Annotated in this window: 37 protein-coding genes, 2 tRNA genes and 1 pseudogene (1 of these 40 running past the window's edge); 33 read left to right on the forward strand and 7 right to left on the reverse strand. The window is 58.9% G+C overall.

The genetic code is table 11. From position 1 onward, the window contains the following. The 10 genes from ACP7E4_RS21725 to ACP7E4_RS21770 all read left to right on the forward strand — a co-directional run. Positions 1 to 1128, forward strand: partial view of an N-acetylmuramoyl-L-alanine amidase gene (locus tag ACP7E4_RS21725; RefSeq protein ID WP_426117630.1) — the 3' portion only. The gene continues 291 nt to the left of window position 1, outside the view; 1128 of the gene's 1419 nt are visible here — the last part of the coding sequence; its start codon lies beyond the left edge, outside the window; its stop codon occupies positions 1126 to 1128. Beyond that, a complete protein-coding gene (gene mutL, locus ACP7E4_RS21730; RefSeq protein WP_426117629.1) occupies positions 1125 to 3083 on the forward strand; it encodes a DNA mismatch repair endonuclease MutL in 1959 nt (652 codons plus the stop codon). Before ACP7E4_RS21725 ends, mutL begins: the two co-directional genes overlap by 4 nt. Beyond that, positions 3084 to 4055 (forward strand): tRNA (adenosine(37)-N6)-dimethylallyltransferase MiaA, encoded by a 972-nt coding sequence (gene miaA, locus ACP7E4_RS21735; protein ID WP_426117628.1) that lies wholly within the window; start codon positions 3084 to 3086, stop codon positions 4053 to 4055. An 87-nt stretch (positions 4056 to 4142) separates the two neighbouring features. Further along, a complete protein-coding gene (gene hfq / locus ACP7E4_RS21740) occupies positions 4143 to 4403 on the forward strand; it encodes an RNA chaperone Hfq (RefSeq protein WP_020293654.1) in 261 nt (86 codons plus the stop codon). A gap of 12 nt (positions 4404 to 4415) precedes the next feature. Then, positions 4416 to 5717, forward strand: a complete 1302-nt coding sequence (gene hflX / locus ACP7E4_RS21745) for a ribosome rescue GTPase HflX (RefSeq protein ID WP_020293655.1) — start codon at positions 4416 to 4418, stop codon at positions 5715 to 5717. Positions 5718 to 5813: 96 nt separating this feature from the next. Further along, entirely contained in the window at positions 5814 to 6980 is a 1167-nt protein-coding gene (gene hflK / locus ACP7E4_RS21750) for an FtsH protease activity modulator HflK (protein WP_426117627.1), read from the forward strand. Next, a complete protein-coding gene (hflC, locus tag ACP7E4_RS21755; RefSeq protein WP_020293657.1) occupies positions 6980 to 7849 on the forward strand; it encodes a protease modulator HflC in 870 nt (289 codons plus the stop codon). Before hflK ends, hflC begins: the two co-directional genes overlap by 1 nt. A gap of 307 nt (positions 7850 to 8156) precedes the next feature. Next, entirely contained in the window at positions 8157 to 9344 is a 1188-nt protein-coding gene (locus ACP7E4_RS21760; protein WP_426117626.1) for an ATP phosphoribosyltransferase regulatory subunit, read from the forward strand. 54 nt (positions 9345 to 9398) lie between these two features. Then, positions 9399 to 10691 carry an adenylosuccinate synthase gene (locus ACP7E4_RS21765; protein WP_426117625.1) on the forward strand — a complete coding sequence of 431 codons (1293 nt, stop codon included), beginning with the start codon at positions 9399 to 9401 and terminating at the stop codon, positions 10689 to 10691. A 151-nt stretch (positions 10692 to 10842) separates the two neighbouring features. Further along, entirely contained in the window at positions 10843 to 12777 is a 1935-nt protein-coding gene (locus ACP7E4_RS21770; protein ID WP_426117624.1) for a methyl-accepting chemotaxis protein, read from the forward strand. A gap of 185 nt (positions 12778 to 12962) precedes the next feature. Here ACP7E4_RS21770 and ACP7E4_RS21775 read toward each other — a convergent pair. Together ACP7E4_RS21775 and ACP7E4_RS21780 are read right to left on the reverse strand one after the other, a co-directional pair. Then, a tRNA-Leu gene (locus ACP7E4_RS21775) sits at positions 12963 to 13049 on the reverse strand. A gap of 200 nt (positions 13050 to 13249) precedes the next feature. Then, positions 13250 to 13336: transfer RNA gene (locus ACP7E4_RS21780), tRNA-Leu, on the reverse strand. Between the two features lie 212 nt (positions 13337 to 13548). Here ACP7E4_RS21780 and rnr point away from each other — a divergent pair. From rnr to ACP7E4_RS21845, 13 genes are all read left to right on the forward strand, one after another. Beyond that, a complete protein-coding gene (rnr, locus tag ACP7E4_RS21785) occupies positions 13549 to 16185 on the forward strand; it encodes a ribonuclease R (RefSeq protein ID WP_426117623.1) in 2637 nt (878 codons plus the stop codon). Continuing rightward, positions 16182 to 16946, forward strand: a complete 765-nt coding sequence (gene rlmB / locus ACP7E4_RS21790; protein ID WP_426117622.1) for a 23S rRNA (guanosine(2251)-2'-O)-methyltransferase RlmB — start codon at positions 16182 to 16184, stop codon at positions 16944 to 16946. The genes rnr and rlmB overlap by 4 nt, the downstream gene beginning before the upstream one ends. Positions 16947 to 17142: 196 nt before the next feature. Beyond that, the gene (gene rpsF, locus ACP7E4_RS21795; RefSeq protein ID WP_020293663.1) at positions 17143 to 17568 is read left to right on the forward strand and encodes a 30S ribosomal protein S6; all 426 of its coding nucleotides are present in this window, start codon (positions 17143 to 17145) and stop codon (positions 17566 to 17568) included. A gap of 28 nt (positions 17569 to 17596) precedes the next feature. Beyond that, positions 17597 to 17827, forward strand: a complete 231-nt coding sequence (rpsR, locus tag ACP7E4_RS21800; protein ID WP_002551829.1) for a 30S ribosomal protein S18 — start codon at positions 17597 to 17599, stop codon at positions 17825 to 17827. Positions 17828 to 17862: 35 nt separating this feature from the next. Further along, positions 17863 to 18759, forward strand: coding sequence for a hypothetical protein (locus tag ACP7E4_RS21805; RefSeq protein ID WP_426117621.1), 897 nt, complete (start codon positions 17863 to 17865; stop codon positions 18757 to 18759). A gap of 19 nt (positions 18760 to 18778) precedes the next feature. Next, positions 18779 to 19225, forward strand: coding sequence for a 50S ribosomal protein L9 (gene rplI, locus ACP7E4_RS21810; protein ID WP_020293665.1), 447 nt, complete (start codon positions 18779 to 18781; stop codon positions 19223 to 19225). Between the two features lie 123 nt (positions 19226 to 19348). Next, the gene (gene dnaB, locus ACP7E4_RS21815) at positions 19349 to 20743 is read left to right on the forward strand and encodes a replicative DNA helicase (protein ID WP_020293666.1); all 1395 of its coding nucleotides are present in this window, start codon (positions 19349 to 19351) and stop codon (positions 20741 to 20743) included. 249 nt (positions 20744 to 20992) lie between these two features. Next, complete coding sequence (locus ACP7E4_RS21820) at positions 20993 to 23308, forward strand: YgiQ family radical SAM protein (RefSeq protein WP_426117620.1); 2316 nt, start codon at positions 20993 to 20995, stop codon at positions 23306 to 23308. A gap of 232 nt (positions 23309 to 23540) precedes the next feature. Continuing rightward, positions 23541 to 25031, forward strand: coding sequence for a hypothetical protein (locus ACP7E4_RS21825; RefSeq protein WP_426117619.1), 1491 nt, complete (start codon positions 23541 to 23543; stop codon positions 25029 to 25031). 123 nt (positions 25032 to 25154) lie between these two features. Next, positions 25155 to 25598, forward strand: coding sequence for a hypothetical protein (locus ACP7E4_RS21830; RefSeq protein WP_426117618.1), 444 nt, complete (start codon positions 25155 to 25157; stop codon positions 25596 to 25598). 326 nt (positions 25599 to 25924) lie between these two features. Then, positions 25925 to 29215 carry a DUF2126 domain-containing protein gene (locus ACP7E4_RS21835; RefSeq protein ID WP_426117617.1) on the forward strand — a complete coding sequence of 1097 codons (3291 nt, stop codon included), beginning with the start codon at positions 25925 to 25927 and terminating at the stop codon, positions 29213 to 29215. Between the two features lie 99 nt (positions 29216 to 29314). Further along, complete coding sequence (locus ACP7E4_RS21840; RefSeq protein WP_426117616.1) at positions 29315 to 31810, forward strand: circularly permuted type 2 ATP-grasp protein; 2496 nt, start codon at positions 29315 to 29317, stop codon at positions 31808 to 31810. Further along, positions 31810 to 32703: a transglutaminase family protein gene (locus tag ACP7E4_RS21845; protein WP_426117615.1), complete on the forward strand. Its 894-nt coding sequence runs from the start codon at positions 31810 to 31812 to the stop codon at positions 32701 to 32703. The genes ACP7E4_RS21840 and ACP7E4_RS21845 overlap by 1 nt, the downstream gene beginning before the upstream one ends. Before the next feature lie 87 nt (positions 32704 to 32790). Here the strand turns inward: ACP7E4_RS21845 and ACP7E4_RS21850 are convergent, their stop codons facing one another. After that, the gene (locus ACP7E4_RS21850; RefSeq protein ID WP_426117614.1) at positions 32791 to 33000 is read right to left on the reverse strand and encodes a hypothetical protein; all 210 of its coding nucleotides are present in this window, start codon (positions 32998 to 33000) and stop codon (positions 32791 to 32793) included. A gap of 418 nt (positions 33001 to 33418) precedes the next feature. Between ACP7E4_RS21850 and azu the strand changes: the two genes are divergently transcribed. Continuing rightward, the gene (gene azu / locus ACP7E4_RS21855) at positions 33419 to 33865 is read left to right on the forward strand and encodes an azurin (RefSeq protein WP_426117613.1); all 447 of its coding nucleotides are present in this window, start codon (positions 33419 to 33421) and stop codon (positions 33863 to 33865) included. A 154-nt stretch (positions 33866 to 34019) separates the two neighbouring features. Here the strand turns inward: azu and ACP7E4_RS21860 are convergent, their stop codons facing one another. From ACP7E4_RS21860 to ACP7E4_RS21875, 4 genes are all read right to left on the reverse strand, one after another. Continuing rightward, positions 34020 to 35045, reverse strand: a complete 1026-nt coding sequence (locus tag ACP7E4_RS21860) for a DUF1338 domain-containing protein (RefSeq protein ID WP_426117612.1) — start codon at positions 35043 to 35045, stop codon at positions 34020 to 34022. A gap of 331 nt (positions 35046 to 35376) precedes the next feature. Then, the gene (gene nadE, locus ACP7E4_RS21865) at positions 35377 to 36204 is read right to left on the reverse strand and encodes an ammonia-dependent NAD(+) synthetase (protein ID WP_426117611.1); all 828 of its coding nucleotides are present in this window, start codon (positions 36202 to 36204) and stop codon (positions 35377 to 35379) included. A gap of 47 nt (positions 36205 to 36251) precedes the next feature. Beyond that, the gene (gene pncB / locus ACP7E4_RS21870; protein ID WP_426117610.1) at positions 36252 to 37451 is read right to left on the reverse strand and encodes a nicotinate phosphoribosyltransferase; all 1200 of its coding nucleotides are present in this window, start codon (positions 37449 to 37451) and stop codon (positions 36252 to 36254) included. A gap of 245 nt (positions 37452 to 37696) precedes the next feature. Beyond that, positions 37697 to 38587: a LysR family transcriptional regulator gene (locus ACP7E4_RS21875; protein ID WP_426117609.1), complete on the reverse strand. Its 891-nt coding sequence runs from the start codon at positions 38585 to 38587 to the stop codon at positions 37697 to 37699. 151 nt (positions 38588 to 38738) lie between these two features. On the opposite strand from ACP7E4_RS21875, the gene ACP7E4_RS21880 reads away from it, so the two are divergent. The 9 genes and pseudogenes from ACP7E4_RS21880 to ACP7E4_RS21920 form a co-directional block, all read left to right on the forward strand. Then, complete coding sequence (locus ACP7E4_RS21880; RefSeq protein WP_426117608.1) at positions 38739 to 40229, forward strand: aldehyde dehydrogenase family protein; 1491 nt, start codon at positions 38739 to 38741, stop codon at positions 40227 to 40229. Positions 40230 to 40376: 147 nt separating this feature from the next. Continuing rightward, entirely contained in the window at positions 40377 to 41660 is a 1284-nt protein-coding gene (locus tag ACP7E4_RS21885) for an NAD(P)/FAD-dependent oxidoreductase (protein WP_426117607.1), read from the forward strand. A gap of 357 nt (positions 41661 to 42017) precedes the next feature. Then, complete coding sequence (locus tag ACP7E4_RS21890; protein ID WP_426117606.1) at positions 42018 to 43151, forward strand: ABC transporter substrate-binding protein; 1134 nt, start codon at positions 42018 to 42020, stop codon at positions 43149 to 43151. A 172-nt stretch (positions 43152 to 43323) separates the two neighbouring features. Further along, positions 43324 to 44238 carry an ABC transporter permease subunit gene (locus tag ACP7E4_RS21895; protein ID WP_426117605.1) on the forward strand — a complete coding sequence of 305 codons (915 nt, stop codon included), beginning with the start codon at positions 43324 to 43326 and terminating at the stop codon, positions 44236 to 44238. Positions 44239 to 44240: 2 nt separating this feature from the next. Beyond that, on the forward strand, positions 44241 to 45557 hold the full coding sequence (gene livM / locus ACP7E4_RS21900; RefSeq protein ID WP_426117604.1) for a high-affinity branched-chain amino acid ABC transporter permease LivM: 1317 nt from the start codon (positions 44241 to 44243) through the stop codon (positions 45555 to 45557). Further along, a complete protein-coding gene (locus tag ACP7E4_RS21905) occupies positions 45554 to 46429 on the forward strand; it encodes an ABC transporter ATP-binding protein (protein WP_426117603.1) in 876 nt (291 codons plus the stop codon). The genes livM and ACP7E4_RS21905 overlap by 4 nt, the downstream gene beginning before the upstream one ends. Continuing rightward, positions 46426 to 47142, forward strand: coding sequence for an ABC transporter ATP-binding protein (locus ACP7E4_RS21910; protein ID WP_426117602.1), 717 nt, complete (start codon positions 46426 to 46428; stop codon positions 47140 to 47142). The genes ACP7E4_RS21905 and ACP7E4_RS21910 overlap by 4 nt, the downstream gene beginning before the upstream one ends. A gap of 889 nt (positions 47143 to 48031) precedes the next feature. Continuing rightward, positions 48032 to 48796, forward strand: coding sequence for an SDR family oxidoreductase (locus tag ACP7E4_RS21915; protein WP_426117601.1), 765 nt, complete (start codon positions 48032 to 48034; stop codon positions 48794 to 48796). Between the two features lie 110 nt (positions 48797 to 48906). Next, positions 48907 to 49282: pseudogene (locus tag ACP7E4_RS21920) on the forward strand (IS110 family transposase); the annotation flags it as partial.

The following is a 49282-nucleotide window of genomic DNA, read 5'->3' on the forward strand; positions in this document are numbered from 1 at the left end:
CGGGTGGTCATCGACCTCAAGAAGGCGGTAACGCCGAAAAGCTTCACCCTTGCGCCCAACCAACAGTATGGCAACCGTCTGGTGGTCGACCTGTTCGACGAAGCGTCGGATGCCAATTCTGCGCCGATCGTGGCCGAAACAGCAGCCAATACCGCGCCTGCGGTACCGATCAGCCCGGCCAAGCCCCCGATCAAACTGACGCCGGTGCCGAACGGCAAGCGCGACATCGTCGTGGTGATCGATGCCGGGCACGGTGGCGAAGATCCTGGCGCTTCCGGCGGGGCTGGGCAGAAAGAGAAAAACGTGGTGCTGTCCATCGCCAAGGAGCTGCAACGGCAGATCAGCGCTGAGAAAGGCTATCGGGCTGAGTTGACCCGCACCGGCGACTACTTCATTCCGCTGCGCAAACGCACCGAGATTGCGCGTGCCAAGGGCGCCGACCTGTTTGTGTCGATTCACGCTGACGCCGCGCCGTCTTCGGCGGCATTTGGCGCGTCGGTGTTTGCCTTGTCCGAACGAGGTGCAACCTCTGAAACCGCGCGCTGGCTGGCCGACAGTGAAAACCGTTCCGACTTGATCGGCGGCGCTGGCGCAGTGAGCCTGGACGACAAGGACCGCATGCTGGCGGGCGTATTGCTCGACCTGTCCATGACCGCTTCGTTGTCATCGAGCCTTAACGTCGGGCAGAAAGTCCTGACCAACATTGGTCGCGTCACCTCGCTGCACAAGGCGCGGGTCGAGCAGGCGGGCTTCATGGTGCTCAAGTCGCCGGATATCCCGTCGATTCTGGTGGAAACCGGCTTTATCTCGAACACCGCCGAAGCCGCCAAGCTTTCCGGTTCGCCGCATCAACAGGCGCTGGCGCGTTCGATCAGCTCCGGGGTTCGGCAGTTCTTCCAGCAGAATCCGCCGCAGGGCACTTACATTGCCTGGTTGCGCGATAACGGCAAGCTGGCCCAGGGCCCGCGCAATCACGTGGTTCAGGCAGGTGAGACCATGGCCATGCTGGCTGCGCGCTACGACATGAGCACCGGCGTGCTGCGCAATGCCAACGGGTTGAGTTCTGATGAGTTGCGAATCGGCCAGAATCTGAAAATCCCCAACTCAGAGGTAGCCACGCAGCCATGACCGACCTTCTCGTCGACAGCATCGAAACGGACGTCAGCGCCGATACCGCCAGCGTCTCGCTCAGTGCTGCACGCATCGAACTGCTCAGCCCGCGCCTGGCTAACCAGATCGCCGCGGGCGAAGTGGTCGAGCGGCCGGCTTCGGTCATCAAGGAGTTGCTGGAAAACAGCCTCGACTCCGGCGCCAGACGCATTGATGTCGACGTCGAACAGGCCGGGATCAAGCTGCTGCGGGTTCGTGATGACGGCAGCGGCATTTCTTCCGACGATCTGCCGTTGGCCCTGGCCCGACACGCCACCAGCAAGATTCGTGATCTGGAAGACCTTGAGCGGGTCATGAGCCTGGGTTTTCGCGGCGAAGCGCTGGCGTCAATCAGCTCGGTCGCGCGCCTGACCCTGACCTCGCGCACCCGCGATGCCGATCAGGCCTGGCAGGTGGAAACCGAAGGCCGCGACATGGCTTCGCGGGTCCAGCCTGCGGCGCATCCGGTGGGCACCTCGGTGGAAGTGCGAGATCTGTTTTTCAACACCCCGGCGCGGCGCAAGTTTCTCAAGGCCGAGAAAACCGAATTCGATCACCTGCAAGAAGTCATCAAGCGCATGGCGCTGGCCCGTTTCGACGTGGCTTTCCATCTGCGCCACAATGGCAAGACGATTCTCAGCCTGCACGAAGCCCATGATGACAACGCCCGGGCCAGACGCGTCGCGGCCATCTGCGGGCCAGGTTTTCTGGAGCAGGCACTGCCTATCGAGATCGAACGCAATGGTTTGCACTTGTGGGGCTGGGTCGGCTTGCCGACGTTCTCGCGCAGCCAGGCGGATCTGCAATATTTCTACGTGAATGGCCGTGCCGTGCGCGACAAACTGGTCGCCCACGCCGTGCGCCAAGCCTATCGCGATGTACTGTTCAATGGCCGTCATCCGACCTTCGTGCTGTTTTTTGAAGTGGACCCGGCGGTCGTGGACGTCAACGTGCACCCGACCAAACATGAAGTGCGTTTCCGTGACGGGCGGATGGTTCACGATTTCCTGTATGGCACCTTGCACCGCGCCTTGGGTGATGTGCGGCCAGAAGACCAGGTGTCCGGCTCCGCTCCCGTCACCGCCATCGAGCGCCCGACCGGGCCGGAAGCCGGTGAATTCGGCCCTCAGGGCGAAATGCGCCTGGCCAATAATCTGCTGGAACAGCCGCAAGGCGAACCTTATGCTCGGCCGGCCGGTTCCGGGGCGGGCGCGGGTTATCAATATCAGTACACGCCACCACGATCCGGCGCGGCGCTGCCTGCTGCTGAAGCGCAAAGCGCCTATCGCGAGTTTTTTGCGCCGCTGCCGGGCGCTGCGTCCGTCTCGCTGCCGGAAACCCAGGGCGACATCCCGCCGTTGGGCTATGCACTGGCGCAGCTCAAGGGGATTTATATCCTTGCCGAAAATGCGCTTGGCTTGGTGCTGGTGGACATGCATGCCGCCCACGAGCGGATCATGTACGAACGCCTGAAAATCGCCATGGCCAGTGAAGGCTTGAGCGGGCAGCCATTGCTGGTGCCGGAATCCATCGCGGTCAGCCAGCGCGAAGCGGATTGTGCCGAAGAACACATCGAGACCTTCCAGCGTCTGGGCTTCGAATTACAGCGCCTGGGCCCGGAAACCCTGGCGATCCGGCAAATTCCGGCCCTGCTCAAGCAGGCCGAAGCCAATCGGCTGGTCAGCGACGTGTTGGCGGATTTGATGGAATACGGCACCAGCGACCGTGTTCAGGCGCACATGAACGAGCTGCTGGGCACCATGGCTTGTCATGGCGCGATTCGCGCCAATCGACGTCTGGCGATCCCGGAAATGAACGGCTTGCTGCGGGACATGGAAAACACCGAGCGCAGCGGTCAATGTAACCACGGTCGGCCGACCTGGACCCAAATGGGTCTGGACGATCTGGACAAACTTTTCTTGCGCGGGCGTTGAATGAGCGCTTTACCTCCCGCCATCTTTCTCATGGGCCCCACGGCCGCGGGCAAGACCGATCTGGCGATCGAACTCACTAAAGTCCTGCCTTGTGAGCTGATCAGTGTCGATTCGGCCCTGGTTTATCGCGGCATGGACATCGGCACCGCCAAGCCATCAAAAGCACAATTGGCCGAGTTTCCCCATCGTCTGGTGGATATTCTGGATCCGGCGCAAAGCTATTCGGCAGCGGATTTTCGTACCGATGCCCTGGCGGCCATGGCGGAAATCACCGCGCGGGGCAATATTCCGCTGCTGGTGGGTGGCACGATGTTGTATTTCAAGGCTCTGATGGACGGGCTGGCCGACATGCCCGCCGCTGATGCCGAAGTCCGTGCGCAACTTGAAGCCCAGGCGACGGTCCATGGTTGGCAGGCGTTGCATGATGAATTGGCGGCTGTCGACCCCGTGTCAGCGGCGCGAATCCATCCCAATGATCCGCAAAGATTGATACGTGCGCTGGAAGTTTATCGGGTCAGCGGTATGAGCATGACGGCACACCGCGAGCAACAAACTGCGCAAAGTACTGATGCAGCGGCTTCGGGACGTCGGCAATTGCCCTATACTGTCGCGAACCTGGCTATTGCTCCGGCAGATCGCAAGGTGTTGCATGACCGTATTGCGTTACGTTTTTCACAAATGCTGGACCAGGGATTTCTGGATGAGGTGCTGGCATTGCGTTCACGAGGCGACCTGCATTCGGGGTTGCCATCGATCAGAGCCGTTGGTTATCGCCAGGTCTGGGATCATCTGGATGGGAAACTGACATGGTCTGAAATGCAGGAGCGGGGCATCATTGCCACGCGGCAACTGGCCAAACGGCAGTTCACCTGGTTACGCAGTTGGGAAGATTTACACTGGTTGGACAGCCTGGCTTGCGACAATCTGCCACGTGCCTTGAAATACCTGGGCTCGGTCTCCATATTGAGCTGAGTCCTTGCAATAGCCGTCTATCCTTGGGGGGTGGCGGTAAAGCCCATTGAATTCGAATTATTATTGATCCTTAAAGGAGTGCGGCACATGTCAAAAGGGCATTCGCTACAAGACCCTTACCTGAACACTTTACGTAAAGAAAAGGTTGGGGTTTCGATCTATCTGGTAAACGGTATCAAGCTGCAAGGCACGATCGAGTCTTTCGACCAGTTCGTAATTTTGCTGAAAAACACTGTCAGCCAAATGGTTTACAAGCACGCCATCTCTACCGTTGTACCGGTTCGTCCAATTCGTCTGCCTAGCGCCGCCGAATCCGAGTCGGGTGACGTTGAGCCAGGTAACGCCTGATAGGAGTCTGCATTGTTCTTTGAGCGCCACAGCGGTGGTGAGCGGGCAATCCTCGTTCACTTGGATGGTCAGGACCCTGAGGCGCGCGAAGATCCGCAGGAGTTTCAGGAGTTGGCCATATCGGCTGGCGCCGATACCGTCGCGTTCGTTAACGTGCCGCGTCATCGGCCATCGGCCAAATATCTGATTGGCAGCGGCAAGGTCGAGGAGCTTCGCGACCAGGTCAAAGCTGAAAAAATTGATATCGTCATCTTCAATCACATCCTCACGCCCAGTCAGGAACGCAACCTCGAAAAAGTCTTCGAGTGTCGCGTGCTTGATCGCACGGGATTGATCCTGGATATCTTCGCGCAGCGCGCGCGCACTCATGAAGGCAAGTTGCAGGTCGAGCTGGCACAGCTCGAGCACATGAGTACGCGACTGGTTCGCGGCTGGACTCACCTTGAGCGCCAGGGCGGCGGCATTGGCATGCGCGGTCCGGGTGAAACCCAGCTGGAAACCGACCGCCGTCTGCTGCGGGTGCGTCTGCGGCAAATCAAGAGTCGTCTGGAAAAGGTCCGCAGCCAGCGTGAGCAGGCGCGTCGCGGGCGCAAGCGCGCCGACATACCTTCGGTTTCACTGGTGGGCTATACCAACGCCGGCAAATCGACGCTGTTCAATGCGGTCACCGATTCCGACGTATTCGCCGCCGACCAACTGTTCGCCACGCTCGATCCGACCCTGCGCCGTCTGCAACTCGACGACCTGGGGCCAATCGTACTGGCCGATACCGTGGGCTTCATTCGCCACTTGCCACACAAGCTGGTCGAAGCGTTTCGCGCAACCCTCGAAGAATCAAGCAACTCCGATCTGCTGCTGCACGTCATCGATTCTCATGAGCCTGAGCGCATGGCGCAGATTGAACAGGTGATGGCGGTGCTGGGGGAGATCGGGGCCGAGGGCTTGCCGATCCTTGAGGTGTATAACAAACTCGATCTGCTCGAAGGGGTTGAACCCCAGATACAGCGCGATGCTGATGGCAAACCGCAACGTGTCTGGTTGTCTGCCCGTGACGGTCGTGGGCTGGACCTGCTCAAACAGGCCGTAGCCGAACTGCTGGGTGACGATTTGTTTGTCGGCACCTTGCGCTTGCCTCAGCGTTTTGCTCGACTGCGCGCTCAATTCTTCGAATTGGGTGCAGTACAAAGCGAAGAGCATGACGATGAAGGCGGCAGCTTGTTAGCCGTACGTTTGCCGCGAGTTGAATTCAATCGCCTGGTGAGTCGCGAAGGACTGCAGCCGCTGGAATTCATCGAGCAACACACTTTGCAATAAAAGCGTGGGAAAGCCGTTGTACGGGTTTCCCGGGCATTCTGTAGCATTGGTCGGCGCGCCGTGGGCGCGTCTTTGCTTTATCAGATGGAGAGCGCTATGGCTTGGAATGAGCCGGGTGGCAACTCGAATAATCAGGATCCTTGGGGTGGTAAGCGCAAGAATGGCGACCGCAAGGGGCCACCGGATCTCGACGAGGCCTTCCGTAAGCTGCAGGAAAGCCTGAATGGGTTGTTCGGTGGTAAGAAACGTACTGGCGGTGACGGCGGTGGTGGCAGTCCACGCAAGGGCGGTGGCCTTGGCCTGCTCGGCATCGGCCTGGTCGTGCTTGTCGCGATCTGGCTTTACAGCGCTATCTACGTCGTGGACGAGCAGGAGCAGGCTGTCGTGCTGCGTTTCGGCCAGTACCATGAAACCGTAGGGTCGGGTCTGAACATCTACTTCCCGCCGTTCGATCGCAAGTACATGGAAAACGTGACTCGCGAACGTGCCTACAGCAAGCAAGGCCAGATGCTGACCGAAGACGAGAACATCGTCGAAGTGCCGCTGACGGTGCAGTACAAGATCTCCAATCTGCGTGATTTCGTATTGAACGTCGACCAGCCTGAAGTCAGCCTGCAACACGCCACAGAAAGCGCCTTGCGCCATGTCGTGGGTTCCACGGCGATGGATCAGGTGCTCACTGAAGGTCGTGAGCTGATGGCCAGCGAAATCAAGGAACGCCTGCAACGCTTCCTCGACACGTATCGCACCGGTATCACGGTCACTCAGGTGAACGTGCAGAGTGCTGCTGCGCCGCGTGAAGTTCAGGAAGCCTTTGATGACGTGATCCGCGCCCGTGAAGACGAGCAACGTGCACGTAACCAGGCTGAAACCTACGCCAACGGTGTAATCCCGGAAGCCCGTGGTCAGGCCCAGCGTATTCTTGAAGACGCCAACGGTTACCGCGACGAAGTGGTTTCGCGCGCCAAGGGTGAGGCTGATCGCTTTACCAAACTGGTCGCCGAGTACCGCAAGGCACCGGAAGTTACCCGCGAGCGTCTGTATCTGGACACCATGCAGGAACTGTTCAGCAACACCAGCAAGGTTCTCGTAACTGGCGACAAGGGGCAGAACAATCTGCTTTACCTGCCGCTGGACAAGATGATCGAGAGTGGTCGTAACGGCACTGCCCCGACTACCGGTGCAGCCGCAGCAGCAACTGACGTCGGCACCCGTGCCGCCGAGTTGCAGCAGCGCGATGTGCGTACAAGGGAGAGTCGCTGATGAGCAATAAATCGCTGATCGCCCTGATTGTTTGTGTAGTGCTGGCGGTGGTTGCCTGGAACAGTCTTTACATCGTGTCCCAGACCGAACGGGCAGTCATGCTCCAGTTCGGGCGGGTGGTTGAGGCTGATGTCCAGCCTGGGCTGCATGTGAAGATTCCTTACGTGAATCAGGTGCGCAAGTTTGATGGCCGCCTGCTGACGCTGGATGCTCCAACGCAACGCTTCCTGACCCTGGAAAAGAAAGCGGTCATGGTTGATGCCTACGCCAAATGGCGGGTCAAGGACGCGGAGCGCTTCTACACGGCGACTTCCGGCTTGAAGCAGATCGCTGATGAGCGTCTGTCCCGTCGTCTGGAATCCGGCCTGCGTGACCAGTTCGGCAAGCGCACCCTGCACGAAGCCGTGTCGGGTGAGCGTGATGCGCTGATGGCTGACATCACTGCATCGCTGAATGCGATGGCAACCAAGGAGCTGGGCATCGAAGTCATCGACGTCCGGGTCAAGGCCATCGACCTGCCGAAGGAAGTGAACCGCAGCGTGTTCGAGCGTATGAGCACCGAGCGTGAACGTGAAGCCCGCGAGCATCGCGCCAAGGGTAACGAGCTGGCTGAAGGCATTCGTGCCGACGCCGATCGTCAGCGTCGTGTGTTGCTGGCTGAAGCCTATCGTGAGTCTGAAGAGGCTCGTGGTGATGGTGATGCCCAGGCTTCCTCGATCTACTCCAAGGCTTACGGCCAGGATCAGGAGTTCTACGCGTTCTACCGTAGCCTGCGTGCCTACCGTGAAAGCTTCGCCAGCAAAAGCGACGTGATGGTTCTGGATCCAAATAGCGATTTCTTCCGCTATCTGCAAAAATCCAAGCCGTGATTCACGCGTGACTCGAAAGCTCCGCCGGGCGGCAAAACCGTCTGGCGGGGTGATCACTCGGTAAAACGTGTGTATGATGCGGCAGCCGGGAAATTCCCGGCTTTTTTGCGTCTGCACGATTGATTGGTCAAAGTCCGCAGGTTCCAGAGGAACCGGGATGCGACAAGATTTTTCGAGGACAGTGGTCTGCAAGGCCATTCTCGGGCGCTCGTCGTGCCCGCAAGAATGACTGCAGGGCTTGACCACTGTCTGCTTTACTCAAGGCTCGCCCCATGGCTTGCCGCCCGGATGATAGGGGAATGGCGTAATGGCAACCGTTGACCGCTGGCTGCTACCAGATGGCATCGAAGAAGTACTGCCACCAGAAGCGGCGCGCATAGAAGTAGCGCGCCGTCAGGTGTTGGATCTGTTCCAGAGCTGGGGCTATGAATTCGTAGTCACCCCTCATATCGAATACCTCGAATCCCTGCTCACTGGCGCAGGCTCGGACCTGGATCTGCGCACCTTCAAGGTGATCGATCCGCAGTCGGGTCGGCAGATGGGTTTTCGTGCGGACATCACGCCGCAAGTGGCGCGCATCGATGCGCACACCCTGCGTCGCGAAGGTCCAAGCCGTCTGTGCTACGCCGGCAGCGTGCTGCATGCGCAACCGCGCGCCTTGTCATCTTCGCGCAGCCCGATCCAGTTGGGTGCGGAGCTGTATGGCGATGCGAGCCCGAGCAGCGACGTCGAAGTGATCAGCCTGATGCTGGCCATGTTGCAGCTGGCCGATGTGCCGGATGTGCATATGGACCTGGGCCATGTCGGCATCTATCGTGGTCTGGCGCGTGCCGCTGGTTTGTCTGGCGAAGTCGAGCAACAGCTGTTCGACGCACTGCAGCGCAAGGCCATCGACGAAGTTATTGTCCTGACCGAAAACCTGCCGAACGATCTGGCGACCATGCTGCGTGCACTGGTCGACCTGTGTGGCGGTCGTGAAGTGTTGGCAGCGGCTCGTGATCGGCTGGCCAATGCGCCTGCGCCGGTGCTCGCCGCCCTCGACGATCTGTTGACGATTGCCGAGCGCCTCGCTGCCCGCTTCCCTGAGCTACCGTTGTATTTCGATCTCGGCGAATTGCGTGGCTATCACTACCACACCGGTGTGGTGTTCGCGGTGTTCGTTCCGGGTGTCGGGCAATCGATCGCCCAGGGCGGTCGCTACGATGATATCGGTGCGGATTTTGGCCGGGCTCGTCCCGCGACGGGCTTCTCCACGGATCTGAAAACCCTGGTGACACTGGGTCGCGCAGAAATCCAGTTGCCGACCGGCGGTATCTGGATGCCGGACAGCACTGATGCAGCGCTCTGGCAGCAAGTCTGCCAGCTGCGCAGCGAAGGTCAGCGTGTGGTTCAGGGTTTGCCTGGACAACAGGTGAGTGCAGCGCGTGAGGCCGATTGTGATCGGCAATTGATTCAGCATGGCGAGCATTGGCAGGTAGTGCCGCTGGCCTCTTGAGTTCCCCTGCCGGCCGCCGCCGGCACCAAGTTTGCGTGAATGAGGACAAGTGTTATGGGTAAGAATGTCGTAGTCCTGGGCACCCAATGGGGTGATGAGGGCAAAGGCAAGATCGTTGATCTGCTGACCGAACATGCTACCGCCGTGGTGCGTTACCAGGGTGGCCACAACGCCGGTCACACCCTTGTGATCGATGGCGAGAAAACCGTATTGCACCTGATTCCATCCGGTGTCTTGCGCGAGGGCGTGCAGTGCCTGATCGGTAACGGTGTGGTGGTTGCGCCTGACGCACTCATGCGTGAAATCATCAAGCTGGAAGAGAAAGGCATCCCGGTGCGTGAGCGCCTGCGCATCAGCCCGTCCTGCCCGCTGATTCTGTCGTATCACGTAGCGCTGGATCAGGCCCGTGAAAAAGCCCGTGGCGAGCACAAGATCGGTACGACCGGTCGTGGCATCGGCCCGGCTTACGAGGACAAAGTCGCCCGTCGCGGTCTGCGCATCGGTGACCTGTTCCATCGTGAGCGCTTCGCGGCCAAGCTCGGCGAGCTGCTCGACTATCACAACTTCGTGCTGGTCAATTACTACAAAGAGCCGGCCATCGACTTCCAGAAAACACTCGACGAGTGCATGGAATACGCCGAGCTGCTCAAACCGTTGATGCTGGACGTGACTGCTGCACTGCACGACATGCGTCGCGCCGGCAAAGACATCATGTTCGAAGGCGCCCAAGGCTCGTTGCTGGATATCGACCACGGTACTTATCCGTACGTCACCAGCTCGAACACCACGGCTGGCGGCATCGCCACCGGTTCGGGTTTTGGCCCGATGTACCTGGACTACATCCTTGGTATCACCAAGGCGTACACCACGCGCGTCGGTTCGGGTCCTTTCCCGACTGAGCTGTTCGACGACATCGGTGCGTTCCTGGCCAAGCGTGGTCATGAATTTGGCGCAACTACCGGCCGTGCTCGCCGTTGTGGCTGGTTCGATGCGGTCATCCTGCGTCGCGCTATCGAAATCAACAGCATCTCCGGCATCTGCCTGACCAAGCTCGACGTGCTCGACGGTCTCGAAACCATCAATATCTGCATTGGTTACGAGAACGAGAACGGTGCGGTGATCGACGCTCCGACCGATTCCGACAGCTACATCGGCCTCAAGCCAGTGTACGAGCAAGTGCCGGGCTGGTCGGAATCGACTCTGGGTGCCAAGACCCTGGAAGAGCTGCCAGCCAACGCTCGCGCTTACATCAAGCGGCTGGAAGAGCTGGTTGGCGCACCAATCGACATTATTTCGACGGGTCCTGATCGCAACGAAACCATCGTTCTGCGTCATCCGTTCGGCTGATAAGTCGTTGAAACATAACAAAGGGCCGCTTATGCGGCCCTTTGTCATTTTGGCTGTGACATGGGTCACAAACACGGCACGGTGATTGCTGTAGAAAACCTCAGAAGCGGTGCCATCATTTTAATGGCGCCGGTGGTGGAGGGATTCCCCCGTGTCAGCTGTCCTATCGTTATTGCGCAGTCGCTTGCTTCGGCCTGTATTCATTGCCCTTGGTATCGCCCTTTTGGTGCAGGTGCTGGTTGCCGTTGCTCTTACCCGGAGCACTGTCACCGCGCTTGAGGCTGATCTGGACAAACGCCTGGGTGTAGATTCGCAACACTTGTCCGCCGAACTGGAGCAGGCAAGTCGCGAAGTAACCTCCAGCCTGGATTCATTGGCCTCCAATACCCGTCAGCGCTTGAGTGTTGGCCTCGCCGCGCGTCTGAAAGATGAGCAGGCGCAATTGCGCCGCACACTGGAAAAGGATCTTCAGGATTCCGCAACTGACATGGCTGAGCTGCTGGCAGCGGTTGCTCCCCGTGCGATGTGGGATGGCGACACGCCCACGCTGTCGGAATTTGCCCGGCGTGCCCAGCGCAATCCCAATGTGCTGTTCGTCGTTTATGACGATGCGACAGGCGAGCACCTCACGCGCTATCTGAATCGCGAAAACCCGCTGATCAAAGCTTTGCTGGCCAAGGGCGAAGGCGAGCGGGCCATGGATAAAGTGCTGAACGCGGCGAAGAACGATGCGTCGGTGTACTACGTCGAAGCGTCCATCAGCCCCAATGGCGTGGAAATCGGCAAGGTACGCATGGGCGTGTCCACGGCCACCGTCGAGGAGAATCTCGCCGCGCTGGACAAGCGTTTCGCAACCTTGATTACCAGCGGCGAGCAATTGGTGTCCGACAGCCTGGGTAGCGCGGCCAAGGATAGCTCGGCGGCGCTGCGCAGTCGTCTGGGGTCGGCGCAAACTGCGGCCTCGGCCATGAGCGCCAATACCACTTCGGCGGTTCAAGAAGCGGCAGAAACCCTGCGCTGGCGGATCGGCATGGGTCTGGCTCTGGTCGGCCTTGGTGTATTGCTGCTGCTGGCCGTAGTGCTGGGGCGTCGGGTCGTCAGCAAACTGCTGCTGTTGATTGCTGCGCTGGATGATCTGGCGGCGGGCGAGGGCGATCTGACCAAGCGCGTCAAGCTCGACAGCAACGATGAAATTGGCGACATGGCGGCGGCGGTCAACCGTTTTGTTGCCAAATTGCAGCCGATTGTTCGCGAGGCGGGCGATGTGGCGCAGCGCACTGGCGTTGAAATCAACGCCATGAGCCTGCGCAATGCTGGCGCTGATGCGGCGGCTGAGTTGCAGCGCGACGAAGTGGCGGCAAGCCTGAAGGCATTGGCGCAAATGGCCGACGAGGCGCAATCGGAAAGTCATGCAATGCAGGCTGCGTTGAAGCAGGTGGTGGATATTCGTCAGGCGACCGACGAAAACACCCGCACCTCCAATCAGGTGGGTGGCTTGATCGAAGCGCTGGCGGGTCAGGTGGACACTGGCGCGAAAGTCATCGAGCGACTGGCTCAGCAGAGCCAGCAGATCGAAGTGGTGCTGACGGTTATCCACGGCATTGCCGAGCAAACCAATCTGCTGGCGTTGAACGCAGCTATCGAGGCGGCCCGCGCTGGCGAGACGGGTCGGGGTTTTGCGGTGGTGGCCGACGAAGTGCGGGCATTGGCCAGCAAGACGCAAAGCTCCACGGGCGACATCCAGGAACATATCGTCGCCTTGCAGCGCGGCGCCAAAGAGGCGGTTGCGGCCATCGGTGTAGCGGGGCGTCAGGCCAAGGAAGGGCTCGCCGTGCTGCGTGATAGCGCGAAATCGCAGCAGATCGTGCAGGAGTCGGTCGAGCAGGTGCATGCGGCGATTGGCCTGGCAACTCAGGCAGCTGCGCATCAGGCCGAGGGCGCGCAAGCGGTTCGTGGGCGTGTAGAGGTGATTCATGCCCAGGCCCAGCGCGCGGCTCAGGTCGTGGTGGAGACCACGGCGAGCGGCAAGGTGCTCGACAAGCTGGCGGCGCAGTTGAAGGCGAGTCTGGGGCAGTTCAGGGCGTAACGCCTGAGGCGATTTTTGCTGGGTGGGAGCAAGCTTGCTTGCGAAGGCGGTATTTCAGGATGCGGCACTGCGTCGTATGAACCTGCCACTTCGCGAGCAAGCTCGCTCCCACAGAAACCAGGCCCCACTAGTAAGCCAAACCGAGAAAACACAAAACCGAGCACAGGGCTCGGTTTTGTTTGAATTGGTGCCCAGAAGAAGACTCGAACTTCCACGACCTTGCGGTCACCAGCACCTGAAGCTGGCGTGTCTACCAATTTCACCATCTGGGCAGTATCAGCAGCAATGTTCGCCGTTGATGGGGCGCACTATACGGAGGGTGTTTTAATCTGTAAACCCCTGTTTTGGTTTTAATAAATGCTTTTCCCGCTTCTGGAAATAAAAAGCAGTAACCAGAACCCTGAAATGCAAAAACCCGCTTTCGCGGGTTTTTGTGAGGCTCAGAAGATTGCTGTAATCTCTGACTCTGAATTGGTGCCCAGAAGAAGACTCGAACTTCCACGACCTTGCGGTCACCAGCACCTGAAGCTGGCGTGTCTACCAATTTCACCATCTGGGCAGTACCGAATACGTCACCGTATCGATGGCGCGCACTATACGGAGCGGGTTTTTAACTGTAAAGCCCCTGTTGTCGAAAACCTCGTAAAAATTTTGCAGGTGGCACTTTTTACCCTCTGACAGTGGCTTTCTAGCGCTGTCTGAGTCTGAAATTTCCCGTTTCAATACGCGTATGCCAAACTAACCGCATATAGACAAGGTGAAAACTCTCTAATGGCCGATTGGCAGTCCCTCGATCCCGAGGCCGCTCGTGAAGCGGAAAAATATGAAAACCCTATTCCCAGCCGTGAGCTGATTCTCAAGCATCTCGCCGACCGTGGTTCGCCAGCGAGTCGCGAGCAGCTGGTAGAAGAGTTCGGTCTCACCACTGAAGATCAGTTCGAAGCCCTGCGCCGCCGCTTGCGCGCCATGGAGCGCGATGCGCAACTGATCTACACCCGCCGTGGCACGTATGCGCCAGTGGACAAGCTGGATCTGATCCTGGGTCGCATCAGTGGTCACCGTGATGGCTTTGGCTTCCTGATCCCTGATGATGGCACCGATGACCTGTTCATGAGCCCGGCGCAAATGCGTCTGGTGTTCGATGGCGACCGTGCGCTTGCGCGGGTATCGGGTCTGGATCGTCGCGGTCGCCGCGAAGGTGTGATCGTCGAAGTCATTTCCCGTGCTCATGAAACCGTGGTGGGTCGCTACTTCGAAGAAAGCGGCATCGGCTTCGTGATTCCGGACAACCCGAAGATCCAGCAGGAAGTGCTGGTGACGCCGGGCCGCAACAACAACGCGCAGATCGGTCAGTTCGTCGAAGTGAAGATCACTCACTGGCCGACGCCGCGCTTCCAGCCGCAAGGTGACATTGTTGAAGTGGTGGGCAATTACATGGCGCCCGGCATGGAAATCGATGTCGCGCTGCGCACCTACGATATTCCGCACGTCTGGCCTGAAGCTGTCCTCAAGGAAGCGGCCAGGCTCAAGCCGGAAGTCGAAGAAAAAGACAAGGAAAACCGCGTCGACCTGCGCCATCTGCCGTTCGTCACCATCGACGGCGAAGATGCTCGCGATTTCGACGATGCGGTCTTCTGCGAAGCCAAGCCGGGCAAGCTGCGCTTGTTCTCCGGTGGCTGGAAGCTCTACGTGGCCATCGCCGATGTGTCGAGCTACGTGAAGATTGGTTCGGCGCTGGATGCAGAATCGCAAGTGCGCGGCAACTCGGTGTATTTCCCCGAGCGCGTCGTGCCGATGCTGCCTGAGCAGCTGTCCAACGGCCTGTGCTCGCTGAACCCGCATGTTGATCGTCTGGCCATGGTCTGCGAAATGACCATCTCCAAGACCGGCGAGATGACCGATTACGTGTTCTACGAAGCGGTCATTCACTCCCACGCGCGCCTGACCTACAACAAGGTCAGCTCGATGCTGGAGCAGCCGAAAACCACCGAAGCGCGTCAGCTTCGTGGCGAATATCCTGATGTGTTGCCGCACCTCAAGCAGCTGTATGCGCTGTACAAGGTGTTGCTGGCGGCGCGTCATGTCCGGGGTGCGATTGACTTCGAAACCCAGGAAACCCGGATCATTTTCGGCACCGAACGCAAAATCGCCGAGATTCGTCCGACGACCCGCAACGATGCGCACAAGCTGATCGAAGAATGCATGCTGGCTGCCAACGTGGCCACTGCCGAGTTCCTCAAGAAGCACGAGATTCCTGCGCTGTATCGCGTCCACGACGGTCCCCCACCGGAGCGTCTGGAAAAACTTCGCGCCTTCCTGGGTGAGTTGGGTCTGTCGTTGCACAAGGGCAAGGATGGTCCTTCGCCGAAGGATTATCAGGCGTTGCTGGAAACCGTTCGCGGGCGTCCGGACTATCACCTGATCCAGACCGTCATGCTGCGTTCCCTGAGCCAGGCGGTTTACAGCTCGGACAACCACGGTCACTTCGGTCTGAATTACGAGGCGTACACGCACTTCACCTCGCCGATCCGTCGTTATCCCGATTTGCTTACGCACCGCGCAATCCGCAGCGTGATCCGCTCCAAGCAAGACACGCCACACGTGCGTCGTGCCGGTGCGATGACCATTCCGAAGGCGCGTATCTATCCGTACGACGAAGCCGCGCTGGAGCAGTTGGGCGAACAATGCTCGATGAGCGAGCGTCGCGCCGACGAAGCTACTCGCGATGTCGTGAACTGGCTCAAGTGCGAGTTCATGAAGGATCGCGTCGGCGAGTCGTTCCCGGGTGTGATCACTGCGGTGACAGGCTTTGGTCTGTTCGTCGAACTGACGGATATCTACGTCGAAGGCCTGGTACACGTTACGGCGCTGCCGGGCGACTACTACCACTTCGACCCTGTGCATCACCGCCTGGCGGGCGAGCGCACCGGTCGTAGCTTCCGTCTTGGCGATACCGTTGAAGTGCGGGTCATGCGCGTCGATCTCGACGAACGCAAGATCGACTTCGAAATGGCCGAGAAGACGATTACTGCGCCGATTGGTCGCAAGCGTCGCGGCAGTACCGAAACCACACCAGCGCCTGCTGAAAAGCAGTCCGCCGCGCCGTCCAAGGCACCGAGCAAGCGTCCTGCCAAGGCTAAAGCCAAGGCCGAGCCCGAAGCTTATCGCCCAAGCGACGCCGCCGCGAAAAACGCCGAAGTGCGCAAAAGTCGTGAGTTGAAGCAAGCCTTGTTGGCAGAAGCGAAAGGCGGTAGCAAGGCATCGTCGGGAAAGTCGAGTAACTCGGGCTCTGCTCCGAGTTCCGACAAGCCGGCGAGATCCGGTAAACATCGTAAAGGCCCGCCCAAAGCGGGTTCTGCTCCGGCTGCGAAAAGCGGCGGAGTGCGTAAACCTAAGGCCAAGTCATGAGTCAGCTGGAAAAAATCTACGGCGTGCATGCCGTAGAAGCGTTGTTGCGTCATCACCCGAAGCGGGTCAAGCAGGTCTGGCTGGCTGAAGGTCGCAACGATCCTCGTGTTCAGGTTCTGCTGGAACTGGCGAATCAGAATCGAGTGTCTGTCGGTCAGGCCGAACGTCGCGAAATGGACGTCTGGGTCGAAGGCGTCCACCAAGGTGTTGTCGCTGAAGTCAGCCCGAGCCAGGTCTGGGGCGAAGCGATGCTCGACGAGCTGCTGGATCGCACCGAAGGCGCACCGCTGATTCTGGTCCTTGATGGTGTGACCGATCCGCACAACCTCGGCGCTTGCCTGCGTACTGCCGATGCGGCTGGTGCGCTGGCGGTGTTGGTGCCGAAGGACAAGTCGGCAACCTTGACGCCGGTCGTGCGAAAAGTCGCATGCGGCGCTGCGGAAGTAATTCCGTTGGTCGCCGTCACCAACCTGGCCCGCACCCTGGAGAAACTCCAGCAGCGCGGGCTCTGGGTTGTCGGTACGGCGGGAGAGGCTGAGCAAGAGTTGTATCAGCAGGATCTCACCGGCCCGACCATCCTGATCATGGGTGCCGAAGGCAAAGGCATGCGCCGCCTGACCCGCGAGCACTGCGATTACCTGGTGCGTCTGCCGATGGCGGGCAGCGTCAGCAGCCTGAACGTTTCCGTTGCTACCGGCGTTTGCCTGTTTGAAGCGATGCGGCAGCGCAGCGTGAAAAAGGCAGACGCTTCGCGCAAGTGACGAGCTTCACGCTACAAGCTAAACACGCTCGGCTTGTAGCTTAAAGCTTGCAGCTTACAGCTGGCTTCCCTACAATTGCGCCCCTTGCTGTCACGGCAGGCGCTCATGTGCCTGACCCTGAGCAAGACTAACAGTGTCATTCACTCCTTGTCTGACCGCTAATTTGGCGGCAGGCTACAACCCGTAAGGAGCATTCATGCGTCATTACGAAATCATCTTTTTGGTCCACCCGGATCAAAGCGAGCAAGTCGGCGGCATGGTTGAGCGTTATACCAAGCTGATCGAAGAAGACGGCGGCAAAATCCACCGTCTGGAAGATTGGGGCCGTCGTCAACTGGCCTATGCAATCAACAATGTTCACAAGGCTCACTACGTGATGCTGAACGTTGAATGCACCGGTAAGGCCTTGGCTGAACTGGAAGACAACTTCCGTTACAACGATGCCGTGATCCGTAACCTGGTCATCCGTCGCGACGAAGCCGTAACTGGTCAGTCCGAGATGCTCAAGGCCGAAGAAAACCGCAGCGAGCGCCGTGAGCGTCGTGACCGTCCTGAGCACTCCGACAGCGCCGATGGCGATGACGGTGACAACAGCGACGCCAGCGATAACGCTGACGAGTAATCCACGGACCTTTTGAGGAGCCAATTACATGGCACGTTTCTTCCGTCGTCGTAAATTCTGCCGCTTCACCGCTGAAGACGTGAAGGAGATCGATTACAAAGATCTCAACACTCTGAAAGCATACGTATCCGAGACCGGCAAAATCGTTCCAAGCCGTATCACTGGTACAAAAGCACGTTATCAGCGTCAGCTGGCCACCGCTATCAAGCGTGCCCGCTTCCTGGCCCTGCTGGCCTACACCGACAGCCACGGCCGCTGAGACCGGGCAGTCGACTAAGTAGTAAGGATAGACGCATGCGCGCCATGGCTGAATTCATCATGCGCGGCCGCGTGCAGGCCACTCTCGTAGTGGTTGGTTGTGCGGCATTGCCGTTGTTGTTCTGGTTGAGTGCTGCTGCAGGTTGCCTTGTGCTCCTGCGGCGCGGGTTCAGAGACGCGTTTGGCGTCCTGGCCTGGGCTCTGCTGCCGGCCTTGGTCTGGTGGTATCTCGGTGAACCTCGCACCTTCATGGTGTTGGCAGGTTCGCTGGGGTTGGCGATGGTTCTTCGCGCCAGCGAGTCCTGGGTTCGTACGCTGCTGGCCAGCGTGGCACTGGGTCTGTTGTATGCAGTGATTCTGGGCGCGGTTTTCCGCGAACCCATTGAGGCGATGTCGCAGGAGTTGCAGAAACACCTGCCGGCGATGCTCTCGGGACTCTACGATCAGATGTCCGTAGAAGAGCGAGCGCGCCTGGGATCATTGATTGCACCGGTCCTGAACGGCCTGATAGCGGCCTTGTTGCAAATCGTCAGTGTGTTGAGCCTGATTATCGGGCGCTACTGGCAAGCGTTGTTGTACAACCCTGGAGGTTTCGGGCGCGAGTTTCGCGCCGTGAGACTCCCGCTGGTATCGGCGTTGATGCTGCTGGTGTGCATGCTTGTAGGACCGAATTTCGGTTCGCAGGCAGCGATGTTGACACCGTTGTGCAGCGTACCGCTGGTATTCGCCGGGCTGGCCCTGATGCACGGGTTGGTGGCTGAAAAGCGACTGGCCAAGTTCTGGCTGGTGGGGATGTACATAACGCTGCTGGTATTCATGCAGCTGATCTATCCGTTGCTGGCGTTGTTAGCCATTGTCGACAGCCTGATTGATTTTCGCGGACGCCTGGCGTCGAAAGACGCCGGTAATGGCCCTGCGAACGGTGAAGGTTAAAAGTTAAGAGGATTTTCACATGCAACTGATCCTTCTGGAAAAAGTCGCCAACCTGGGCAACCTGGGCGACAAAGTGAATGTTAAGGCCGGTTACGGTCGTAACTATCTGCTGCCATACGGTAAAGCTACCGCCGCGACCGCTGCCAACATTGCAGCGTTCGAAGAGCGTCGTGCCGAGCTGGAAAAACTGGCTGCAGACAAAAAAGCTTCTGCCGAAACTCGCGCTGCCCAACTGGCTGAGCTGGAAGTGACTATCACTGCCACCGCCGGTGACGAAGGCAAGCTGTTCGGTTCGATCGGCACCCACGACATCGCTGATGCACTGACCGCCTCTGGCGTTGAAGTTGCAAAAAGCGAAGTTCGTCTGCCGAACGGCACTATCCGCAACGTTGGCGAATTCGACGTAGCCGTGCACCTGCACAGCGACGTAGAAGCAACCGTACGCGTTGTTGTGGTAGCTGCTTAAGCAGTACGTGATCATCTGGCGACTTGCTCGCTAGAGGATTAACATCGGGCACGACCTGTTTTCAGGTCGTGCCCTTTGTCTTTCTGTACCCTGGTTTTTCACAACCCCTGATTCTGAGTGGTCATGAACGATATCTCCGCACCTGAGCAATACGATCTGCAAACCGCCGCCCTGAAGGTGCCGCCGCATTCCATCGAAGCCGAACAGGCTGTGCTCGGTGGCTTGATGCTGGACAACAACGCCTGGGAACGCGTGCTCGATCAAGTATCGGACGGCGATTTCTATCGACATGACCACCGTTTGATCTTCCGGGCCATTGCGCGTCTGGCCGATCAGAACATGCCCATCGACGTGGTTACCCTTGCCGAACAGCTGGACAAGGAAGGTCAGACTTCCCAGGTCGGCGGTCTGGGTTACCTCAGTGAACTGGCGAAAAACATTCCGTCGGTCGCCAACATCAAGGCGTATGCCCAGATCGTCCGCGAGCGTGCGACCTTGCGTCAGCTGATCAGCATCAGCACGGAAATCGCTGACAGCGCCTTCAACCCGGAAGGCCGTAACGCCGCCGAGATTCTTGACGAGGCCGAGCGGCAGATCTTCCAGATTGCCGAGGCGCGGCCGAAGACGGGCGGCCCGGTCAGCGTCACTGACCTGTTGACCAAGGCCATCGACCGCATCGATACCCTGTTCAATACCGATAACGCCATCACCGGTTTGTCCACCGGTTACACCGACCTGGATGGCATGACCAGCGGCCTGCAGCCGTCCGACCTGGTGATCGTCGCCGGTCGTCCGTCGATGGGTAAAACCACCTTCGCCATGAACCTCGTGGAAAACGCGGTGCTGCGCAGCGACAAGGCGGTTCTGGTCTACTCGCTGGAGATGCCAGGCGAATCGCTGATCATGCGTATGCTTTCTTCGCTGGGCCGCATCGACCAGACCAAGGTCCGCGCCGGTCGCCTGGAAGACGACGATTGGCCGCGCCTGACCTCGGCGGTCAACCTGCTCAATGATCGCAAGTTGTTTATCGACGATACGGCAGGCATCAGCCCTTCGGAAATGCGCGCGCGTACCCGCCGACTGGTGCGTGAGCACGGCGACATCGCGCTGATCATGATCGACTACCTGCAATTGATGCAGATTCCGGGTTCCGGCGGCGATAACCGCACCAACGAGATTTCCGAGATTTCCCGCTCGTTGAAAGCCCTGGCCAAGGAATTCAACTGCCCGGTGGTTGCGCTCTCGCAGCTCAACCGTTCCCTGGAGCAGCGCCCGAACAAACGCCCGATCAACTCCGACTTGCGCGAATCCGGAGCGATCGAGCAGGATGCTGACGTCATCATGTTCGTCTACCGGGACGAGGTGTACCACCCGGAAACCGAGCACAAGGGCATCGCCGAAATCATCATCGGCAAGCAGCGTAACGGCCCGATCGGCACTACGCGGCTGGCGTTCATCGGCAAGTACACGCGTTTCGAAAACCTCGCGCCGGGCAGTTATAACTTCGACGACGAGTAATTTGAATTAAAGGAGATCACTCGTGGGACCGGCTTTAGCCGGGAAGAGGCCGGTACATCCGGCGCAGTTCTGCCTCAGGAATATCGCCTTCCCGGCTAAAGCCGGTCCCACGGGCTAAACGCAGCCCCTCCATCAGTCAATCAAATCCGACCACCACCGTCGGACTTGATCAAATTTTGTGCTATATTCCGCGACCGCGATTTTTACCAACGCGAATCGCCTTCCTGCACACCAACACCGGTCATCGACATGCAAGCAGCCAAGCCGTTATTTGACTATCCCAAGTACTGGGCCGAATGTTTCGGACCAGCGCCTTTCCTGCCGATGAGCCGGGAAGAAATGGATCAACTTGGCTGGGATTCCTGCGACATCATCATCGTTACCGGTGATGCGTACGTGGATCACCCGTCTTTTGGTATGGCGATCATTGGCCGGCTGCTGGAGTCGCAAGGCTTCCGCGTGGGGATCATCGCCCAGCCGAACTGGCAGTCCAAAGACGACTTCATGAAGCTCGGCGAGCCGAATCTGTTTTTCGGCGTCGCTGCGGGCAACATGGACTCGATGATCAACCGCTACACCGCAGACAAGAAAATCCGTTCCGACGACGCTTACACGCCTGGCGGCATGGCCGGCAAGCGTCCGGACCGCGCGAGCCTGGTTTACAGCCAGCGCTGCAAGGAAGCCTACAAGCATGTGCCGATCGTGCTCGGCGGTATCGAGGCTTCGCTGCGCCGTATCGCGCATTACGATTACTGGCAGGACAAGGTTCGCAACTCGATCCTGATCGACGCCTGCGCCGATATTCTGTTGTACGGTAACGCCGAACGAGCGATTGTCGAAGTCGCCCAGCGCTTGTCCTACGGGCACAAGATCGAAGACATCACCGATGTGCGCGGCACTGCGTTCATTCGTCGCGACACGCCCGCTGGCTGGTACGAAGTGGACTCCACGCGTATCGACCGTCCGGGCAAGATCGACAAGATCATCAACCCGTACGTCAATACTCAGGACACCGAAGCCTGCGCCATCGAGCAGGACAAAGGTCCGGTTGAAGACCCGAACGAAGCCAAGGTCGTGCAGATCCTGGCCAGCCCACGCATGACGCGCGACAAGACCGTCATTCGTTTGCCGTCCATGGAAAAAGTCCGCGCCGACTCGGTGCTCTATGCCCACGCTAACCGGGTGTTGCACCTTGAAACCAACCCGGGCAACGCTCGCGCTCTGGTTCAAAAGCATGGCGAAGTCGACGTCTGGTTCAACCCGCCGCCGATTCCGATGACCACTGACGAAATGGACTACGTGTTCGGCATGCCTTACGCACGTGTCCCGCATCCTGCGTACGGCAAGGAAAAGATTCCCGCCTACGACATGATTCGCTTCTCGGTGAACATCATGCGCGGCTGCTTCGGTGGCTGTACCTTCTGCTCGATCACCGAGCACGAAGGTCGCATCATCCAGAACCGTTCCGAAGAATCGATCATTCGCGAAATCGAAGAAATTCGCGACAAGGTCCCGGGTTTTACCGGCGTCATTTCCGATCTGGGCGGGCCGACCGCGAACATGTATCGCATTGCCTGCAAGAGCCCGGAAATCGAATCCGCGTGCCGCAAGCCGTCTTGCGTGTTCCCTGGCATCTGCCCGAACCTGAACACCGATCACTCGGCGCTGATCCAGCTGTACCGCAGCGCTCGTGCCTTGCCCGGTGTGAAGAAGATCCTGATCGCTTCCGGCCTGCGCTATGACCTTGCGGTCGAGTCGCCGGAATACGTCAAGGAACTGGTCACCCACCACGTCGGTGGCTACCTGAAGATCGCCCCGGAACACACCGAGGAAGGTCCGCTCAACCAGATGATGAAGCCGGGCATTGGCAGCTATGACAAGTTCAAGCGCATGTTCGAGAAGTACACCAAGGAAGCAGGCAAGGAGCAGTACCTGATTCCTTACTTCATTGCGGCCCACCCGGGCACCACCGATGAAGACATGATGAACCTCGCCCTGTGGCTCAAGGGCAACGGTTTCCGCGCCGATCAGGTGCAGGCGTTCTATCCGTCGCCAATGGCGACCGCGACCGCCATGTATCACTCGGGCAAGAACCCGCTGCGCAAAGTGACCTACAAGAGCGATTCGGTGACCATCGTCAAGAGCGAGGACCAGCGCCGCTTGCACAAGGCGTTCCTGCGCTATCACGATCCGAAAGGCTGGCCGGTGCTGCGCGAAGCATTGATCCGCATGGGCCGTGCCGACCTGATCGGTTCGGGCAAGGATCAGCTGATTCCGGCCCATCAGCCCGCCACCGAGGGTTATCAGAGCGCGCGTCGCAAGAACTCGACGCCAGCCGGTAGTCATAAAGTCGCTAGCCCTAAAGCGCCGAAGACCACGCTGATCCAGACCCAGCATACCGGACTGCCGCCGCGCGCCAGCGATGGCAGCAAGCCTTGGGACAAGCGTGAAGAAGCCAAAGCGGCCGCAATGGTCCGCAACAAGCAGGCGGCCAAGGATCGGATTGACGCGGCCAAGGGCAAAGGCCCGAAACCGCCGAAACGCAAGCCGGCTGTTCCCCGCTGATAGTGTTCGCCTGAAATGCATAACGCCAACCTCCGGGTTGGCGTTTTGCATTTCAGCGTTCTGATTTTTATGTCCTGACGGCGACAGGTCAGCAGACACTGACAGAGAACTAAGACATTTCACACACGATGTCTGCGCTCTTCCAGCATCCAGCAAAGCGATGAATCCCTACCCTCGATTTCTTCATTGAAAGCGCTAGTACTGCTAGCTGCCTGAGTCGGGGAGAGTCGCCGTGGTCATCATCAACAGTCTTAACAATCCCTTGAGCAATCAGCCTGTTGCCACCCGTGCGGTGGGTAATCCTCAGGTCTCGGTATCCGCGAGTGCTGAAACGACACCTGCTAGCCATACGCCTCGCGACAGCTCTGTTTCATCGTTGGCGCGCCAGCTCGGCGCAGCTGCGGCGCGGGCGCAGATAAGGGATTCAGCGCTTGACCCGCAATCTCTTGGCCAGAAAGCTTCGCAAGTATTAACCGAGCTATCGGGTAGCGTCGGCGGCGTGGACAGTAGTTCGTTTGAAGGCATGCCTCGGGATCAGCTGGCGCTGATTACCTATGCTGAGCACGGCGAGTTCACCGTTGCAGAGCGTGTGTCAGCCTGGCAGGAAACCGCCAGACAGGAGCAGCTCTGGCGCCAGAGTGCGGCGACGCGGGTGTTGGACGAGTACAGCTCGACGGGCAAAATGACGGGATTTCTCGGCGAGGCGCTTGCTCACTTCAAGTCGCTCGCCGTTATCGAGCAAGCGCAGTATCCGACCGGTTATGCGGACGATCTCTTGGGCAAAATCGCTCTCGATTCAAGCGATACGCCAATCACGCAAGTACGCGCGGCCAGCCCTATGGAGATGGTCCGAGGACTGCTTCCTGAAACAGCGTTTGCCCGGGTGTCCAAGTCGGATGAGTCAACGATCGATGCCCGTGGCCGGCAGATAATGCTGGATCGCTTGTTCGGCGGGCGTGAGCCGCCAGTCATGGACTCTACGGGGGGATTGACCTTTACGCACCTCTGTCATTCGAGCGATGACTTCCTCACTAAAAATGATCGCCAACTGCTTTCTGATATCTATGCGTATGTACAGGACAAGGATGTTGACATGGCATACGTCGATCGCATCGCTTGGAATATTGGACACTACCGACAATTTGGTAATGGTCGTTTTCTTGGAGGGTTTAACGGGAATAGCTATGATCTTCAAGGTTGGCAAAAAACTATAAGCTTCACTGAGCAAGACACCGTTATCGCATCGCGAGTGCTGAATGGGTCGGCAATAAATAGCACCCGGTTTGATCAAGGATTTTTGCGGCATATTCTGGATCCAAGCTTTGGTGCGATCAATAATTCAGGGTATTTTGGATTCATGGAGCATGTGGTGACCAAGTTCTCCGCTGAATCCCACACTGTCGATTCTCTAGAGAACCAGTTCGCTACCTATGTACCTAAGCCAAGGGAGGAGTATTACGTGATGACGACTTCAAGTACGGTGAGGCTCCATTTACCGGAGCCGGATTTCATCACTGAAAATGGAGTGAGGCGCCTCACCGAAAAGGGGCGAGCTCTTGGTTATACGTTGGAAGAATTTACCGGAGAGGCGGTTCGCCCGCACCTTGAACTGGTGCGAGCCAAAAGCGGACTGGAGATACTACGACAATGGTCCGGTAATGAGCGCCATCCCGGAGTGTCGGGCCGGCTTGTAAGTCTATGGGAGTGGCTTGGGAAAATGTAGGGCCGGCATTCACAGTTCGTTGGTAAGTGCCCAAGAGTTTTATCAGGCATACATATGTATGTCGCACTGCTCAAGCTGTTGAGTAAGCTGCGGGTCATCAACCACAAAAATAAGGATTGACCCATGAAAAAAATACTAGTAATTACGCTTGCTCTTTTGTCCGTTAATAGCTTTGCTGCAGATGAATTCATTAGTAAGTCTGCAGCGCCGACTCGAATTGTAGTTGCCAAAGCCGGTATTGGTCTGGCGCAATTTTCAATGATGAGTTTTGACTTTCCGAGCTCACATCGTTTTGCTCCGAAGAAGCTCAAGGGCATCAGTTGGAGGACGACCTATTATCCTGACAACATGAATGAAACGGTTCAGATTTGCTACACCAAACCTGCTAGTTCTAATTATGATGATTGTCGTGATATTTCGCCGAACTCTTCGGATGCTACTGAGTATTTTAATAAATACAGTTTTGACAAATATGCGAGATTCACTTTTCGACATACGGTCAAAGGCGGAAAAAATCAGGGAGCTCCGGCAGGTGAAGACTCAATTGTCGTTCGCTACAGTTATTAGTAGGCGGCGTAAGCCGTATTAGATTTTCGCTTCTACCGGATCCGTAGGACCGGATTTATCCGGGAGGGCGCCTGTGCAGATGTTAAATCTGCGGCGCCTGGCAAATTTCTCGCGAATGAATTCGCTCCTACGGGTCTCTCCCGGTCTGACACACTTGAAAAATTCACTCCGCCCGCTCTTTTTCTGTGCAACGCTTGCACCGCAGGGCAGGGTGAGCGCTTTAATGGTGCTTTGGTCTGCCGTTGTCTCGCGCAACCGCCGTATTTGCCCGGATGGCATAAGTCTTGCGCGGTTGCATTACCGTCCAGGCTCGCAGGAGGCACGCCGTGTCGATTCATATTGCCTTGCACCACGTCACGCATTACCGCTACGACCGAGCGGTGGAACTGGGGCCGCAGATTGTTCGCCTGCGTCCGGCAGCTCATAGTCGCACCCGGGTTTTGTCCTATTCCCTGAAAGTCTTGCCTGAAAACCACTTCATCAACTGGCAGCAAGACCCCCAAGGCAACTATCTGGCGCGTCTGGTTTTCCCGGAGAAGACCAGCGAGTTGCGGGTTGAAGTCGATCTGGTCGCCGAAATGGCGGTATTCAACCCGTTCGACTTTTTCCTTGAGCCTTACGCCGAGAAGATCCCGTTCTTCTATGCCAGCGACGAGCAGCGCGAACTTGCGCCCTATCTGGAAACGCTGCCGCTGACACCGCGATTTGCCGCGTATCTGGCGAGCATCGACCGCACGCCGCTGCCTGCCATCGATTTTCTGGTGGGCCTGAACCAGCGCCTGAGCCAGGACATCGATTACCTGATTCGCATGGAGCCCGGCGTGCAAACCCCGGAGTTCACCCTCGACAACGCTTCCGGCTCCTGCCGCGACTCGGCGTGGTTGCTGGTGCAGTTGCTGCGTCATCTGGGTATGGCAGCGCGTTTCGTCTCGGGTTATCTGATTCAGCTCAAGGCTGACGTCGAAGCCCTCGACGGGCCGTCCGGCACCGATGTGGACTTCACTGATCTGCACGCCTGGTGTGAAGTGTATTTGCCCGGCGCCGGTTGGGTCGGGCTTGATGCCACGTCCGGGCTGTTTGCTGGCGAAGGCCATATTCCGTTGGCGTGCAGCCCGGAGCCTTCCTCCGCCGCGCCGATCAGCGGCCTGGTGGAGCCGTGCGAAACCGAGTTCATGCACGAAATGTCCGTGGAGCGCATCTGGGAAGCGCCGCGCGTCACCAAACCTTACAGCGAAGAGCAATGGCTGGCGATTCAGGCCCTCGGGCGGCAGATCGACAGCGATCTGGTTCGCGATGACGTGCGCCTGACCATGGGCGGCGAGCCGACGTTCGTGTCCATCGACGACCGCGACGGCGATGAATGGAACACCGCTGCGCTAGGGCCGAAAAAGCGCGAGCTGTCCGCCGAGCTGTTTCAGCGCATGCGCAAACATTACGCGCCGCTGGGCATCGTGCATTTCGGCCAGGGCAAATGGTATCCGGGCGAACAACTACCGCGCTGGTCGCTGAACTGCTTCTGGCGCAAGGACGGGCAACCGGTCTGGCACAACAACGCGTTGATCGCCGATGAAAGCCAGGATTACGGCGCGACCGGCGAGCTGGCGGGGCGCTTTCTGACCAGCGTCGCCGAGCGCCTGAAGCTGCCGGAACGCTTTGTCTTCCCGGCCTACGAAGACAATTTCTATTACCTGTGGCGCGAAGGTGCGCTGCCGGTCAACGTCAGCGCCGAGGATTCGCGGCTCGGCGATGAGCTGGAGCGTGCGCGGTTGCGTAAAGTCTTCGCTCAGGGCCTGGACAAGATCATCGGCCAGGTGCTGCCGTTGGCGCGCAATGCCGCCGGGGATCGCTGGCAGAGCGGTCGCTGGTACCTGCGCGACAACCATTGCCGGTTGGTGCCGGGTGATTCGGCGCTGGGCTATCGTCTGCCGCTGGCTTCCCAGCCGTGGGTCAAGGCGGCGGAATATCCGTTCATTCATCCCACCGACCACAACCAGGATTTCCCTGAGTTGCCGGGCAGCGCCCAGGTTCAGTCGCAACTCAGCGGCCTGACCGAGCAGCCGGACGCCAACGCCGAGCGCGAACCGAAGATCGACGAGTCCGCCGATTGGCTGACCCGTACCGCGCTGTGCGCCGAAGCGCGGGACGGGCGGCTGTATGTGTTCATGCCGCCGCTGGAGAAGCTTGAAGATTATCTGGAGCTGGTCGCTGCGGTCGAAGCCAGCGCTGAAGAGCTGCATTGCCCGATTTTGCTGGAAGGCTACGAGCCGCCGAGCGATCCGCGTCTGGCCAATTTCCGGATCACGCCGGATCCGGGCGTCATCGAAGTCAACGTGCAGCCGTCGGCCACCTGGGACGAGCTGGTCGAGCGCACCGAGTTTCTCTACGAACAAGCGCGTCTGACGCGCCTGACCACCGAGAAATTCATGATCGACGGGCGTCACACCGGTACCGGTGGCGGCAACCACTTCGTCATGGGCGGCGCCACGCCAGCCGACTCGCCGTTCCTGCGGCGGCCGGATGTGCTGCGCAGCCTGCTTAGTTACTGGCATAACCATCCATCGCTGTCATACCTGTTTTCCGGGCTGTTCATTGGCCCGACTTCCCAGGCGCCGCGGGTCGACGAAGCACGCAACGATTCACTGTACGAGATGGAAATTGCCTTCGCGCAAATGCCCAAGCCGGGCGAAGCAGTCGCGCCGTGGCTGGTGGATCGCCTGCTGCGTAACCTGCTGATCGACGTGACGGGCAACACGCACCGCGCCGAATTCTGCGTCGACAAACTGTATTCCCCCGATGGCGCTACCGGCCGGTTAGGATTGCTGGAACTGCGCGCTTTCGAGATGCCGCCCCACGCGCGCATGAGCCTGGCGCAGCAACTGCTGTTGCGCGCGTTGGTCGCGCGTTTCTGGCGCGAGCCATACGCACCCGCCAAGCTGGCGCGCTGGGGTACGCAGCTGCATGACCGCTTCATGCTGCCGCACTTCATCGAGCAAGACTTTGCCGACGTCATCGTCGAACTCAACGGCGCGGGTTATCCGCTGCGGGCCGAGTGGTTCGCGGCGCATCTGGAATTCCGTTTCCCGAAAGTCGGCGATTACGCGGTAAGCGGCATCGAACTGGAACTGCGTCAGGCGCTTGAGCCTTGGCATGTGCTGGGTGAAGAAGGTGCGGCGGGCGGCGCGGTGCGCTATGTGGATTCGTCCCTTGAGCGCTTGCAGGTGAAAATCAACGGCCTGCCACCGCAGCGTTACCTGCTGACCTGCAATGGCATTCCGGTGCCTTTGCAGCCGACCGGTCGCGTCGGCGAGTTCGTCGCAGGCGTGCGTTATCGCGCCTGGCAACCCGCCAATTGCCTGCAACCGACTATTCCTGTCCATGCGCCGCTGGTATTTGACCTGGTTGATACATGGATGCAGCGCTCACTGGGCGGCTGCGAGTATCATGTCGCGCATCCTGGTGGTCGTAACTACGAAACCTTGCCGGTCAACGCCAACGAAGCGGAAAGCCGGCGCCTGGCGCGATTCTTCAGGATCGGCCACACCCCCGGCAAACTGGAAGTGCCGCTGCTGACCATCAATGACGAACTGCCCATGACGCTGGATATGCGTCTGCACTAAAAGTGTTAATGCCCGCGCGGTAACCTGCCGATGACTATAGTCGTCGGCATGTTGCGTGCCTGCGCTAATCTGAATTCTTTAGTCTCTGCCGAGCCTTCCATGCCCGATTTGCTTGACCGCTACCCGCTTTCTGCGGGTACTTATCATGAAATGCTTGAGCCTGACGGGGCCGTTCGCCCGCATTGGCAGCGTTTATATGAGCACCTGCAACGCAGCACTCCGGCGCAACTGATCCAGCGTCAGGCGCTGTTGGCTCGGCAAATCCAGGAAAACGGCGTGACCTACAACGTCTACGCCGATCCGAAAGGCGCAGACCGGCCGTGGGAGCTGGACCTGCTGCCGCATTTGATCCCCGCTGATGAATGGCAGCACGTTGCTGCTGGCATTGCCCAGCGCGCGCGGCTGCTCAATGCGGTGCTGGCGGACCTTTACGGTCCGCAAACCCTGATCGCCAATGGCCTGCTGCCCGCCGAACTGGTGTTCGGCCATAACAATTTTCTCTGGCCGTGCCAGGGCGTGGTGCCGCCGGAAGGCATCTTTCTGCATATGTACGCCGTGGATCTGGCGCGCACGCCGGATGGCCGCTGGTGGGTGACTGCCGACCGGACTCAGGCGCCGTCGGGTGCGGGCTATGCGCTGGAAAACCGCCAGATCGTTTCCAGGGCGTTCCCGGAAACCTACCGCGACTTGCAGGTTCAGCACCTGTCGGGATTCTTCCGTGCCTTGCAGGACACCCTTGCCCGGCAAGCGCCGTCCAGCAGCGAAGCGCCGCTGGTCGTCGTGCTGACGCCCGGCCGTTTCAACGAAAGCTATTTCGAACATTTGTATCTGGCGCGTCAGTTGGGTTATCCGCTGGTAGAGGGCGGCGACCTCACGGTGCGCGATGCCACGGTTTATCTGAAAACCCTGAGCGGGTTGCGGCGGGTCCACGCGATCATGCGCCGTCTGGACGATGACTTCTGCGATCCACTGGAATTGCGTACCGATTCGGCGCTGGGCGTGCCTGGCTTGCTCGAAGCGGTTCGTCAGGGCCGGGTGCTGGTGGCCAACGCATTGGGCAGCGGCGTGCTGGAATCGCCGGGGTTGTTGGGTTTCCTGCCGAAAATCTGTCAGCACCTGTTTGGCGAAGAACTGATTCTGCCCTCGGTGGCGACCTGGTGGTGCGGCGAGCCGCCGGTGCTGGCCCAGGCGCTGGAAAAAATGTCCGAGCTGTTGATCAAGCCGGCGTTTCCTTCACAAAGCTTCGCGCCGGTGTTCGGCCGCGATCTGACTGAGGAACAGCGCGTGGCCCTGGCGCTGCGCATGCAGGCGCGTCCTTACGCTTATGTGGCTCAGGAATTGGCCCAGCTGTCCCACGCGCCGATCTGGCAGCCGGACGGCGAACAGCTGCAACCGCGGGCCATCGGCATGCGCGTCTACGCCGTGGCCAGCGCCGATGGCTATCGGGTGTTGCCGGGCGGCCTGACCCGTGTCGCGGCTGAGGCTGACGCCGATGTGGTGTCGATGCAGCGCGGCGGTGCCAGCAAGGACACCTGGGTGCTGGGCGACCGCTCCAACGGCGGCGAGCCCTGGAAAAGTCAGCGCACCCTTGGCGTGCATGACTTGATTCGCCGGGATCCTTACCTGCCGTCGCGGGTCGTGGAAAACCTGTTCTGGTTCGGGCGCTATTGCGAGCGTTGCGATGACAGCGCGCGATTGCTGCGCATCATCCTCGCGCGTTATGTGGACGGCGACGATCCAATCGCCCTTGAGGCCGCCGTGGCGCTGGGCGAAAGCCTCGGCCTGCTTCCCGACGAAGAAGACGGCGGCGAGCTGCACGAACGCTTGCTGGCCGCCTTGCTGGGCGACGACTGGCCATTCAGCCTGCGTTCCAATCTGCAACGCTTGCAGTGGGCCGCTTCGCAAGTGCGCGGCAAGCTTTCCCGAGAAAACTGGCAGGCGCTGGTCGAGCTGCAACGCGAAGCCATGAGCCTGGAAAGCGAGGAGCCGGATTTAGGCGAGTTGCTGGACTTCCTCAACCGTCTGGTGATGTCCCTGGCGGCGCTGTCCGGCTTTGCGCTGGATGACATGACCCGTGACGAAGGCTGGCGCTTCCTGATGATGGGGCGGCGTATCGAACGCTTGAAGTTTCTCAGCAATAGCCTGGCGGCGTTCCTGCGCGGTGTCGCAGTGTCCGATCAGGCCGGGCTGGAATGGTTGCTGGAACTGGGTAACAGCAGCATCACCTATCGCTCGCGTTATCTGGCCGTGCCGCAGTTGATTCCGGTGCTGGACCTGTTGCTGCTCGACGACCAGAACCCCCACGCCGTGTTGTTCCAGCTCAAGCTGGTCTCGCGCTCATTGAATCGCTTGAACGAAGACTTCGGCGCGCCACGGGATGCGAGCCTCGGGACGTTGGTGCGGCGTCTGTCGAGTTTCGATCTTGGTACGCTGGAGAATCCATTGTTTGGCGAAAGCAGCGTGCATGCAGTACTCGAAGGGCTGGCTGATCTGCTGCAAAGCATTGGCGAAGCCAGCGGCCAGGTGTCGGATCGACTGGCCTTGCGCCATTTCGCCCATGTCGACGACGTCAGCCAGCGCACGGTGTCCGTCTGATGAGCGCCCATTACCAGATCCTCCACGATACCCATTACAAGTACGACAGCCCGGTTTCTTTGGCGCAGCAGCTTGCGCATCTGTGGCCGCGCCGCAGCCCGTGGCTGCGCTGTACTGAACAGCAACTGCTGATCAGCCCGATCCCTACGGTCCGTCGCGACGAGCTCGATGTGTTTGGCAATCCGCTGACCCGCCTGGCGTTCGAGCGGCCGCACGATGAATTGCAAGTCAATGCACGTCTGCGTGTGGAAGTGCTGAAGCGTCCGCATCTGGACTTCCATCAGTCGCCCGCCTGGGACCTGACCCGCAACGGCATGACCTACAACGCCAAGCCGATGTCGGCGGATATTCTCGAAGCCTGTCGTTATCGCTTCGAGTCGCCTTACGTACACCTCAAGCAATCGTTCGCTGACTTTTCGGCTGTGTGTTTCCCGTTAGGCGCACCGTTGATGCTGTGTGTTCAGGCCTTGATGGAGAAGATTTTCCGCGAATTCACGTTCGACGACGAAGCCACGCAAGTCGCGACGCCTCTGGTTGAAGTGCTGGAAAGTCGTCGCGGTGTTTGTCAGGACTTCGCCCACCTGATGCTGGCGTGTCTGCGTTCGCGCGGATTGTCGGCGCGTTATGTCAGTGGTTACCTGTTGACCCAGCCGCCGCCGGGGCAGCCGCGTTTGATCGGCGCCGATGCGTCCCACGCGTGGGTATCGGTGTTTTGTCCGGTGCTGGGCTGGGTCGATTTCGATCCGACCAACAACGTACAGCCGGCGCTGGAGCACATCAGTCTGGCGTGGGGCAGGGATTTTTCCGATGTGTCGCCGTTGCGCGGGGTAATTCTGGGCGGCGGTGTCCATGACCCGGAAGTGCGGGTGACAGTGATGCCAATCAGCGGTTGAGTTCAGGCAGGGAAGGAGAGCGCCTGGGTCTGCCGCGTTGGCGGCAGACTAGGGCCTGGCTTGTTCGAACGATCAAGCCGGTGATGATCAGTTGGCAGGTTTGTCTTCAGCAGTGTCTTGAGCAATGGCCTGCTCGGACTCCGGCGCTTCGTCGGCAGGCTCCTGGCCTTCAACGGTTTCGCCTTCAGCGCCAGTTTCGGCCAGTGCAGCGTTTTTCTTCTGCAGCTTTTCCTCTTTCTTCTGCTCTTTTGCCAGATCTCTCTGACGTTTGGCGAAGGAATAGTTAGGTTTAGCCATGGGCGATCCTCTGTTTAGGCGGGAAATGCCGCCATTCTGCCTGAGAACGGCAGCCGGCACACGGCGTTGTGCATCCAACGGTCCAAAGTGCGCCGCCAGCGGGGCCCTGAATCGTGTTTTTTTCGCCGCTTACAGCAACTCGGCAGGAGAATGCGCTGTGCAGCCACCACTGGCGCCACACGCATAAGCGGCGAAGACACTATAAAACAGACTCGAAAGTAGCATGGCGATTTGCTCCTGCAAAAGTAACGATGAGGCATCCTCGCTCGTTTTACAGATCCTGACTGTTAGATTGTCTCGATGAGGCCGATAGGTGGCGTCTGGACATGAGTTCACCCTGACGCAGATCATTGGAACTTGCCGCTATATAAGGCAATCTTTACAGAAATAACCAGAACACCTGCCTTGGAGATTCACCATGATTCGCAAGCTTGTTGCTGCCTCGCTGTTGACCCTGGTTAGCGGCCATTTGTTGGCAGCTGAATGCAAGGTCACTGTCGACTCTACCGACCAGATGTCCTTCGACACCAAAGCCATCGAAATCGATAAAAGCTGCAAGACGTTTACCGTCGATCTCAAACACTCAGGCAGCCTGCCGAAAAACGTCATGGGCCATAACTGGGTGTTGAGCAAAGAAGCTGACGCGCAGCCAATCGCCACCGACGGCCTGAGCGCTGGCATCGACAAGAATTACCTGAAGGAAGGCGACGCTCGTGTTATCGCCCACACCAAAGTGATTGGCGCCGGTGAAACAGACTCGGTGACCTTCGATGTGTCGAAGCTCGACGCAGCTGAAAAATACCAGTTCTTCTGCTCGTTCCCAGGCCACATCAGCATGATGAAAGGTTCTGTGACGCTGAAGTAACGCGTCTGGAACGAAAAAAACCCGGCAATTGCCGGGTTTTTTTGCGATCCCTAGGACCGGCTTTAGCCGCGAGCGCGCGCGTTTCGACGATAGAGATGCAGTGAATCAATTGGCCTCCTCCCGGCTAAAGCCGATCCTACGGAGGGCATGCCAGTCAGATTTGTTTCGACTCAGTCATCTTGAAGATGCCCTGGGCATTGCTGCTGTCGAAATTCAGGTCGATGCGGCCCGTGTCCGGGTCGGTCTTGCGCTGAATGAACTCCACGAACGACCCCGGTACTTGATGTTCCTGCAGTCGGCCCTGGTTATCGATCAGGCCGCGCTTGACCGTGCACGCCCGGTAAGCGGTCTGCATCACGCGCCCGGACGTCGAGACTTCGATGGTGGCTTTCATCGGGCGATCGATACGGTTTTGCTCAGCAACGACTGCTTCCAGATCTGCTACACGATCGGTCAGGTGATTGAAGCTGTTGCCCTCGGTGGCAATCCAGGCCATTTCCGCGCTTTCGCTCAGCAGTTGCTGGTAGTCAGAGTGCTGCACGACGCCGTGCTGGCGGTCGAACGCCTGGTACAGCGCCGGTAATAGTTCGCCGGCTTCCTGCAGGCTGCAATGTCGGGTCAGGCGCAGGCGCTGGAGGATGCTCAGGTGTTGGGTTTGCAGCGGATCGCGACTGGAGCTGACCACGCGGGTCACAGCGCTCTGGAATGTTTCGCTGAAGCGGCCGGGGTGCAGCTCGGAGACAAAGAATTGCGCGATGTCTTCCGGCAAGTCCTGCTGGCGATAGGCCCAGCCGGTCATGTTCAGTTTGGTCAGCGGATAAGTGCGCACATCGGTAAAACCCAGCGGTTCCAGCAAACGTGCGAAGGCTTGACGTCCACGGGGCAATTCGCCGTTTTCCGGCCAGTCCACGGTGCGAATGGCGCCGTGGTCGAATACCACTTTGCGACCCTGTTCGACTTGCTCGTCCACATACTGGCGACCGGCTGGCACCGCTTCCACCAGTTTGTGCAGCAGGCACAGGTTCAGCGCTTCTGCCAACCAGACGCGATGCAGCGCCGTCTCGCTCCAGGCAAAGGCGTGCAGATCTTCGGGGACTTCAACGTGGCGTTCAAGCCAGTCGGCGGCGGGTTGGCCGACGGTGCGAGCGACGAGTGAGAAGAGACCTTCGAACGAGGACATGGGCGGCGGCTCTGACGGGGAAAGTTAGGACGCTATCTAAGCCCCAATGCCCGAACCCGACAAGCGAAAAAAAACGACGGGATCATTCCGTTTTCTATTGCCAGTGCTGACTGGTAGGAGGGGACTTGTCCCCTCTCACCTCTCATCAAACAACACATATCCATCTGGCGTGACGAGGAACCGTGGGACCGGATTTATCCGGGAAAGCGGCAGTCCTGACGAGGAAGATGCAGCGGATGTACCGACCTCTTCCCGGATGAATCCGGTCCCACTGGACTGTTTGCATCGCGACGCAGCGGCGTCTGGACGACGGGGAATCTCCTACGGATCTTTACGGGGCGTACGGCAATTCCCGCTTGTGCTGGGTTTTGCGGTACGTGTCGCAGATGATCTTGAACGCTTCTTCGCGTACCGGGTCGCCATGCAGGAAGGCGTCGATCTCGGCGTAGGTCACGCCGTGGGAGGCTTCATCCGGTTTGCCGGGAACGAGGTCTTCCAGGTCGGCAGTCGGAATTTTCTCGACAAGGGCTTCCGGCGCACCAAAGTGGCGGGCAATTGCCCGGACCTGATTTTTGACCAGGCCGCTGAGCGGTGCCAGGTCGCATGCACCGTCGCCAAACTTGGTAAAGAACCCCATCACCGCTTCGGCCGCATGATCGGTGCCGATCACCAGCCCTTGATGCGCGCCGGCGATGGTGTATTGGGCGACCATGCGCATGCGCGCCTTGGTGTTGCCGACGACGAAATCCACAGCGCTGGCATGCTGACCTTCGAACGCTTTGATTTCAGTCGCCAGGGCTTTGACCGCCGGACCGATATTCACCGTATGCCGCTCATCCGGCTTGATGAAATCTACTGAAGCCTGGGCTTCGTGCTCGTCGTGCTGCACCAGATACGGCAGGCGCACCGCGATGAACCGATAGCTGTCGTCACCGGTCGTGCTGCGCAGCTCCTCGACCGCGCGCTGGGCGAGCAAGCCGGCGGTGAGGGAGTCAACCCCACCGCTGATGCCTAGCACCAGGGTCTTGAGCCGCGCGTTTTGCAGGCAATCCTGAATGAACACGATGCGCCGGGCGACTTCCGCCTGCAGCGCGCTGTCGTCGGCGAAAGGAGGTTGGACCTTCAGTTGTTCAGCAATCTGGAGTTGTACGCCTTGCATGATTCACTCCTTGGTAAGTTGAGAGCGGCGATTCGTGTGCGACGGACTTAAGCGGGCACTTTGAACACATGTCGCAGGTAGGCGACGAAATTCGGGTCTTTGCACTGCGTCTTGCCTGGCTCATCGGAAATCTTCGCCACCGGCTGACCCGCGCAGGCGGTCATTTTCAGCACAATGCTCATGGGTTCGACGCCGGGTATGTCGGCAGTCAGATTGGTGCCAATCCCGAAGCTGACATTGATGCGACCGCGTAACGCGCGAAATATTTCCAGCGCCTTGGGTAAAGTCAGCCCGTCCGAGAACACCAGCGTCTTGGTCATTGGGTCGATGCCGATCTTCTGGTAATGCGAGATGCATTTTTCGGCCCACTTCACGGGGTCACCCGAATCATGGCGCAAGCCATCGAACAGCTTGGCGAAATACAGATCGAAATCCTGCAGGAAAGCGTCGGTGGTGATGCAATCGGTCAGGGCGATGCCCAGCAAGCCACGGTATTCATGGACCCAGCAATCGAGCGCGGCAATCTGGCTGTCGATCAGCCGTGGCCCCAGTTGCTGATGGGCCATGATCCATTCGTGAGCCATGGTGCCCAGCGGTTTGAGGTCCAGCTTGCGGGCCAGATCCACATTGCTGGTGCCGACGAACTGACCGGGGAAATCCTTTTTGAGCACGCTGACCACTTCTTCCTGCACACGATAGGAAAAGCGTCGACGCGTGCCGAAGTCGGCGACCTTCAGCGCGGCCAACTCGTCGGGCTGCGCATTAGCGGTCAGCCAGTCGAATTTGCGGTGCAGCTGATCCGTGGCCTGCCTGAGCAGAATCTGCGGATGGCGATGACGATTGCGCACTTCGCTGACAATCGCCAGCACCGGCACTTCGAACAGAATCACGTGCAGCCACGGCCCTTGCAGGCGAATGCACAGCTGATCGTCTTCGATGCTGCATTTGATGTAGCGGGTATTGAAGCGGAACAGGCCGAGAAACCTCAGGAAGTCTGGCTTCATGAAGTTGATGCGCTCCAGAAAACCCAATTCTTCGGCGCCCAGGGCCAACTCACAGAGAAGCTCGACCTGATGCTGGATTTCGCTCAGGTACGGGCGCAGATCCTCGCCATTGCGGCAGCGAAACTCCCACTCGACGTCGACGTTGGGGTAGTTATGCAGGACCGCCTGCATCATGGACAGCTTGTACAGATCGGTGTCGAGCAAGTTTTGCACGATGCGATTGGAGAATGCGCTCTCGCTCATTGGGTCGCTCCAGCAGGACCGGCCGCCACACGCGGCCAAAACGAATCTGAATCAGTGTTGGTTGACGATGGCGGACATAATGCCAGTGGCGGCGGGATTGGGGGGAATGAATTAGCGGCGGCGTCCGACTTCGTGGGAGCGAGCTTGCTCGCGAAGGCAGTCATTCAAACCCGAAATCAGTGTTGGATGTACCCGCCCATTCGCGAGCAAGCTCGCTCCCACAAATTTGCCTTTGGTGGCGCAATTCACCCCAACTGCTCCAGCATCCACTCGACAAAATCCCGGATCTTCGGCACTTCGGCGGCGTGTTCGGGGTAGGCCATGTAATAGGAATCGGTGCTTGGCAGCGCGTGTTGCCAGGGGATAACCAGTTTGCCGTCGGCGAGTTCTTCTTCCACCAGAAAACGCGGCAGCAGCGCGACGCCGCAGCCGACTTGCGCGGCGCGGATGCACATATAGAAGGTTTCGAAGCGCGGGCCGTGATAGCTGTGTTCGGTGTGATAGCCCTGGCTTTCGAACCAGTCGTGCCAGCCCTGCGGTCGCGAAGCACTTTGCAGCAGGACCAGGTCGGTCAGTTGCGTCGGGTCGCTGAACGGCTGGTCCGGCAGGCAGCTCGGCGCGCAGACCGGGATCAGTTCTTCGCCGAACAACTTCATGCTCTCCGCGCCGGGTCGCGCGCCCTGGCCGAAATAGAACGCCAGGTCGCAGCGGCTTTGCGCCAGATCATCGGTTTCCTGTTCGTTGACCAGATCCAGATGGATGTGCGGATGCCGTAAACGCCAGCCCTTGAGGCGCGGCACCAGCCAGCGGGCGCCGAAGGTCGAGGGCGTCGACACGCGCAGCACCTCGGTTTCGCCACCATAAGAGCGCAGGAACAGCGTGGACATTTCCACCTGACTGAGGATTTTGCGTACTTCCCCCAGATACAGCGCGCCGGCCGGAGTCAGTTGCAAGCGGCGGCGGACCCGGCGAAACAGCAAGTGCTGCACCAGTTCTTCCAGCTGCGCCACTTGCTTGCTGACCGCACTTTGCGTCAGGTTCATCTCTTCGGCGGCGCGGGTGAAGCTCAGGTGGCGCGTGACGGCTTCGAAGCATTGCAGGGCAGTGATCGACGGTAAGTGGCGTTTGTTCAGCATGTTCGGGCCTTTTTGCCTGTTCCGGTGCTCAGCATGAATAAACGGAATGATATCTCGCCTAATGGTCGTTTGTTGAGGCGCGTATACCCAGCTATTACTAGAGGCTGACGATTTACCCGTATTTTCAGCATTCCCGAAATCAGGAGAGAACATGCTTACCGACCTGCTAACCCGCCTCGGTGTCGACCCCGCGCTCTATCAGAAGGGCGATAAGCCTGTTCACACCCCTATCGACGGCAGCCGCATCGGCGCTGTGAACTGGGAAGGTGCTGCTGAAGTCGAGCAACAAATCAGCCGTGCCGACGCGGCTTTTGACGCCTGGCGCAAGGTTCCGGCACCGCGCCGTGGCGAGCTGATCCGCCTGTTCGGCGAAGCCCTGCGCAAACACAAGGCTGATCTGGGTGAACTGGTTTCCTGGGAAGCCGGCAAGATTACTCAGGAAGGTCTGGGTGAAGTGCAGGAAATGATCGATATCTGCGACTTCGCGGTCGGTCTGTCCCGCCAGCTGTACGGTTTGACAATCGCATCCGAACGTCCCGGCCACCACATGCGTGAAACCTGGCACCCGCTGGGCGTCGTCGGCGTGATCAGCGCGTTCAACTTCCCGGTTGCAGTCTGGGCCTGGAACACCACGCTGGCGCTGGTCTGCGGTAACTCGGTACTGTGGAAGCCTTCGGAAAAAACCCCGCTGACCGGTCTGGCCTGCCAGGCACTGTTCGACAAGGTGGCCAGCGAATTCGCAGATGCTCCGAAATATCTTGCTCAGGTAATCATTGGCGGCCGCGCCGCTGGCGAAGCGCTGGTCGATGATCCGCGCGTGGCCTTGATCAGCGCGACCGGCAGCACCCGCATGGGCCGTGAAGTCGCGCCGAAAGTCGCGGCACGTTTTGCCCGCAGCATTCTCGAACTGGGCGGCAACAACGCGATGATCCTCAGCCCGAGCGCTGACCTGGATCTGGCCGTGCGCGCCATTCTGTTCAGCGCCGTTGGTACGGCCGGTCAGCGCTGCACCAGCCTGCGTCGCTTGATTGCTCACGAATCGGTCAAGGCCGAGATCGTCGCGCGTCTGAAAACCGCTTACGAGAAAATCCGCATCGGTCACCCGCTGGAAGGCAATCTGATCGGCCCGCTGATCGACAGGCAGAGCTTCGAAAACATGCAGGACGCGCTGGAGCAGGCGTTGAGCGAAGGCGGCAAAGTCTTCGGCGGCAAACGTCAGCTGGAAGATAAATTCCCCAATGCCTACTACGTTTCCCCGTCCATCGTGGAAATGCCTGAGCAGAGCGACGTGGTCTGCACCGAGACTTTCGCGCCGATCCTGTACGTCGTCGGCTATGAAGATTTCAACGAAGCGCTGCGCCTGAACAACGCGGTACCGCAAGGTCTGTCGTCATGCATCTTTACCACTGACGTGCGTGAAGCCGAGCAGTTCATGTCCGCGCTGGGCAGCGACTGCGGCATCGCCAACGTCAATATCGGCCCGAGCGGCGCAGAAATCGGCGGCGCATTTGGCGGTGAGAAAGAAACCGGTGGCGGCCGTGAGTCCGGCTCCGACTCGTGGCGCGCCTATATGCGCCGCCAGACCGCGACTGTGAACTACTCGCTGGAGCTGCCGTTGGCGCAGGGGATTACTTTCGATTAAGGGGATGTCTGCAGATTATTCGCGAGCAAGCTCGCTCCCACAGAGAGTTCGCAGTTTTGTGGGAGCGAGCTTGCTCGCGAAGGTGTCCGGCCAGTCGAGGTAATTTTCCAGAGTTATCAAAGGCGCTGTCTCTTTCGGGGTTTTGCGATGCCGCTACGCGAAGAATGTCTGTGGGAAACGCTGACGCCCCAACGCCCTGAAGCCCAGGCGTTGCGGGGGGAATTGGCGGTGGATGTGTGCGTCATTGGCGCAGGCATCACCGGTTTGTCGGCCGCGATTCATTTGCTCGAACAAGGCAAGCGCGTTGCCGTGCTGGAAGCCCATCGCACCGGGCATGGTGGCTCCGGGCGCAATGTGGGGTTGGTCAATGCTGGCTTGTGGATCCCGCCCGATGACATCGAAGCCGGTTTTGGTGAAGCGGTTGGCAGCCAGTTGAACCGGATGCTCGGTGCCGCGCCAGCGCTGGTGTTCAGCCTGATCGACAAATACGGCATTGATTGTCAGCTGCGCCGTGAAGGCACGTTGCACATGGCGCATAACGCCAAGGGTGTGGCCGATCTGCGCAGTCGCGAGCAGCAATGGCAACGTCGCGGCGCGCCGGTCGAGCTGTTGACGGGCAAGGCCTGCGAAGAAGCCACCGGCACCACGAAAATCACTGCCGCGCTGCTGGATCGTCGCGCCGGTACCTTCAATCCGATGGCGTACACCAGCGGGTTGGCGTCGGCGGTGGGTCGTCTGGGTGGTCAGTTGTTCGATCATTCGCCCGTCACCCGTCTTGAGCGCCAGGGCGATAAATGGTGCGTGGTCACCGAGCATGGCGCGGTGCTGGCCGAGAAGGTGGTGATCGCTTCCAACGCTTATACCGAAGGCCAATGGACTGAACTGCGGCGCAGTTTCTTCCCGGGTTATTACTATCAGGTTGCGTCAACGCCGATGAGCGACGCGGCGGCGCAGCAAGTGCTGCCGTTTGGTCAGGGTTCGTGGGACACGCGCCAGGTATTGAGCAGCATTCGCCGCGATGCCGACGGTCGGCTGTTGCTGGGCAGCCTGGGCAATGGCAATCAGAAGCCGGGCTGGTTTCTGAAAGCATGGGCGGATCGTGTGCAACAGCACTATTACCCGTATCTGAAAAACGTGGAATGGCAATGCACCTGGACCGGCTGTATCTCGTTTACGCCCGATCATCTGTTACGCATGTTCGAACCTGCCCCAGGCTTGGTCGCGGTAACAGGTTACAACGGTCGCGGAAACACCACTGGCACCGTGGTCGGCAAAGCCTTTGCCGACTACCTGTGCAGCGACGATTCCAGCGTGCTGCCAATTCCGTTTGCGCCCATGGCGCCGTTGGCGGGTGCCGGGCTGCGCAGCGCGTTGTATGAAGCGGGATTCTCCCTGTATCACGCCGGCCAATGCCTGCGCGTCGTGATCTGACCAAAAACCGCTTCTTTATCAGGCGCTTTGCTCTTAATCCACTAACCTCAAATGGTGCGTCTCGTAGCGCGAGCGCACCGACGGTGTGCAGTTCGGTGACGCAAGCTGTTACAGCAAGGTTGTACGTGGCTTATTGGACGGGTTGCTAGTTTTGTTTGCTTGGGTTGCTCTTTTTTCAATCGGGGTTGCACCTGGTGCGTCCTAGACGGTTGCACGCCCTGCAAGGAAGGCTCTAGACGAACGACTTTCAACAAATCCATGAGTTTTTGCAGAATAAAAAACGAATGGCACGCCACTTGCTCAGAGCAATCTCTGTAGTCGCAGTGCTAATCAAAAAAAATCTCAGGAGCACCACTCATGTCGCAGACGTTTTACAGGAAAGGCTTTCTGGCAATCGCAGTTGCTACTGCATTGGGCGTGTCTTCGTTTGCTCAGGCTGATGTCAAGATCGGCGTTGCTGGCCCGATGACCGGCGCTAACGCATCGTTTGGCGAGCAATACATGAAAGGCGCTCAAGCGGCTGCTGACGCCATTAACGCTGCGGGCGGAGTCAACGGCGAGAAAATCGTGTTGACCGCGTATGACGACGCCTGCGAACCGAAACAAGCCGTTGCCGTTGCCAACAAGGCGGCTTCGGACAAAGTGGCTGGCGTTGTCGGTCACTTCTGCTCATCTTCGACCATTCCGGCATCGGAAGTGTATGACGAGGCGGGCATCATCGCGATTACTCCTGGGTCTACCAACCCGGCCGTTACCGAGCGTGGCCTGAGCGCAATGTTCCGCATGTGCGGTCGTGATGACCAGCAAGGCATCGTAGCCGGCGACTACATCGTCGACGTGCTCAAGGGCAAGAAAATCGCGGTCATCAACGACAAGGACACTTACGGCAAAGGCCTGGCTGACGCGACTGCCAAGCAGCTGACCAAGCGTGGCGCCAAGCCGGTGCTGGAAGAAGGCCTGACCCGTGGCGAGAAAGACTTCAGCGCCTTGGTGACCAAGATCCGTTCCGTTGGCGCTGACGTCGTTTACTTCGGCGGCTTGCACCCGGAAGCCGGTCCTCTGGTTCGTCAGATGCGTGAGCAAGGCCTCAAAGACGTCAAGTTCATGTCCGATGACGGTATCGTGACCGACGAACTGGTGACCACCGCCGGTGGTGCGCAATACGTTGACGGCGTGTACATGACCTTCGGTGCCGACCCGCGCATGCTGCCAGACAGCAAGGCCGTTGTTGATCAGTTCCGCAAATCCGGTTACGAGCCTGAAGGCTACACCCTGTACGCCTACGCTTCGGTTCAGGCGTTGGCGGCTGGCTTCAACGGCGCCAAGTCAAACAAGGGTGAAGAAGCAGCCAAGTTCCTGAAATCACACCCTGTGAAAACCGTCATGGGCGAGAAAGCCTGGGACACCAAAGGTGACCTGAAAATCTCCGACTACGTGGTTTACCAGTGGGATAAAGACGGCAAATACCATCAGCTCGAAAAGCAGAAGTAAGCAAAGCGCATAGTCGAACGGGCGTTTCAGGACGCCGGTTCGTCTTCGTAATGGGGCGTGGGTTTCGCGCCCCTGAGTTCTTCTGTTGCCACATGATGTCGGCCCGGTGCACCTCACGAGGGAGTATTCGGGCCGAATTCAAATGGCCTATCAAGATTCGTGAGCGTGCGTGATGGATGGTATTTTCCTGCAGCAAATGATCAACGGTCTGACCCTCGGGTCGGTTTACGGTTTGATCGCCATCGGTTACACGATGGTTTACGGCATCATCGGCATGATCAACTTCGCCCACGGCGACGTTTACATGATCTCCGCTTACCTGGCCGCAATCGGCCTGGCAGTCTTGTCTTTCTTCGGGGTTGAGTCCTTCCCGTTCCTTATTCTGGGTACGCTGATCTTCACCATTGTGGTGACGGGCGTGTACGGCTTTGTCATCGAGCGGGTGGCGTACAAGCCGCTACGCAACTCGACCCGGCTGGCACCGCTGATCAGCGCGATTGGTATTTCCCTGATCCTGCAGAACTATGCGCAAATCGCCCAGGGGCCACGCCAGCAAGGCGTGCCGACGCTGCTCGAAGGCGCGTGGCGTTTTGAAATCGGCACGGGCTTCGTGCAGATCACCTACACCAAGATCTTCATCCTGATTGCCGCTTTCGTCGGCATGGGCGTGCTGACCTACATCATCAAGTACACCAAGCTGGGCCGGATGTGCCGCGCGACCCAACAGGATCGCAAAATGGCATCGATCCTCGGCATCAACACCGACCGGGTGATTTCCTATGTGTTCATCATCGGTGCGGCCATGGCGGCGCTGGCCGGTGTGCTGATCACCATGAACTACGGCACGTTTGACTTCTATGCCGGCTTTATCATCGGCATCAAGGCGTTTACCGCTGCGGTATTGGGTGGCATTGGCTCGCTGCCGGGGGCGATGCTCGGCGGGTTGATCCTGGGGGTTGCCGAGTCGCAGTTCTCCGGTCTGATCAATTCCGACTACAAAGACGTATTCAGTTTCGGCCTGCTGGTGGTGATTCTGATTTTCCGTCCTCAAGGCCTGTTGGGTCGCCCACTCGTGGCGAAGGTATAACTATGTCTGCTCCTACAAAACCCATCGATATCAAACAAAGCCTGATCGACGCGGTCATTGCCGGACTGCTGGCGCTGATCGTTTTCGGCCCGATTGTGGGCGTGGTGCTCGACGGTTACGGCTTCAATCTGCAACCAGCACGAGTGGCAGTCCTGGTCGGCGTGGTGATGGTCGGTCGTCTGCTGTTGAGCCTGTTCATGCAGACCCCCAAAGGCGTGATCATCGCCCAGAGCTTCGAGAGCTCAAGCTCTGGCGTGCATGTACTGGCACCGGACTACAAGTCGCGTCTGCGCTACATCATTCCGGCGATGGTGGTCATTGCCATCGTCTTTCCGGTCTTCGCGGACAAGTACGTGCTGACCGTGGTCATTCTCGGCCTGATTTATGTGCTGCTGGGCCTCGGCCTGAACATCGTGGTCGGTCTGGCGGGTCTGCTCGACCTGGGTTACGTGGCGTTTTATGCGATCGGCGCTTACGGGCTGGCATTGGGTTATCAATACCTCGGGCTGGGTTTCTGGTCGGCACTGCCTCTGGCGGCGATTGCGGCGGCGTTGGCCGGCTGTATCCTCGGTTTCCCGGTGTTGCGCATGCACGGTGACTATCTGGCCATCGTGACCCTGGGTTTCGGCGAGATCATTCGGCTGGTGCTGAACAACTGGCTGTCGTTCACCGGCGGACCCAATGGCGTGCCGGTGCCATCGCCGACCTTCTTCGGCCTGGAGTTCGGTCGCCGCGCCAAAGAGGGCGGCGTGCCAATCCATGAGTTCTTCGGCTTCGATTACAACCCGGACCTGAAATTCATCTTCATCTACACCGTGCTGTTCCTGGTCGTGCTGGCGGTGCTGTATATCAAGCATCGCCTGACGCGCATGCCTGTGGGTCGGGCCTGGGAAGCCCTGCGTGAAGATGAGATCGCCTGCCGCGCCATGGGTCTGAACCACGTATTGGTCAAACTTTCTGCATTCACCATCGGCGCCTCCACGGCGGGTCTGGCTGGGGTATTTTTTGCCAGCTATCAGGGCTTCATTAACCCAACCTCCTTTACCTTCTTCGAATCGGCCTTGATCCTCGCTATCGTCGTACTGGGTGGCATGGGCTCGACGGTCGGCGTGGTCATCGCAGCCTTTGTATTGACTGTCGCTCCCGAGCTGCTGCGCAGCTTTGCTGAATACCGCGTCCTGCTGTTCGGGATCCTGATGGTGTTGATGATGATCTGGCGCCCACGCGGCCTGATCCGGATCAGCCGTACCGGCGTGCGCCCACGCAAGGGTGTGCTGGTTGATCCCAATGCCACTGCGAAACAGGGAGTTGCGCCATGAGCAGCGAAATCATTCTTTCCGTCGAACATCTGATGATGCACTTCGGCGGTATCAAGGCGCTCAGCGACGTCAGCATCCAGGTCCGCAAAAACTCGATCTTCGCTTTGATCGGCCCCAACGGCGCGGGCAAGACCACGGTGTTCAACTGCCTGACCGGTTTCTATAAAGCCACCGGCGGACGCATCGAGCTGCACACGCGCGGGACGTCGACCAACGTCATCAAGTTGCTGGGCGAGCCGTTCAAGGCCACGGACTTTGTCTCGCCGAAAAGCTTCCTCAGCCGCATGTACTACAAGATGTTCGGCGGCACCCATCTGGTCAACCGCGCCGGCCTGGCGCGAACCTTCCAGAACATTCGCCTGTTCAAGGAAATGTCGGTGCTGGAAAACCTGCTGGTCGCCCAGCACATGTGGGTCAACCGCAGCATGCTGGCCGGCATCCTCAACACCAAGGGCTACCGCAAGGCTGAAGAAGACGCGATCAACACCGCGTTCTACTGGCTGGAAGTCGTCGATCTGGTGGATTGTGCCAACCGCCTGGCGGGTGAATTGTCCTACGGCCAGCAGCGTCGTCTGGAAATCGCCCGGGCGATGTGCACGCGGCCGCAGGTCATCTGCCTCGACGAACCGGCAGCCGGCCTTAACCCGCAGGAAACCGAAGCCTTGAGCGGCATGATCCGCTTGCTGCGCGACGAACACGACATGACCATCGTGCTGATCGAGCACGACATGGGCATGGTCATGGGGATTTCCGACGATATTGTGGTGCTCGACCACGGCAACGTGATTGCCGCCGGTGGGCCCGAACAGATCCGCAACGATCCGAAAGTGATCGCGGCGTATCTGGGCGCTGATGAAGAGGAGCTGGTATGAGTAAGCCGATCCTCGAATTGAAAGAGATCGATGTGTATTACGGGCCTATCCAGGCGCTGAAAAAAGTCTCGCTGCACATCAACGAAGGTGAAACCGTGAGCCTGATCGGCTCCAACGGTGCGGGCAAGTCCACATTGTTGATGTCGATCTTCGGTCAGCCCCGTGCCGCCAGCGGGCAGATCATCTATCAGGGCACCGACATCACCCACAAGTCGTCGCACTACATCGCTTCCAACGGTATCGCCCAGTCGCCGGAAGGGCGACGGGTGTTCCCTGACATGTCGGTGGAAGAAAACCTGATGATGGGTACCATTCCGATTGGCGATAAACACTCGGCCGAAGACATGCAGCGCATGTTCGAGTTGTTCCCGCGCCTCAAGGAGCGCCGTAACCAGCGCGCCATGACCATGTCTGGCGGCGAACAGCAAATGCTCGCCATCGCCCGCGCGCTGATGAGCCGGCCCAAACTGCTGTTGCTCGACGAACCGAGCCTGGGTCTGGCGCCGATCATCGTCAAACAGATCTTCTCGACCCTGCGCGAACTGGCGGCCACCGGCATGACCATCTTCCTCGTCGAGCAGAACGCCAACCACGCGTTGCGACTGTCTGACCGGGCCTACGTGATGGTCAACGGCGAAATCCGCCTGACCGGCACCGGCAAGGAGCTGCTGGTCAATGAAGAGGTCAGGAACGCTTATCTGGGCGGGCATTGATCGCTTGATAGCGGTGTTAACAAAAAAGAGGCCTCTGCCTCTTTTTTTAGTTTTATATGAAACCTGTGGGAGCGAGCTTGCTCGCGAATGCAGTTTCGGGGTCGCGGGAAATGAAGCTGACTCACCTGCCTCTTCGCGAGCAAGCTCGCTCCCACCTTAAAGTTTCCTCTCATTCGGTATGCGCAAATACCAGGCTTTAAAGCAACTTCACCAATTGTGGAAAACATTTTTGACGCGCCACTAAACCGCGACATAAAGCCGCTGCAAATAGTTGTTTTGTCACGCTTTTGACTTGTTCAGGTTTACTGTGGAGGTGCCTGTGAATAACGTGGGAGTAGCTGGCTGAAGGCCTTTGTTTATGCGGGCTGTAGCGGTATGGTCAATTTTTGATCAGTGGTTTTTTCAGTTCCTTTCCCGGGGTTTGTCAACGTTTTAAAGACTGGTTTTTCATACAGCTTTTATATACGTCAAGCCTGTGGATAAGTCTGTGGGCAAGCGTTGGAAATAGTCGGCAAAGTGCCGGTTGGTCTGGCTCGCAGCAGGCATTGGAAATCAGAGCAGCTGATCTTGTTTCACCGCCTTTACAGATGCCAGGTGCGACGTCAAGGGGAAAACGCCGACTTTCGTCCTGCAGGCCGCGCCATGTCTAGCTTGTACTGGTTTGTACTTACTCCCAAAGACTGTGGGTCTGGCTGTGGATAACGTGGGTAAAACTGCGTGCAGGCCATGTAGGGACTGGCCCGGCTCCGTCTGGTTGTTTTTTGTACAGCTGAATGAATGTTTTATCCACAGACTTGCCCGTAACCGGTCTGGGCGGGCATTCTGCTGGCCTTGTTCGATTTAACGCTTCCAGGGGCAGCATTGCCTCGTGCCACTTCAGGAGAACGAAATGACTTCCACTGTGTTCATTACCGGTGCTACTTCCGGATTTGGCGAAGCCTGTGCGCGCCGTTTTGCCGAAGCCGGATGGTCGCTGATATTGACCGGTCGCCGTGAAGAGCGCCTCAACGCCCTGAGCGCCGAATTGTCCAAACAGACCAAGGTGCACACGCTGGTGCTGGACGTGCGTGATCGTGCCGCCATGGAGGCAGCTATCGAGGGGCTTCCGGCCGAGTTCGCCAAGATTACCGGTCTGATCAACAACGCCGGTCTGGCGCTGGGCATCGATCCTGCGCCGAAATGCGATCTGGACGATTGGGACACCATGATCGACACCAACATCAAGGGTCTGGTCTACAGCACGCGCTTGCTGCTGCCACGCCTTATTGCCCACGGTCGCGGGGCGAGCATCGTCAATCTGGGTTCGGTCGCGGGCAACTATCCGTATCCGGGCGGCAACGTGTACGGCGGCACCAAGGCATTTGTCGGTCAGTTCTCGCTGAACCTGCGCAATGACCTGATCGGCACTGGCGTGCGCGTCACCAACCTGGAGCCGGGCCTGTGCGAGAGCGAGTTCTCGCTGGTGCGTTTCGCTGGCGATCAGAGCAAATACGACGCCACTTATGCGGGCGCCGAGCCGATTCAGCCGCAGGACATCGCCGATACGATCTTCTGGATCATGAACACCCCGGCGCACGTGAACATCAACAGCCTTGAGCTGATGCCGGTGAGCCAGACCTGGGCCGGTTTTGCGATTGATCGTAATCGCGGGTAAATCCTGAAGCGGTGGGATTTAACCTGTAATTGGATGGACTCGCCCAAGCCGAGGCGTCTGTAGCGCCACGGTGGCATTCTTAAGAAGCCAACGACAGCGAGGGCGAGTCCATGAAAAAGCATACGACCAAAAGTAACTCCCTGTCTTCAGCCGACGTGTCGGCTTGTTCGACAGTGGCGGTAGATCTTGCCAAGAATGTGTTCCAGGTGGCCGGGGAAGATGCCCTTGGTCAGGTTATTTACGAAGCTCGAATCAAATCACGTGAAGCCTTTCTGGGGTTCCTCCACAAGCTGCCGGCCGGCGTGACGGTGCTGATGGAAACTGGCCCTGGCGCGCAGGCATGGGCGCGATTGCTCCAGACGCAAGCGAAGCGGGCGAGAATTCTACCGGCGCAACGCGTGGCCGATCATCGCAGCGGCGCCAAGAATGATCGCAACGATGTGCTGGCAATCTTGCGCGCAGGCCGGGACCAAAACATTGCGGCAG

The sequence above is a fragment of the Pseudomonas sp. DSP3-2-3 genome (assembly GCF_049898225.1).
Lineage (GTDB): Bacteria > Pseudomonadota > Gammaproteobacteria > Pseudomonadales > Pseudomonadaceae > Aquipseudomonas.

Excerpts from the sequence above, each read along its gene's own strand:
- ACP7E4_RS21875 (WP_426117609.1), bottom strand. The coding sequence starts at position 38,587 with ATGCTGAACAAACGCCACTTACCGTCGATCACTGCCCTGCAATGCTTC.
- miaA (WP_426117628.1), top strand. The coding sequence starts at position 3,084 with ATGAGCGCTTTACCTCCCGCCATCTTTCTCATGGGCCCCACGGCCGCG.
- ACP7E4_RS21845 (WP_426117615.1), top strand. The coding sequence starts at position 31,810 with ATGAGCGCCCATTACCAGATCCTCCACGATACCCATTACAAGTACGAC.
- rlmB (WP_426117622.1), top strand. The coding sequence starts at position 16,182 with ATGAGTCAGCTGGAAAAAATCTACGGCGTGCATGCCGTAGAAGCGTTG.
- ACP7E4_RS21905 (WP_426117603.1), top strand. The coding sequence starts at position 45,554 with ATGAGCAGCGAAATCATTCTTTCCGTCGAACATCTGATGATGCACTTC.
- ACP7E4_RS21850 (WP_426117614.1), bottom strand. The coding sequence starts at position 33,000 with ATGGCTAAACCTAACTATTCCTTCGCCAAACGTCAGAGAGATCTGGCA.
- ACP7E4_RS21895 (WP_426117605.1), top strand. The coding sequence starts at position 43,324 with ATGGATGGTATTTTCCTGCAGCAAATGATCAACGGTCTGACCCTCGGG.
- dnaB (WP_020293666.1), top strand. The coding sequence starts at position 19,349 with ATGAACGATATCTCCGCACCTGAGCAATACGATCTGCAAACCGCCGCC.
- rnr (WP_426117623.1), top strand. The coding sequence starts at position 13,549 with ATGGCCGATTGGCAGTCCCTCGATCCCGAGGCCGCTCGTGAAGCGGAA.
- ACP7E4_RS21880 (WP_426117608.1), top strand. The coding sequence starts at position 38,739 with ATGCTTACCGACCTGCTAACCCGCCTCGGTGTCGACCCCGCGCTCTAT.
- hflC (WP_020293657.1), top strand. The coding sequence starts at position 6,980 with ATGAGCAATAAATCGCTGATCGCCCTGATTGTTTGTGTAGTGCTGGCG.
- mutL (WP_426117629.1), top strand. The coding sequence starts at position 1,125 with ATGACCGACCTTCTCGTCGACAGCATCGAAACGGACGTCAGCGCCGAT.
- rpsF (WP_020293663.1), top strand. The coding sequence starts at position 17,143 with ATGCGTCATTACGAAATCATCTTTTTGGTCCACCCGGATCAAAGCGAG.
- rpsR (WP_002551829.1), top strand. The coding sequence starts at position 17,597 with ATGGCACGTTTCTTCCGTCGTCGTAAATTCTGCCGCTTCACCGCTGAA.
- ACP7E4_RS21820 (WP_426117620.1), top strand. The coding sequence starts at position 20,993 with ATGCAAGCAGCCAAGCCGTTATTTGACTATCCCAAGTACTGGGCCGAA.
- rplI (WP_020293665.1), top strand. The coding sequence starts at position 18,779 with ATGCAACTGATCCTTCTGGAAAAAGTCGCCAACCTGGGCAACCTGGGC.
- ACP7E4_RS21840 (WP_426117616.1), top strand. The coding sequence starts at position 29,315 with ATGCCCGATTTGCTTGACCGCTACCCGCTTTCTGCGGGTACTTATCAT.
- ACP7E4_RS21760 (WP_426117626.1), top strand. The coding sequence starts at position 8,157 with ATGGCAACCGTTGACCGCTGGCTGCTACCAGATGGCATCGAAGAAGTA.
- ACP7E4_RS21885 (WP_426117607.1), top strand. The coding sequence starts at position 40,377 with ATGCCGCTACGCGAAGAATGTCTGTGGGAAACGCTGACGCCCCAACGC.
- hflK (WP_426117627.1), top strand. The coding sequence starts at position 5,814 with ATGGCTTGGAATGAGCCGGGTGGCAACTCGAATAATCAGGATCCTTGG.
- ACP7E4_RS21830 (WP_426117618.1), top strand. The coding sequence starts at position 25,155 with ATGAAAAAAATACTAGTAATTACGCTTGCTCTTTTGTCCGTTAATAGC.
- ACP7E4_RS21915 (WP_426117601.1), top strand. The coding sequence starts at position 48,032 with ATGACTTCCACTGTGTTCATTACCGGTGCTACTTCCGGATTTGGCGAA.
- ACP7E4_RS21860 (WP_426117612.1), bottom strand. The coding sequence starts at position 35,045 with ATGTCCTCGTTCGAAGGTCTCTTCTCACTCGTCGCTCGCACCGTCGGC.
- ACP7E4_RS21890 (WP_426117606.1), top strand. The coding sequence starts at position 42,018 with ATGTCGCAGACGTTTTACAGGAAAGGCTTTCTGGCAATCGCAGTTGCT.
- nadE (WP_426117611.1), bottom strand. The coding sequence starts at position 36,204 with ATGCAAGGCGTACAACTCCAGATTGCTGAACAACTGAAGGTCCAACCT.
- hfq (WP_020293654.1), top strand. The coding sequence starts at position 4,143 with ATGTCAAAAGGGCATTCGCTACAAGACCCTTACCTGAACACTTTACGT.
- livM (WP_426117604.1), top strand. The coding sequence starts at position 44,241 with ATGTCTGCTCCTACAAAACCCATCGATATCAAACAAAGCCTGATCGAC.
- ACP7E4_RS21765 (WP_426117625.1), top strand. The coding sequence starts at position 9,399 with ATGGGTAAGAATGTCGTAGTCCTGGGCACCCAATGGGGTGATGAGGGC.
- azu (WP_426117613.1), top strand. The coding sequence starts at position 33,419 with ATGATTCGCAAGCTTGTTGCTGCCTCGCTGTTGACCCTGGTTAGCGGC.
- ACP7E4_RS21910 (WP_426117602.1), top strand. The coding sequence starts at position 46,426 with ATGAGTAAGCCGATCCTCGAATTGAAAGAGATCGATGTGTATTACGGG.
- ACP7E4_RS21805 (WP_426117621.1), top strand. The coding sequence starts at position 17,863 with ATGCGCGCCATGGCTGAATTCATCATGCGCGGCCGCGTGCAGGCCACT.
- pncB (WP_426117610.1), bottom strand. The coding sequence starts at position 37,451 with ATGAGCGAGAGCGCATTCTCCAATCGCATCGTGCAAAACTTGCTCGAC.